Genomic DNA, 55,326 nt, shown 5'->3' with positions numbered 1-55,326 from the left:
TGACCGCGGCTTTCGATGCCCGGTAGACCATCACCCCGCCGCCCGCCTGGATCCCACCGATCGACGTCAGGTTGATGATCGACCCGCCGCCGGCTTCCGCCATGTGGCGGGCCGCATCGCGGGTGCCGGCCATCACCCCGAGGACGTTGACCCCCATCACCCGATGGAAATCGGCCAGGTCGTCGTCGAGCAGTCGGCGCAGGGGGCTCGAAATCCCGGCGTTGTTGACCATGACGTGCAGACCGCCGAACTTCTCCACGGTGGCGGCGACCAGCGCCCCGACCTGTTCGGGATCCGAGACGTCCGTGGGCCGGAACGCGGCGCCGGGGCCCAACGCGCGCGCCAGCTCCTCCCCCCTGTCCGTCTCGATGTCGGCGATGACGACGCGCGATCCCTCGGCCACGAACCGCTCCACGATTCCGCGACCGATCCCCGATGCACCGCCGGTGACGATGGCGACCTTGCCGTCCAATTCGTTGACCACCCGACGAGTTAATCGGCGCCGAGCGCGTTAAGTCAAGCAATTGATTTAAGGCGCAGCCGGGGGTTCCGGTGCGCGCAGCGTTCGCCCCGTCGGTACTTTGGGGTTCCGGCCGGCCCGCCCACCCACCTCGCTGAAGAGGTCGCGTCGGGAACTCGGGAAGAGGTAATCATGAAGGTTCTGGTGGTCGGTGGCAGCGGACTGATCGGCAGGCAGGTTGTCGCCCAGCTGACAGAGCTCGGGCACGAGGCCGTCTCGGCCTCGCCGAACTCGGGGGTCAACACCGTTACCGGCGAAGGCGTTGCCGAGGCCGTCGCCGGTGTCGACACGGTCGTCGACGTCTCCAACTCGCCATCCTGGGCCGACGACGACGTGCTGAACTTCTTCACCACGTCCACCCGCAACCTCCTCGATGCGGAGCGGGCGGCCGGCGTGCGGCATCACGTCGCACTCTCGATCGTGGGGGCCGACCGGACGGCCGAAAGCGGCTACATGCGGGCCAAGATCGCCCAGGAAAAAGAGATCGCGGAATCGGGATCCCCGTATTCGATTGTGCGGGCGACACAGTTCTTCGAATTCGTTGACGGCATTGCCGATTCGATGGCCGACGGGGACACGGTCCGTGCGCCGCACGGGGCGTTCCAACCCATTGCCGCCGCCGATGTCGCCACCGCCGTGACCCGCGCGGCGGCCGCCGACCCGGTCAACGGCGTGATCAACATCGCCGGCCCGGAGAAGCAGGGTATGGACTACTTCATCCGGACCCGCTTCGCCGCGACCGGCGACGGCCGCCGGGTGGTGACCGACGACGACGCCCGCTACTACGGCGCGATACTCGACGACCGCAGCATCGTTCCCATCGACGGCGAAGACGTCGTCGTCTACCCCACCACATTCGGCGACTGGATGGCCCGCCAGGTCGCGTAGCGACGCCCGTCGGAACCCAACCCACGCCGAGATTGCCGCGCGGGCTGCGGTTGGCGTCGCCGGCGCGACCCGGCCGGCAATCTCGACATCGCCCGCGTAGACAGTTGCGCTGAGGCCCCGGGCCGAGCACGGTATAAGACGCCGGAGATCGACGACGACGAGGAGCGGTGATGGCTGTGCGTCCCACGAGCGGAATCACCGTCCCAGGCGCACAGTTGACCAGGCGCGGATTCCTGGCCGTGGGCCTCGCCGGTGGATTCGCGCTGGCGGCGTGCAGTCAGGACAAGCCCGCGCTGTCCGGCAGTGCCCAGATGGCCGCCGCCATCGCCGCGGCCGAGGCCGCCCGGCCGCACAGTGGCCGGACCGTCACCGCCAGCCTGACGGCCCAGCACGTCCAGGTCGACCTGGGCGGACCGGTCGTCCGGACGCTGGCCTACGGCAACAGCATTCCCGGCGCGCCGATTCGCGCACGCATCGGTGACGAACTCGTGGTGACGGTGTCGAACCGGCTCGACCATCCGACGTCGGTGCACTGGCACGGCATCGCGCTGCGCAACGACATTGACGGCGCCGCGCCCGCCACCCCGGACATCCCTGCCGGCCAAGACTTCACCTATCGATTCTCCGTACCGAACTCGGGCACCTACTGGGCCCACCCGCACACCGGCCTGGACGCCGACACGGGCCTGTACCTACCGGTGATCGTCGACGACCCCACCGAGGGCGACTACGACGCCGAATGGATTGTGGTCCTCGACGATTGGACAGACGGCATCGGGAAATCCCCGCAGCAGCTCTACCAGGAACTGTCCAGCCCGAACAAGCCCGCCCCGCCGAGCGCGCCCGTGAGCACGACAACGCCGCCCACGACGTCGACGACCACCACGACCACGACGACCAGTGAGACCTCGACGACCAGTGAGACCTCGACGACCTCGAGCACCGAGACTTCGACGACGCCGACCAGCCAGACCAGCTCCAGTAGTCCGACGGCCGCAGCGTCAGGCCTGGCCACCGGCAGGAGCGACCTGCTCGGCGGCGACGCCGGGGAGATCGCGTATCCGTACTACCTGATCAACGGCCGAATCCCCGCCGCCCCCATGACCTTCAGCGCGAAGCCGGGCCAGCGCATCCGGATCCGCTTCATCAACAGCGGCTCGGACACCTCGTTTCGCGTCGCGCTCGCCGGGCATTCGATGACGGTCACCCACACCGACGGCTACCCCGTGGTGCCGACTCAGGTCGACGCCCTGTTGGTCGGCATGGCCGAGCGCTACGACGTCATCGTGACCGCCGCCGACGGCGTCTTCCCACTGGTCGCGCTCGCGGAAGGCAAGAATTCCCTGGCGCGGGCGTTACTGTCGACCGGTGCCGGCAGCGCGCCCGACCCGGGTTTTCAGCCGGCCGAGCTCAACCGACGGGTGGGCACGGTGGAAATGTTCACGGCGACAACGCCCGTCAACCTGGGCCGGCCGCAGCCCGGCCTGAACCTCCCCGTCGTGCTGGGCGGCAACATGGTCCAATACGACTGGACGATCAACGGAAAGCCCTACAGCGACACCGAACCGTTGCATGTCCGGCAGGGCGAACGGCCCACCCTCACGTTCGACAACCCCACGATGATGTATCACCCGATTCACTTGCACGGCCACACCTTCCAGCTGATCAAGGCCGACGGCAGTCCCGGTGCGCGCAAAGACACCCTCATGGTGCTGCCGGGGCAGAAACTGCTCGCCGTGTTGGTGGCCGATAACCCGGGCGTGTGGATGTTGCACTGCCACAACACGTATCATCAAGAGGCCGGCATGCAGACCCGGTTGGATTACGTGTTCTAGGCGATCGCGGCGAGGAAGTCGAGCAGCAGCCGGTTCACCGTCGCCGACTGCTCGATCTGGGGGCAGTGACCCGCCTCGCCGACCACGACCGAGCGGGCACCGTCGATCTCGTTGGCGATCTGTGCCGCCCAGCCTGGTGGCAGGAGCTTGTCGTCTCCCCCCTCGACGACGAGCGCCGGCACGGTGATGCGCTCGTACGGCCGCGCACTCGAGGGCGTGCCGGACGGCGTCGCGCCCGGGCGGCGAAACCGGGCCGCGGCGACGGCCTCCCACGCTCCGGGCGCCGTGCTCGACTCGTAGCGGCGCCGCACGTAGTCGTCGTCGGCGGGGTAGGCCGGGTCGTGAAACAGGGCCTCGACGATACGGCGCATGCCGGGCAGCGTTGCGTCGTATTGCTGTAGCGCCTCGAAGTGCCGGTTCTGTTGGATTTCCCCGCCCCCGCAGATGATCGTGAGACTGCGGGCGGGCAGCAGTGGTGTGTCGGAGGTGGCGTCGACGAGCAAATTGATCGCCCCCATCGAGTTGCCGATGAAGTGCGCCGAGTCGACGCCGAGCTGCTGACAGAATCGCGCCACGTGCCGGATCCGCATCCCGCGCCCGTCGACGAAATCGATGACCTTCGCCGACTGCCCGAAGCCCAGTTGGTCGGGCGCCAGCACCCGGTAGCGCGCGGCGAGCGCGGCGATGTTGCGTTCCCAGCCCAGTTCCGCGCCGGCACCGAATTCGCCACCGTGCAGCAGCACCACCGGGTCGCCGTCGCCCGCCTCCAGATAACTGGTCACCAGGCCGTCGACCATGGTGGTGTGGCGGTGAATATCCATCACTTGATCGCTATCGGGTTCACCGGCGAGCCCACCGCCCCGACGAACCTCAGGGGCGGCGCGATGAGCTGGAACTCGTAGACCCCATCCCTGGCGCAGTCGTCGGCCAGCGCGGTCAGGTCCCAATACTCGCCGAGCATGAGCCCCATGTCGCGCAGGCACAGCAGATGCAAGGGTAGAAATGCGCCCTCGACATCGGACACCAGGTCCTCGACCTGAAGGTTGTCCGAGGCGACCGCCGCGACCTCGTGGTCGTGCAGCCACGAGGCGCAGCGCCAGTGCAGACCGGAGAATGGCTCCGTCTTGTTGCCGGTCTGCAAGAACCTGGTCCACCAACCGGTCCGGATCAGAACGATGTCGCCGCTCTCGATCGTCAGGCCCTGCGCACGAACGACGTCATCGAGTTCTTCGGGGGTGATCGGATTGCCCTCTTCGAGGAAGACTTCGGCGTTGCGGTGGCGGACGAGGTCCAGCAGCACGCCACGCGAGGTGATGCCCTTGACGTCGACCTTGTCGATGCTGCAGTGGTAGGCCCCCATACTCGTCACGGAGTCCGACGAGAAGCCGTTGTAGAGCTTGCCTTCGTAGTAGACGTGTGAGAACGCATCCCACTGGGTGGCCGCCTGTAGCGGCATGATGATCATGTCTTCGTTGAAGCGAAACAGGTTGTCGACGAAGTAGTTACCCAACTGCGTCGCTGTCACGTTTTGCGTCCACCCGGGACCATATTGGGGAAGCGAGCTCGCATCCCCACCGTCCACGGTCATGAGAAGCATGGGGTTGTGCCGAAAGCCGAAGGCGCCCTGCGGTCCCGACGAGCCGAAGTCCACGCCCAGCGGAAAAACCTTGCCGTGCCGGACCAGCCCGGCGGCTTGGGCGACCTTCTCGGCGGTGATGAAGTTCAACGTGCCGAGCTCGTCGTCGGCGCCCCACCGTCCCCAATTAGAGACGTCACGCGCGACCCGGCGAAAATCGGTCAAGCCGGCCACGGGGCTCCCTCCTCGAGTTCACGAGCGATTGCGGCGCCCACATTTCCGCCGTCGACCCAGATCACCTGCCCCGTGATATAGCTCGCCGCAGCACTATTCAGGAAGAGCAGCACCGAGGCTTGCTCCGCGGGGCCGGAGACGCGCCCCAAGGGCTTGGCGATGCCGTCGAGATAGCCCTGTCCGTAGGCGGTCCGCAGCTGGTCGAGGATCGGGGTTTCGGTGACTCCGGGGCCGGTGCAGTTGATGCGGATTCCCCGCCCGCCGAGGGCGGTGGCGCTTCGCATGGTGTAGAGGATGACCGCCTCCTTGGACAACCGATACCCGCCGCCGGTCAGCGCGCCGGGATGGGCGTGGCACCAGTCGATGCCCTCTTCCATCGAGGCGGTGTTCAGCAGCGGCGCCACCGACGAAAGATGTTCCCGGTATGCCGCGGCCGCGAGCGAGGCCACGCTCGCGACGGCCGAACCCGCCGGCATCCGCGGAATCAGCGCCTCGGTGAAATGCCGCAGCCCAAGGAAGTTGATCGTGACGACGAGGGCGGGGTTCCCGATTCCCGACGAGACGCCCGCGACGTTGAACAGCGCGTCGACCGGTCCTTCGATGGACGCCACCGCGGCGTCGATGGACCGTTGATCGGCCAGGTCGATGCCGCGGAAGTCGTTGACCTCGAACGCCGGCCGGCGCTTATCCAGCCCGATGACTTCGGCGCCCGCCTCGGTGAGTTGGCGCACCACGAGTTCGCCGATGCCCGACGCACACCCGGTCACCACCGCGCGCCGGCCGTCGTAGCGCCACAACTCGTCGATTCGTCCCAAGACTCAACCGGCTTTCGGTGTCACTTGCCTTGCTGCTCCTTCAACCGCTGAGCCGCCTGGACACGGCCCTCGTTGATCTCGGCCATGGCTTCGGGGATCTCGCTGGCGGTGAACTTACCGCCCCGGCCGGTGGGCAGGCCGCCGAACGAATATTTCTCGTCGAACTTCGGCGCGGTGGATTCCGGCCGCCGCGCTTCCACCTTCTCGATCACGGGCTCGAGCCGCTTCGCCTTCTCGGCGACCGCTTTGGCGTCCCGCTCGATGAATTCGGGCAGTACGTCGGAGCCCATCAGCTCGATCGATTCCATGGTGCCCTCGTGGCTGCGCGGGTTGAGCAACAGGATGATCTCGTCGACCCCGCTTTCCTCGTAGCCGCGCAGGAATTCCCGCACGGTGGCGGGTGATCCGATCGCGCCGCGGCCGGGGCCGTACGCCAGCGTCGGGTCCTTTTCGACCTCGTCGAGGTACCGCTGCCACACCCCGGTACGCCCGGGGGTGTGCACACCGGTCATGTAGTAGTGCATGATGCCGAACGAGAAGAATCCGCCGCCCTGACCCAGCCGTTGCAGGGCCTGCTCGTCGGTCTTGGCGACCATCATGGACAGGTCGCCGCCGATGGCCAGGATGTTCGGGTTGACTCGGGGTGTGACGGGGACACCGTTCTCTTCGAATTCCTTGTAGTAGCCGTTGACCCGCTCGGTCAGCGGCCCGGGCCCGGTGTAGGCGAAACTCAAGGCGCCGATCGCCTTTTGGGCGGCCATCTGGACGCTCGCGGGACGCGTGCACGCGACCCAGACCGGCGGATGCGGTTTTTGGAGCGGCTTGGGCACGACGTTGCGCGCCGGCATCCGGACGTGCTCGCCGTCGAAGCCGGAGAACGGTTCCTCGATCATGCAGCGGATCGAGACCTCGAGCGCCTCCTCCCACTGGGCCCGCTTGTCGGCGGGATCGATGTTGAATCCACCGAGTTCACCGACGGAAGACGATTCGCCGGTGCCGAACTCGACACGGCCGTTGGACAGCAGGTCGAGGGTGGCGATGCGTTCGGCCACCCGGGCGGGGTGATTGACCACGGGCGGCAGATGCATGATGCCGAAGCCCAGCCGGATGTTCTTGGTCCGCTGGCTGGCGGCGGCCAAGAAGATTTCCGGTGCCGTCGAGTGGCAATATTCCTCGAGGAAGTGGTGCTCGGTCAGCCAGACGGTGGAGAACCCCGCCTTGTCCGCGGCCTCCACCTCGTCGAGGCATTCTTGCATCATCACGTGCTCGTCGTCGGGCGCCCAGGGCCGCGGCAGGGCGAATTCGTAGAACAGCGAAATCTTCATTGCTACCTCCTATGAGAATTAAGGGTTCGTTTGGCCGCATGCGCGGCAATGTGATTCGCCGCGACGAAGCCGAAGGTCATCGCGGGGCCGATCGTCGCGCCCGCGCCCGCGTAGCTGCGCCCCATCACCGGCGCGGAGGTGTTACCCACCGCGTACAGACCCGCCACCACGGTGTCGTCGGCCCGCAGCACCCGCGCGTATTCGTCGGTACGCAGGCCGCCGGACGTGCCGAGGTCGCCGAGGACGATGCGGAACGCGTAGTACGGCGGATCGCCCAGCGGGTACAGGTTCGGGTTGGGCAGTGTGGGATCGCCGTAGTAGTTGTCGTAGACGCTGTCGCCGCGGTTGAAGTCGTCGTCGTGACCGGCGCGGGCGAGTTCGTTGAAGCGGCGGGCGGTTTCAACCAGGTTCGCCGCCGGCACCCCGATCCGGGTGGCCATCTCCTCCCACGTCGCCGCCGCCTTGACGACGCCGGATTCGAGCCATGCCGCGGGGACCCTACGACCAGTGGGCACCGGCGCGCCCGGGATCTTGGGTATGGGCAAATGGCCGCCGACAACGTAGCGGGTCCACGACCGGTGGTCGGTGAGCAGCCAGCAGGGAATGTGGGTGACACCGGATTTCTGTCCCTCGATCATGGCGTGGCCGAAGTCCATATACGGCGCCGCCTCGTTGATGAAGCGCTTGCCGTCCCCGTTGACGATGAACTGCGCCGGCATCATGCGCTCGTTGAGCATGAATTGCATCCGGCCGTCGGGCCACTGGATGGCCGGAAACCACCACGCCTCGTTGAGTAAATCGGTTGCGGCACCCAGCTTTTGAGCAGCACGGATGCCGTCGCCCATGGCGGCCGGGTTGCCGAAGCTCCAGTCCCGATCCACCACGGGCAACAGTTCCTTGCGCCAGGCCAGGTCGTGGTCGAAGCCGCCGCAAGCCAGGACAACCCCCAGGCGCGCACCGACGCGTTGCGTCGTGCCGTCGCGTTCCACCGACACACCGGTGACCGATCCGTCGGCGTCGGTCAGCAGCCCGGTCATCGGCGAGTCCAGCCACAGCGGAATGCCGCATTCGGTCATGGCCAATCTGAGGCGGGCCGCCAGTGACTGCCCGATCGCCGCCATCCGCTCGCCGAACACCCGTGCCCGCACCATCCGCGCAATCAGCTTGAGCAACACGCCCTTGCCGGCCCAGGATTGCCGGATTCGGTAGAAGGTCCGAAGCTCCTTGGGCCCCAGCCAGATTCCCCGGGGAGCCAACGCCAGCGGCTGCAGCAGCCGGTGCTCGTCGGGCCCCAGCTTGCGCAGGTCGATGGGCGGCACGTTGATCGTGCTGCCCAATTCGGATCCGCCGGGCAGTTCCGGGTAGTAGTCGGCGTAGCCCGGCTTCCAGACGAACTCACACCATCCGGAGAGCCGTTCGAGGAACTCCAGCATTTTCGGCGCGGACTCGACGTATTGGCGGATCCGCGCCTCGCTTACCAGTCCGTCGGTGATCTGGCGCAGGTATTCGACGACGTCTTCGGGCGACGGGGCGTAGCCCTCCCTGCGCTGCGCGGGCGCCCCGGGCACCCAGATACCGCCGCCGGACAGGGCGGTGGAGCCACCGAAGAACGCGGACTTCTCCACGACCAGCGCGTCCAGCCCGGCGGCGCGGGCGGTCAGGGCGGCCGTCATGCCGCCGCCGCCCGACCCGACGACCAGCGCGTCGACGACGTGGTCGAAGCCGTTCGGCGGGGCCGTCACGTGAGCACCGCCGTTCTGATGGCGAAGCCGGCGATGAGCTCCGCGGCCGGTTTGTAGTAGCGCCCGACGGTTTCGTAGGGACCCGCGCTGGCCAGCGCCGCGAACGCGGCAACCCACGTTCTGATTTCCTGGGCGGAGCTTCCGCCCTCGTGGGCCACGAACGAGTTGGACCACTGGTCGAGTTCGGCCAGCCACCCGCCGTCGATGATTTCGAGGAACCGCTGGTCCCACACCGGGTTCAGCGGTTGCAGCCCGCTGTCACCGGCCGCGAAGCTCTTGGCCGCGTCGATCACGGCGGCCTGCCGGGCCTGTCGCTGCTCGGGTGTCATCGGCCGGCCGTGCACGATGCGCTCCAGCACCGGCGGCGGTGCGGTCGCGGGCGTGGGCACCGGGGGGCTGTGCGAAAGCCCACCGGATCCCAGCACCAGGACCCGCTTGTCCAGGGCGGCCAGGTAGCCGCCGACGGCGGTGCCGAGCGCCCGGCAGCGATGTAATGGCCCCAGCGGCAAGCCGATCGCGTTGATGAAGACGGGGATCACCGGCCGGGCAGTCGCCGCGCCGAACAATTTCTCCAGCGGTTGGACGGTGCCGTGATCGACGTCCATGCAGGCCGACACGGCCACGTCGACGCCCGCGTCGAGCACCGCTTGCGCGCACTCTGTCGCAAGCCGTTCCGGAACATCGAGCGGGCCGGCATGGGTGCCGTAATCCCCGACGCCGCTGGCACGCGTGCCGATGCAGAAGGGGGGCATCGTCTTGTGGAAGAACCCGTTGTAGTGGTCCGGGGAGAAAATGACGACGAGTTCGGGATCGAAGTCCGCGACGAATTGCCGCGCCCCCGCGATCGCGCCTTCGACATCGTCAAGCAGGTCCCGCGACGGCCCCGGAAGATTCAGGAGCGGGCTGTGCGACATACAGCACAGAGCCAGTGCCACTTTGCGGATCACCCCCTCTCGGCGTCAGCGTCAGCGCGTCGAGGAGCGCGGCGCTCAGCTCGGGGGCGCGCTGGGCGATGCAGGCGCCTGCGATGCACCGGTCGGGACGCAGGAACAACACCGATTCTTGGTGGGTGTCGAACCAGGCCTTGACGACGCCGGACCGATCACCCACGACCGCGACGTCGGGATGGTCGTGACCGGTCCAATGCAGTTGAGTGGCGGGACGCAGCGCAATGAACCGCGCGCCCAGCGCCTTCCAGTTGGCGAACGCCACGTCACCGAGGATCTTGCGCGGGTTGTTGTTCCAGCACAACACGGCGAACCAGTCACCGAGCACGTCGTCCAACAGCACGTCCTGCCGGTCGCGGGTGTCGACCCGGGGCTGGATGAACAGCGTCCCCACCGGCGAATCGGCCCGGCCGGGTTCGCCGTGTACCACGGCCCCCTGTTCGTACCGTGGCATCGGCTTGAACCGCATCTCGAGGACATACCGCTTGAGCGACGGCACAATTGACGCCGACCGCACGAGCAGATCGCGCGCGCCGGCCACCCGGCGGTTGGTCGGCGAGATCACCCGGCCCACCATGGTGGACAGGTCGATCATCGCCCGCGCGTGCTTGCGGCGCTCCATGTCGTAGGTGTCCAGCAACCTGTCGTCGGCGCGCCCGCTGACCACGGCGGCAAGCTTCCAGCCCAGATTGGCGGCGTCCCGGATTCCGCTGTTGTAGCCCTGGCCCTGCCACACCGGCATGAGATGCGCTGCGTCACCGGCCAGCAGCAGCCGGCCCTTACGGAACGCGCCGGCGATCCGCGAGTGGTGGGTGTAGACGCGCCGCCGGATCACGTCGACGCGGTCCGGGTGCGGCACCATCCGGGCGAGCATCCGCGTCAGGAACGCGGGATCCTCCGCCTGTTCGTCGGTCTCGTCGGCGTGGATCATGAACTCGAAGCGCCGAATCCCGTGTGCGATCGAGATCGAGGCATACGGACGTTCGGGGTCGGCCCCGACCTCGCTGTTGGGATGGCCGAGCGGGTCGTTGGCGACGTCGACCACCAGCCAGCGGGTCGACGACGTCGTCCCGTCGAAGGACACGCCCATCATGCGGCGGGTCATGCTGCGACCGCCGTCGCAGCCGACCACGTAACGCGCGCGCACGCTTGATGTCTCGTGGTCGTGCCCGCCCCCCAGATCGACCCGCACCCCGTCGGCGTCCTCGGAACAACCCGTCATCGGGCGTCCCCACCACACCTCGACGTGTTCGAATCGGTCCAGGCCGGCCAGCAGCTCGGCATCCACCAGCGGTTGCACGAAGCCGTTGCGCTTCGGCCACCCGAAACGCGCGTCGGGCGGGGCCATTTCGGCGAGCACGCGCCGCTTCGCGTCGACGAACCGCAGGATCTGGTTAGGCACCGTGTGCGGCACCACCCGATCCGCCAGGCCGATCGACTGAAACGTGCGCAGCGCCTCGTCGTCGAGCCCCACCCCGCGCGGATAGTCGATTAGCGTGTCGCGTTCGTCGACCACCACCGTGCGGATGCCCTGCAGGCCAAGGATGTTGGCCAACGTCAGGCCGACGGGTCCGGCGCCGACCACGACGACGTCGGTCTCGATTCCCGCCGGTTCGCGCCCCTCGTCCGCCATCACCGCCCCAGCAGGAAGTCGAGGTGCAAACGATTGAAGGTCTTGGGGTCCTCGTACTGCGGCCAGTGACCGCAACCGGGCATCACCTCGAACCGCGCGTCGGGGATCATCGACGCGATGCGGCGGCCCTCGGTCACGTCGGCGGTGGGGTCGTCACTGGTCCACAGCACCAGCGTCGGCGCGGTGATCGCGCCGTAGTCGTCCGGTCCGATGATGTTGCGCGCCCGAATCTCCGGGTCCTGCAACGCCATGATGTCGCGCATGGCGTCGACGAAGCCCGGCTGGCGATAGACGCGTTGGCGGCTGGCGACCAAGTCGTCGTAGCCCTTGGACTTGTCGGCCATCAACCACTTGATCCGCGCCTGCACCGTTTCCCAGGTCGGGTCTTCGGCGGCCGCCATGGACAGCGTGATGATGCGCTTCATCACCACCGGGTCGGCCTGGGAGCCGCCCGCGGTGTTGAGGACGAGCCGGGCGACCACGTCAGGATGATCGATGGCCGCGCGGGCGGCCACCCAGCCGCCCAGTGATTCTCCGCTGATGCAGGCGCGGTTCACACCGATGGTGCGCAGGACGGCCATCAGATGCTCGACGTAGTGGCGGACTTCCAGCGGGTGGCCCGGCTTGCCGGTGTAGCCGTGGCCGAGCATGTCGATCGACCAGGTCCAGAAGTGCTCGGCGTGTGCCGCCAGGTTGCGGACGTACGCCTCGGCGTGACCACCGGAACCGTGCAGCAGCATCAGCACCGGTTTGCCCGGATCGCCGGCCCGCAGGTAACGGGTTCGCACCCCGCCGGCGTCGAGGTAGCCCTGCTCGAACGCGACACCCTGCAGGTCGCTCCAGATGCTCTCGAACTCCGCCACGATCCCTCTCCGGCCGACGAGTCGGAAATCTCGTTCTCGTTTTCGGCGTACCTAGTGTGCTAATATCGCACATTGATGTGCGTTATATATAGAGCTTCGCTCTCCCGCGTGGGTCTGTCAAGGCCGTGACGGGTTCGGGGACGGGGTCCCAGACGCTGGCCAGGGGGCTGACGGCGCTGCAAATGATCGCCGACTCCCCCGGTGGGCTCACCGTGCAACAGCTCGCCGACCAAGTCGGGGTGCATCGCACCATCGCCTATCGACTGCTGACGACGCTGGCGGAGTTTCGACTGGTCGCCAAGGGGGAGGACGGCCGCTACCGGCCCGCGTCGGGGCTGGCCGTGCTCGGCGCGTCGTTCGACCGCAACGTGCGCCAGGTCAGTCTTCCGACGCTGCGGGCGCTGGCCGACGAGCTCGGCAGCACGGTGTCGCTGCTCGTCGCCGAGGGCGACCAGCAGGTGGCCATCGCTGTGATCGTGCCGAGCCACGTGGCCTACCAGCTGTCCTTTCACGAGGGCAGTCGATACCCGCTGACCCGCGGCGCCGCGGGCATCGCCCTGCTCGCGAGCATGCCGCCGCGCCCGGGGGAACGAGACCTGGTCACCCGCGCACGGGAACGCGGCTGGGTGACCACGTACGGGGAGATCGAGCCGAACACCTACGGCCTCGCCGTCGCGGTGCACCGCCCGGCCCCGTCCCCGCCCACCTGCATCAACCTCATCTCGCACCGCGAAGACGTGGTGATGCGCGGAAAAGACGCGGTCGTCAAAGCCGCGAAGCAGTTGTCCGAGCTGCTGAGCTGAAGGGATATCAATCCATGTCGTGGGACATGCAAGTCGACGTAGTTGTGCTCGGCAGTGGTGGCGCCGGGCTCACCGCCGCCCTCGCCGCGGCAGCGGCCGGGGCCGCGGTGGAGGTCTTCGAGAAGGCGCCGACCGTCGGCGGGACCACCGCCGTGTCGGGCGGCGTCGTCTGGATTCCCGCCCACAACCGTTCCGGCGACGGCGAATTGACGCCCGCCGACGCGTTGCGTTACCTGCGCGCGCAGTCCCTCGGGTCGATGGACGACGAGCTGGTCGACACCTTCGTGCACACCGGTCCGGCGATGCTGGACTTCGTCGAGGCGCACAGTGGTCTGCGCTTCGAGGTCGCCACCGGCTTCCCCGACTACCGACCGGAGCTGCCGGGCGGACAGCCTGGCGGAGGCCGCTCACTGAGCGCGGGTCCGTTCGACCTGAACCAGATCGGCGAGTGGGGCAAGCGGATCACCTCGTTTCCCGCCGACTGGTCCAACGTCGGTATCGACGCCGAAACCAGGGCGCGCCTGCACGTGACGATCGACCAAGGCAGCGACCTCTGCGTCGCCGGCACGGCGTTGATCGCTGGCCTGCTCAAGGGATTGCTCGACGCCGGGATCACACCGCACACCGACGCCCGGGCCCAAGAGCTCATCGCCGAGAACGGAGAAATCGTCGGAGTGCGCATCGCGTTGGCCGGGCGAACGATCAACGTGCGCGCGCGCCGCGGGGTCGTCCTCGGTGTGGGTGGCTTCGAGTGGGATCCGGGTCTGGTGCAGGCATTTCTGCGCGGCCCGATGCACGGCGCGGTGTCCCCGCCCAACAACACCGGGGACGGCCTGCGGATGGCGATGGCGCACGGAGCGGACCTGGCCAACATGGGCGAGGCCTGGTGGGTGCCGATCGTCCAGATCCCCGGCGACACCATCGAAGGCAAGCCACGCAGCCGCAGCGTACGGCTGGAACGGACGCGGCCGCGGAGCATCATCGTCAACTCGGCCGGGCGCCGCTTCGTCAACGAGGCGTGCGACTACAACTCCATGGCCGGCGCATTTCACTACCTCGATCCCCGCGGCGGGTACGTCAACGACCGCGGGTGGATGGTCTTCGACTCAATTCACCTGCAGCGCTATGGATTCCTGGGCATCGAACCCGGGCAGCCCGTTCCGGACTGGTTCTGCGAGTCGGCGGACCTCGCCGAGCTGGCGGCCAAGGCCGGGATCGACGCGGCCGGGCTGATGGCCACCGTCGAGGCGTGGAACCGCCACGTGGCCGCCGGCGCCGATCCCGACTTCGGGCGCGGCTCGAGCGCCTACGACGGCTACTGGGGCGACGACAGCGCGACCACGCTCGCAGGCAAGACCCTCGGCCCGATCGACACCGCGCCCTACTACGCGGTGCCGGTGTCGATCGGCGCGATGGGCACCAAGGGCGGGCCGCGCACCGACCGCGACGGGCGCGTGCTGCACGTCGGCGGGGAACCCATACCGGGCCTGTTCGCCGCCGGCAACGCGATGGGCGGCGCCACGGGACGGGCCTACGGCGGCGCCGGCGGAACGCTGGGCCCCGCAATGGTTTTCGGCTACCGTGCCGGATACGCGGCCGCCACCGGGAAATCCGTGGACCTGAAGTAGCGGGCCATCTGCTCGCCGCGCGATCAGCTGGCGGCGGCCGATTCCCCCGCGGTCAGGCACTCTTCCGCAGGCCAGCCCAGCTGTTCCCACATCGATAACTTGTTCCACTCTTTGATGAATTCGACGAGCTTCCCGTCCCGCACCTGGAAGAGGGCGGCCGCCGACCAACGGGCCGTTCGGCCGGTCGGCTGAATATCCCCGTGCGGTTTCCCTCGGTGTGCCCCCTCGGCCGTGTAGCGCAAGCAAACCCGATCCGCGTCGGCGAACAGTACGTCGAAGCTGACGATGTGCAGGTCGTTCACCTGCTCCATGAGCCGGCCGTGGTCTTCGGCGTACGCCTCGAGCGTGTGGATGCCGGGGAACGTGGTGGGAGCGATGAAACGGTTGTTCGGGGCGCACAGGTGCGACACGGCCTGCGCGCTGGCGCGGCCGGGGGCGTAGGAGATCTCCATGTACTCGCGGACGAGGTCGATGTTGGGTTGCATCCCATGGGCTTACCCACAAGATCGTGATCTATTTCGCGATCGGCAGCTCGACGCAGATGTGGGTTCCCACCGGGCTGTCGAGCATGACGAGCGTCCCGCCGGCGGCCTCCACGCGCGTCCGGTGTGACGCCAATCCGATGTGTCCCTCGCCCAGGCGGCGCGCCACGGTCTCGTCGTTGAATCCCACACCATCGTCGACCACATGCAAGACGCAGGTGCCGTCGGTGATCCCGAGCATGATCGAGGCGCTGCGGGCCCGGGAATGTTGCACGACGTTGGACAACAACTCGCGCACCACACCGAACACCACCGGATCGATGTCCCCACGAGTCGGGTAGTCGATGTCGGTCGTGATCTCGATGCCCGATCGCGGGGCGGCGAATGTGGCCAACTGCTGGACCGCGGCCGCGAGGCCGACCTGCTCGAGGACGGCCGGATGCAACTCGAACGTCGCCTGCCGCAGTCGTTCCGACGCCGTCTGGAGACCGGACAGCGCGCGCCCTATTCGGTCGTCATCGGGCAGCGCCGCGCCGAGCTCGACGAGTTCTTGACGCACCGCCAAGATGTCCTGCAGCGGCCCGTCGTGAATGGATTCCGAGATTCGCCGCTGCTCGACGTCGGACGCGGCCATCGTCTGGGCGAGCAATTCTTCGCGCAGTGCGCTGAGTCCGGCCACCGACCGGGCATGCCGCTCCTCGACACGAACGGCGACAAACGCTGTGACACACAAGAACGCGTACAGCAGGAACCGGAAAGTGGCCTCGGTGGCGCCGATCTTGCCGACCATCTCCGGATCCTCGAGCACCGCAATCGCGAACCCCGCCATCGAAAAGATCAGCACCACGGCCGCTCGCCGCGACGAAACGTCGAGCCCGATCAGGATCGGCAGCGCCGTCATGATGAGCAACGGATGCAGCCCGTTGGTCGACAACACTTGGAAGACCGTCAGCACGATAACGTCGATGACGGTGAACGCGAACGGCTCCAGGCCGCCGACGGCGGCCAGGCGGCCCCGTCCGAGCCATCGCCGGGTCCGCGAAAAAGCGAGCGCCAGAGCGCACATCGCCACCATGGCATACGCGACGATCAACACGCTTTGCTGGGGCCACTCGGAGCGGCGGGTGTCGGTGAGCATCGCAGCGATCATCAAGGCCACGACACCGATCCGGAGCAGTGACGCGAGCCGATACGAGCGCAGCTGATGAAGCCTGCGCACCCGCGCCAGTTCCGCGTCACTAGCGACCGCCACGCGAACACAGTACTCATCCCCGGCGGTTCCGCCGGGGCAACTCCCACCGGGCCGCATCAGCGTTTCCGCAGATTGCCGCCGGCGCTTTGCGGGCTAGACTCATCGCCATGGCCAGCCCAGCGACGCCGGAAAAGGTGCGGGTGGTAGTTGGCGACGATCACCCCCTGTTTCGTGAAGGCGTCGTGCGCGCCCTGTCGTCCAGCGGCTCGGTCACCGTGATCGGCGAGGCCGACGACGGCGCGGCGGCGCTGGAGCTGATCAAGGAACGCGTGCCGGACGTCGCTTTGCTCGACTACCGGATGCCCGGCATGGACGGTGGGCAGGTCGCGGCGGCGGTGCGGAGTCAGGAGCTGCCGACCCGGGCGCTGCTCATTTCGGCGCATGACGAGCCCGCCATCGTGTACCAGGCGCTGCAGCAGGGCGCCGCCGGGTTCGTGCTGAAGGACTCGACGCGCAGCGAGATCGTCAAGGCCGTGCTGGACTGCGCGCAAGGGCGCGACGTGGTGGCGCCGGCGCTCGTCGGAGGCCTCACCGCGGAGATCCGTCATCGGGCAGCACCGACCGGCCCCGTGCTCAGCGCGCGAGAACGAGAGGTGCTCAACGTGGCGCCGTCGACGGTCAAGACCCACGTCCAACGCCTCTACGAGAAGCTGGGCGTCAGCGATCGCGCGGCCGCGGTGGCCGAGGCGATGCGGCAAGGTCTGCTCAGCTAGCGGCCGCCGGGTGGCCGGGCTCGCTGACCGGCGCCGGCCCCTCGGAGCGCAGCAGCGCGTTGGCGACGGCCGCAGCCTCGGCCACCAGGTGGCGGGCCCGACGTTCCACCTCGTAGAGGTGGCCGGCGCTCACGCCGGCGCGGGTCAGCCGTCGCCTGGCGAAGACCAACGGGTCGACCCCTGCGGGGTGATTGGTGCGGTAGGTGACGGCCTCCACCATGGTGGGGCCCTCACCCACACTAGCGCGCCGCACCGCCCGGGTGACCGAGTCATGAACTGCCTCAACGTCTTTGCCGTCAGCCGAGAGCACCGGTAATCCGTGCCGCTCACGAGGGCCCCGGCGCACACCCGAACCGTCGCGGATGTTTTCCACGACGAACACCACCGGAAGCCGCCACGACAGCGCGATGGATGCGGCCGACTTGAACTCGGCGGAGTCCACAGCATCGGTTCCGACCACGCACAGCGTGACCCCGCCCGCACCGGCCAGCCGCTGCGCGTAGGCGTCGCCGAGCGCGAACAGGATCGACTTCCGCAGCGGGTCCGACGTCGCGAAGATTTGCTTCCATTCCGTGGCGAACGGGCTTTCCTGTGCATCGGCGACGGCGGCCCTGCTCGGCGCGATCATTTCGGCGATGGCCGGGCCCAACGGAAGGACACGGCCGACCTGCCTGGCGTGCTCGAAATGGCGGATCGCGGTGCTCATGACGTCGCCGGGCCGAAGCGCGGCGACGGCGCCGACAGCCAGGGCCTCTTGGCCGAATGCGGCCACCATGGGGCCGTCGAGCAGACCGTCGATGCGCGACTCTTCCAGCGCCATGTCAAGCAGCCGCAGGACCCACATCCGGCGGTACAGCTCCAGCTGCTCGCCAACGTTTGCGGCCGGCAGTTCGGGTGTGCGAGCCATGTGCCAGGTCTCCTAACTCGTCGCGAGATCGTGCCGTTCAGCACGAGATCAACCTAAGGAGATTCGCCCGGCCCGACCTCCGCCGATCGGTCCGCGAACGGGATGAATGACCGTTCCCCCAATCGGGGGACAACGGCGCCGCTAGTCCTGCTCGCCGATGGTCGGCGAAAGCAGGTGCTCGGCCGCCGAGTAGGGGTCCTGGTCACCGTCGACGACCGCTTCGGCGAGCCGATCGAGGTCCGGCCTGCTGCGCAGCCGGGTCTGCGCGAGCGACAGGATCTGGGCTCGCGCGCGGGCCAGTCGGCGGGCACGACTGTCGGCGCGGTGATGGTCCTCGATGGCGGCCATCAGCTCGGTGACCCCTTCGCCGCGGTCGGCGACGAGGCTGACGATCGGGGCGTCGGTTTCGGCCCGCAGGTCCCGCACGGTCTGTTGGGCGCCGTCGCGGTCGGCCTTGTTCACCACCACGATGTCGGCCACCTCGAGCACCCCCGCCTTGGCGGCCTGAACCGCGTCGCCCGCACCCGGATTGAGGATGACGACGGTGGGATCGGCAACCGCGGCGATCTCGATCTCGGACTGCCCCACCCCCACCGTCTCCAGCAGGACGACGCGGTAGCCGATGGCGCCGAGCAGCCGGATGGCGGCGGGGACGGCGGCGGCCAGTCCCCCCAGATGGCCGCGGGTCGCCACCGACCTGATCAGCACGTCGGAGTCGTTGATATGCGCGGCCATTCGTATCCGATCACCCAGCAGCGCGCCGCCGCTGAAGGGTGACGACGGGTCCACGGCCAAGACCGCCACCCGGGACCCGCGCTTCCGGTAGGCGCCGACCAGGGCGGCGATCGTCGTCGACTTGCCCGCCCCCGGCGGCCCGGTGACGCCCACGACGGCCACCGGACCGGGTTCGATGCTCGCCAGCACCTCGTCGCGGCGCTCGCCCTCGACCAGGGAAAGGAGCCGGCCCGCCGCACGCGGAGATCCGTTGCGAGCGCTCGCGAGCAGATCGGCGATCTCCATTTAGGGGGCCGGAACCTCGATCACCGTCGCAACCCCCATGCCGCCGCCCGCGCACATGGCAGCGACGCCGATTCCGCCACCGCGGCGGCGCAATTCGTAGACGAGCGTCACCAGCATCCGGGCGCCGGTCGCTGCGACCGGGTGCCCCAATGAGCAGCCGCTGCCGCTCACATTGACCGTGTCCGGGTCCAGATCGAGCAGCTTGACGGTCGCCACGCACATGGCGGCGAAGGCCTCGTTGATCTCGAACAGGTCCACGTCCGGCAACGAAAGACCAGCTCGGTCAAGGGCTTTGGGGATCGCGCGCACCGGCGCCAACCCGGTGACGGCGGGATCGACGCCGACGGAGGCCCAGGACCGCACGGTGGCCAGCGCCGGCAGCCCAAGCTGGTCACTCGCGATTGTCAGCACGGCGGCACCGTCGTTGGCGCCGCAGGCATTGCCCGCGGTGATGGAGAAGCCCTCGATTTCGGGGTGCAGCGGCTTGAGCGCGGCCAGCTTCTCCATGGTGGTGTCGCGACGCGGGTGTTCGTCGACCGCGAACAGCCCGTGCGGCGTCTCGATCGGCACGATCTCTTCTTTGAAGCGACCCTCGTCGATCGCGGCGATGGCGTTGCGATGGGACCGCAGCGCCCACGCGTCCATCTCCTCGCGGCTCACACCGGCCTCGACCGCGGCGTTCCAGCCGACGGTGATCGACATATCCATGTTCGGCGCCTCGGGACTGTCCGGGTGCGTCGGGGGGAACCAGTCGACCCATTCGCCGTCCACCTGCATCCGCGACCGGGGCGACGTGGAGGCGGAATTGACGCCACCGGCGATGACGAGCCGGTCCATCCCGGCGCGCACGCTTGCCGCCGCGCTCTGCACCGCCGCCTGGCCGGCCGCGCAGTGGCGATTATTGGCCAAGCCGGGCACCTCGGTCAGGCCGGCGGTGATCGCCGCATGGCGCGCGACGACGCCGCCGCCGTAAAGTCCCTCGCCCAGGATCACATCGTCCACCTGCGCCGGGTCCAGGTCCCTGGCCGCCTCACTCACCACGTGATGCGCCAGGTCGAAGGCGCTGGTGTCGCGCAAGGTGCCCTTTCGGGCGGTGCCAATCGGGGTGCGCAGGGCGGACACGATGACGGCTTCGGGCACGGGTCTTCTCCACTTCGGCGAGCGTGGCGGGGTACCGGTGAGCCCCCGCAAGTGATGAGAACACTATTCTCTCATTCTGAGAGTCAGCGTTGCAAGGAGAGCTGGATTCGCGAGCAGTCGCAAAATCGCATATACCGGCATCGCAAGGCGCGAGTTTGCGTCTGCTCGCCAAGTTTGGGAGGGCCATGGAGGGCACCATCGCGGTCCCGGGCGGCAACGTGTGGTTCAAGCGCATCGGCGGCGGCGCGGGCCTTCCCCTGCTGGTGGTGCACGGCGGGCCCGGTCTGCCGCATAGCTACCTGCGCTCGTTGGAACGGCTGGGCGACGAGCGGGAGGTCGTCTTCTGGGATCAGCTGGGCTGCGGCGCTTCGGAGCGCCCGTCCGACCGCGAACTGTGGACCATGCAGCGGTCGGTCGCCGAAATGGACGCCGTGGTAACGGGTCTTGGCCTCGACCGGTTCCACGTCTTCGGAAACTCGTGGGGCGGGATGCTGGCGCAGCAGTACGCGCTCGACGTGACGTCCGGGGCAGTCAGCCTGATCATCTCGAACAGCATCGCGTCCATACCGCAGTTTTCGGAGATGGTGGCCCGCCTGAAAGGCGAACTCGATCCGGCGACGCAATCGGCCATCGACCGCCACGAAGCCGCCGGGACGACGCACACCGCCGAATACCAGGACGCGATCCGGACCTGGAACGAAACCTACCTGTGTCGCGTGCGGCCCTGGCCACCAGAGCTTTTGGCGGCCTTCGCCGCTATGGGGACCGAGATCTTCGAGACCATGTTCGGGCCGAGCGACTTTCACATCGTCGGGACGATCCGCGACTGGGACGTGTTCGACCGGCTAGCCGAAATCGCGCTGCCCACCCTCATCCTCGCCGGCAGGTTCGACGAATGCGTGCCCGAACACATGTGGGCCATGCACCGGCGCATCCCCGGGTCGCGGTTCGAGTTCTTCGAATCGAGCGCCCACATGCCGTTCATCGAGGAGCCCGACAAGTTCGACCGGGTGATGCGCGACTTCCTGCGGCCGCACGACTGATCGCGAACCCGGCCTCCTTGCCCGCCGGGCTCAGTTCTTGCCCTCCGCCAGCTTGGTGACGATCGACCGGAAGTCGTCGGTCGTGAACGACTGGTGTTCGGCCGAGAGGGCATAGTCCAGGCTGGCGAGCACGGCGCGCTCCAGATGGATGTTGAGCACCCGCTTGGTACTCTCGACGGCCTGCTGGGGCAGCTCCAAAATCTTTGCGGCGCAGGCCATCGCCTCCGCGACCGGGTCGGCCGCCACGTGGTTGGCCAATCCGAGTTCCACGGCCCGCCCGGCTTTGATTCGGGTGCCGGTCAGCGCGTATTCCTTGGCCAGCAGCAGGCTGATGTGCAGCGGCCAGGTCAGCGGACCACCGTCGGCGGCCACCAAACCCACCTGCACGTGCGGGTCGGCCAGGTAGGCGTCTTCGGCGATGTAGACGATGTCGCTGAGCGCGACCAGGCTGCAGCCGAGCCCGACCGCGGGCCCATTCACCGCCGCCACCACAGGAATTCGACACCGGGCCATGCCCAGCACGATCTCGCGGCCGTCCCGAATGGTCTTGGCGCGCAGATCGGCGTCTTCGGACAACTCCTTGAGGTACGCGAAGTCGCCGCCCGCCGAAAATGCCCGCCCGGCGCCGGTGATGACGGCGGCGCGGGCGGTGGGATCATCGGTCAGCCGCTGCCATAGCCGGGCGAGCCCGACGTGCAGGTTGTCGTTGACCGAATTGAGCGAGTCCGGCCGGTTCAGGGTGATGATCCGCAGCGCGCCGTCGGCACGGACGTCGATCTCGTCGGGCATGTCATACATGTCAGACCCCCAATCCCAGGATTCGTGAAGCGATGATGTTCTTCTGTATCTGTGATGTCCCGCCCATCACGCTCTGCGCGCGGCTGTACAGGTAGGCGCCGAGCAAATCCGGATCGCGGGTCCCGGTGACCGCCAGTGCGGCGTGCCCGACAGACTGTTCGACCCAGGTCATCAGCAGCTTGTCGAGCGACCCCTCGGGGCCGTGCGAGACGCCGTCGAGTTGTTCGGACAGCCGCCGCCGGACGTGGTGGGTCAGCATCTCGGACTGGACCGCCGCCCACGCGAGCTCTTCGGACACCGGTCCCCCGACATCGCGGCTGCGCGCGTACAGGCTTCGCACCAGCTTGCCGTATCGGGCCGCGTAGCCGAGCGTGGACGGTTCACGCTCATGCCCGACGACGGTCATGGCGACCGCCCAGCCGTCGCCGGGCGCCCCGACCATCCGGTCCGCCGGTATCTTCGCGTCGTCGAAGAACACCTGACCGAATTCGTTGGTCACCCCGTTGATCATGCGCAGCGGGCGCTGTTGCACGCCGGGCTGTTTCATCTCCAGGACGAACGCCGACAGCCCGCGGTGACGCTTGGCCGCGGGGTCGGTGCGCGCCAGCAACAGGCACCAGTCCGCCACATCGGAGTAGCTGGTCCAGATCTTGTGCCCGTTCACCACATAGGTGTCGCCCTCGAGGCGGGCGGTGGTGGTCAGCGAGGCGAGATCCGAACCCGCCCCGGGCTCACTGAAGCCCTGGCACCATCGCTCGGTGCCGTTGATGATGCCCGGCAGGAACCGTTGGCGCACTTTGTCGTTGGCGTGCCGGCCGATTCCGTAGATCAGGTAGCCGACGCTGGGACGCGGTGGGGCCCCGGCCCGGGCGAGCTCCTCGTCGACGATGACGTCATACACCGGCGGCAGCTCCTGCCCGCCGTACTCGCGGGGGAACGACAGCCCGAAGAATCCCTCGCGATACAGGGCCTGGTGCCATTGGGCTTGGCGGGCCCAGTACTCGTCGCCGGATCCGGAGAATTCTCCCGCGTGCACGGCGAGCCAGGACCGGAGCCGCTCGCGAAAGGCGGCTTCGTCCGGTGAGTCACGAAAGTCCAAGATCGATCTCCTTCAACGCGACGGGCCACAGTTCGGCCGATATCAGGGCGCGGCGCAGATAGACGTGCACGAGGCAGTCCCAGGTGTTGCCGATACCGCCGTGCACCTGAATGGCCGTCTCGCAGACGGTTCGCGCCGCGCGGGCGCAGTAGAGCTTGGCGACTTGCGCGGCACGGATGGCCTCGGCGGGCGGCAGCTCGTCGACCGCCCACGCGGCATGCCGGGACACGCTGATCGAACCTTCGATCAGCGCAAGGCTTTCGGCGAGCAGGTGCGCGATGGCTTGGTAGGACCCGATCTGTTTCCCGTACTGTTCGCGGATCTTGGCGTAGTCGACCGCGACGGCGTGCGCGCCGCGGGCGATCCCCACCAGGTCCGCGGTCGTGGCGACCAGCGCGAGCGCGCGCCATTGCACCGCGAAGGCGGAGGAGACTTCGCCCAGTGTCACCGGCGTTCCCGCAACCTTCGCATCGGCCCGGGTCAAATCCGGGCCGTCGGTCAGGTCCCGCACCTCGTCGGCGAGAACCTTGCCGTCCGAAAGGCTCAGGGCCCGCCGGGCGCCCCGCGCGTCGACGGCGCGACCGTCGACCGCGATCGTCGAGCCCGCGCCGTCCGCGCCGACGTGACGCGTCAGGTCGTCGGCGAGCACCGGACCCAGGAACGGGCTGTCGACCAGTCGGCGCCCGAACTCCTCGGCGACGATGGCGACTTCGACGCCCGATGCCCCGTCGGAGCGCAGCGACCGCCAGCCCGTCGCCGCGATCTGCTTGTCCAGTCGCGCAATTCGGCTCCGGTCGTCGAGGTCCTGGACCGCCGCGGGCCCAAGATCGTCGGCCAGTTTGGCGGCGGCGTCGCGCAACTGGTGTTGTTCAGCTGTCAGACGTACGTCCATAGCGCTCCTTCAGCACTCGGCGCAATACCTTGCCCGAGGGCAGGCGGGGAATGTCGGGCACGAACACGACCCGGCTCACGTGCTTGTAAGAAGCCAGCCGCTGATCGACTTGGGCGGTCAGCTCACCGGCGTCGACGGGTGCGCAGGTGGCGACCGCGGCGACGACCGCTTCCCCGTTGATGCCGTCGGGTACGCCGAACACCGCGCAGTCCTTGACGGCCGGGTGACCGTGCAGCACCGTCTCGATTTCGGCGGGCGCGACCTGAAAGCCGCGCACTTTGATCATCTCCTTGAGGCGATCGGTGATGCGCAGCCAGCCGCCGGCGTCGACCCAGCCGACGTCACCGGTCCGGTACCAGCCATCGCGGATCACCTCGGCGGTGGCTTCGCCGGGCAGGTAGCCGGCCATCAGGGACGTAGACCGGGCCTGGATCTCGCCGACCTCACCCGCCGAAACCGGCTCCCCCGTCTCCAGCGAGACCACCCTCAGGTCGACGCCCGGCACCGGAGGTCCGACGGCGTCCAACCGGGCGCCCTCGATCGGATTGCACGCAATGACGGGCAATTCCGTGGTTCCGTAGGCCGGGACCCAGCCGACGCCGGTGCGCCGGGTGACCGTCTCCGCGACGCGGGCGCTGACCGGCGTCGCCCCCCACATGATGTAGCGCAGCGAGGACAGGTCGTAGGACTCGAGCGTCGGGTGCGAGGCGAGGGCCAGCGCGATGGGTGCGACCGCCATTTCGACTGTGATGCGGTCGTTTCCGATGTGATACAGCATTCGGTCCACGTCGAAGCGGGGATGCAGCCGCACGGACGCCCCGGTGCGCAGGGCCGTGAGGATGTTGAGCAGACCGAGGATGTGCGATGGCGGCGTGGCAATTTGGATCCGGTCGCGCGGGGTCAGCCGCAGCGCTTCGCGCCAATGCCGGACGGCCTCGCCCAGCGTCGCGTGCGTGTGGCGGACGGCCTTCGGCAGGCCGGTGGTGCCGGAACTGAACACCAGCACCGCGTCGGACCGCGGCGAGGGCGTCGCGGTCACGGGCCGCCCGGGGCCGACGGGCTCGTCGAGGTGCAACATGGGCATCATGCCTGCCAGCACCGGGTGGTCCCCGACGGCGTGGGCGGGTTGCGTCAGCGCGAGCGCGTGGTCGACCTCGTCGCGTTTCCATGCCGGGCTGATGAGCACCGCCGTTGCCGCCAGCCGCCAGATGCCCAGCACGGCGGCGGCGAATTCCGGCCGGGTGGACGCCATCACCGCGACACGCTGACCTGCTGTGACACCGTTGCCGGCCAGCGTCGCGGCCCAGCCGTCGGCGAGTGCGTCGAGTTCGGGCAGGCGCAATCGCCGTTCCTCGAACACGACCGCAGCCGGCTCGGTCACGGTCCGTCCTTCCCTGACAGGCCGGGCCGACCTGACATCCACGCAAGCTTGAGAAGATCCTATCGCTCTGTGAGAATAGTATTCTCTATAGTGAAGAATGCAAATACGGGAGGGCGGTCGAGGTGACAGTCGCCCGAAGCATCGAGGAGACCCCACGGGTGACAGATCCGTCAAACGGCTCCGGGGCGGGCACGGTGACCATTCACATGGACCGCAAGAAGGTCTCGGTGCCGATGGTCCCCGGCGAGACGTTGTTGCAGAGCGCGCGGCGGGCCGGCCTGGAACCGCCGTTCAGCTGCGAGGCCGGCAACTGCGGCACCTGCATGGCCAAGCTCGAGGAAGGCCGCGTGACCATGCGGGTGAATGACGCTCTCGACGATGACGAGGTCGCCGAGGGCTACATTCTGACCTGCCAGGGCGTGCCCGACACCGAATCGGTCACGGTGCGCTACGAATAGCGGCCCCGAAGAGAGGTGGCGTCAATGGCCAAGGGAATCATGTTCGTCGAAAGCCGACCCAGTTCGCCGGAACGCGAACAGGAATACAACACCTGGTACGACGACGTACACATACCGGAACTGCTGGCGCTCGACGGAATCGTCGCCGCGCGCCGGCTGCGCCCGGTTGACGGGCAGGGCCCGTATGTCGCCATCTACGAGCTCGAGGGCGACGACCTGCGGGCCATCCTGGACAACATGATCGCCAACGCCGGACAGCTGCACATGTCCGACGCCCTGCAGCTGGATCCCGCTCCCATCCCCCGACTGTTCGAGACGACCAGCGAGCGCGTCGGCTCATGAATGTCGACGACCTGATCCTGGTGAGCATCGACGACCACGTGGTCGAGCCGCCGGACATGTTCCTGCGCCACGTCCCCGCCAAATACAAGGCGGAGGCACCGGTCGTCGTCGTCGACGACAAGGGCGTCGACCAGTGGATGTACCAGGGCAGGCCCCAGGGCGTCAGCGGACTCAACGCCGTGGTGTCGTGGCCGGCCGAGGAATGGGGCCGCGACCCGGCCGGTTTCGCCGAGATGCGCCCGGGCGTCTACGACGTCCACGAACGCGTTCGGGACATGAACCGCAACGGCATCCTGGCGTCGATGTGCTTCCCCACCTTCACCGGCTTCTCCGCGCGGCACCTCAACATGACGCGCGAAGATGTCACTCTGGTGATGGTGTCGGCCTACAACGACTGGCACATCGACGAATGGGCCGGGTCCTACCCGGACCGCTTCATCCCGATCGCCATCCTGCCGACCTGGACCCCCGAGGGCATGTGCGCCGAGATCCGCCGGGTCGCGGCCAAGGGCTGCCGGGCGGTCACGATGCCGGAATTGCCTCACCTGGAAGGGCTTCCGAGCTACCACGACGACGACTACTGGGGTCCGGTCTTTCGCACGCTGTCCGAGCAGAACGTGGTGATGTGCCTGCACATCGGCACCGGGTTCGGGGCGATCAGCATGGCCCCCGACGCGCCGATCGACAACCTGATCATCCTGGCCACCCAGGTCTCGGCCATGTGCGCCCAAGACCTGCTGTGGGGCCCCGCCATGCGCAACTACCCCGACCTGAGGTTCGCCTTCTCCGAAGGCGGCATCGGCTGGATCCCGTTCTACCTCGACCGCAGCGACCGCCACTACACCAACCAGAAGTGGCTGCGCCGCGACTTCGGGAACAAGCTGCCCAGCGAGGTCTTCCGCGAACACTCGCTGGCCTGCTACGTCACCGACAAGACCTCGTTGAAACTGCGCCACGAGATCGGCATCGACATCATCGCCTGGGAGTGCGACTACCCGCACTCGGATTGCTTCTGGCCGGACGCACCCGAGCGGGTGCTGGCCGAGTTGAACGCCGCCGGCGCCGACGACTCCGACATCAACAAGATCACCTGGGGCAACGCCTGCCGGTTCTTCAGCTGGGACCCGTTCGCGCGGACGGACCGCGAGCGGGCGACCGTGAAAGCCCTGCGCGCCAACGCCGTCGACGTGGATGTGTCGATCCGGTCGCGCGCCGAGTGGGCGCGGCTCTATCAGGAGAGGCAGCTCGCCGAGCTGCCCTAGCGTGCGGTGCGTCGAGTGCGCGGCCGGCCGCACATTCGGCAGCGGGTGTGCGGCTGGCCGCACACCCACGCGGCGGCGGCCTTAAGAGTTCAGGGCAACGGCGCGCTCCCGGGCGGAGGTGCCAGGCCCCAGGTCCGGAAGGCCATGGCCAACATCGTGTAGGTGCCGACCACGAAGATCAACTCCATCGCCGCGTGGGTGTCGAGCGCGGCGACCAGATGCTCCCATGTCTCGGCTTGCACGCGGCCGTCGGCGAGCATCTCGTCGGTTGCCGCGAGGACCAGCAGGTCAACGCCGGAGAACCCCTCGTTGCCCTCGGCGAGCCTCGTGATGTCCTCCTGCGGCACACCGCTTTCGACGGCGACTTTGGTGTGCTCGCCCCAGAAGAAGGCCGAGCGCCGGGTCTTGGCGACACGCAGGATCGCCAATTCGCGCAGGCGCGGCGACAGTTCGCCGCGCCGCAGCAGAAAGCCGTTGAAGGTCAGGAAGGCCCGGGCCATTTCGGGGTGGCGGGCAAGCAGGCCGATGATGTCGAACTTCAACGGGTCCATGGCGTGTCCCGAGCCGGCGCGAGGCACCTTTTCACCCGGAATGCCCAGCAGCACACCGAAGGCCGCATACTCGGCGTCCCCCCATTGGTCGGCGGTCAGGGGGGTCAGCGTCTGCCGCGGGGTGCTGTCGTCGTCGGTCATGTTCTCCGTCCTCCGTTGACGCCGATGACTTGTCCTGTGATGTAGGACGATTCGTCCTGACATAGGAATACCGCCGCGTTGGCGATGTCCTCCGGCCGGCCGGCCCGGCGCACCGGCGTGATGCTGGCGAAGTGCTCCAAGCTGGCCGTAAACCTGCCTTCGGCGATCGCCTTCTCCAGCATCGGCGTCACCACCATGCCGGGTGGGATCGTGTTGACGGTGATGCCTTTTGGACCGAGCTCCAGCGCCAGACTCTTGGTCAACCCGATCACTCCCGCCTTGGAACTGACGTACGCGGCCATGCGCGCCTGACCACCCTGGGCGCTGGACGACGAGATGTTGACGATACGGCCCCAACCGGCGTCGAGCATGTCCGGCAGCAGCGCCTGTGTGCAGATGAACGGGCCCCGCAGGTTCACCGCCATGACGCGGTCCCACTGCTCGTCGGTGATCTCGGCGAACTTGCCGAACTGCTCGATGCCGGCGTTGTTCACCAGGATCAGCACCGGGCCCAGTTCGGAGCGCACCTGCGCCACCGCGGACTCGACCTGCGCGCGGTCCGACACGTCGAGAACATAACCGCTGACGGTGGCGCCGTTTTCGCTCAGCCGAGCCACTTGGGTCCGCACCGCTTCGGCGGCGATGTCGAACATCGCGACCTTGGTGCCGCGCGCGGCGAGCGCCTCGGTGATGGCCAGGCCCAGTCCCATCGCCCCGCCGGTCACGATGGCGGTGGTCCCCTGAAACGGCATCCGAGCTACTCGAATCGGATGTGTAGCCGGCTGAGCCCCCGCAAGATGAACGTGGGCAGGTATCGGTAGTGGCGGTCGCCGGGCGGACCGTGCCTATCCTCGTCGATGCGAATGTCGCTGGTGCGGGCGAGCATTCGCTCCAGGCTGACCCGCGCCTCGGTGCGCGCCAGCGGCGCGCCCGGGCAGGCATGCGGGCCGCGGCCGAACGCGACATGGCTGCGCGCATTGGGACGGTGGATGTCGAAGGTATCGGGCTCGGGAAACTTGCGAGGGTCGCGGTTGAGCGCGGCGTTGACGAGCATCACCGTGGTGCCCGCCGGAAGATCGACCCCGCCCACGCTCACCGGACACTTGGACAGCCGGAAGTCACCGCGCACCGGGCTCTCGTAACGCAACGTCTCCTCGATGAAATCGGGGATGAGTTCGCGGTTGGCGCGCAGTTTGCCTTGCAATTGCGGGCTTTCGGCGAGCATCAGCACGGCGGCACTGAGCAGGCGCACCGTCGTCTCCTGCCCCGCGGCGAACAGATTGGCCGCCACGCGCACCGCGTCGATGACCTCGGGCCTGCTGCCGTCCGGGAACGTGGCTGACGCGACCCCGGTGAGCACGTCGCCGCGCGGATTGCGCCGCCTGTCCTCGATGTAAGCGGTGAACTTGCCATACAGGTATTCCAGCGGCGAATGACGCATGGTGTCACCTTCGCTGCTCCCGATGGTGCCCGCCTCGCTGAGCAGCGCGGAACGAAATTCCTCGTGATCCGACTCGGGCACGCCCAGCAGGTCGGCGATCACCAGCATCGCGAACGGCGATGCGAAATCCCCGATGAATTCGCACCCTTCACCGCTCAGCGCGACGTCCAGCTGCCGATCGGCCAGGCGCCACATGAACTCTTCGTTTTCCTTGAGCCGCTTGGGGGTGATCATCCGGGACAGCAAGGCGCGGTGGGCGGTGTGCTCCGGTGGATCGAAGGTCGGCAACTGGTCGTTGAACGGTAGCTCCCCGCGCCGCGCCGCGATCAGATCGGTGATGTCGTCACCGTGGTGGTCCAGCGCCACGGGGAAGCCCGGGAACGGCCCGGTCACCGAGATGCATGAGGAGAACCTCTTGGTGTCGTTGTAGATTGCGACACCTTCGTCGTAACCGGTGACCATCACGACGTCATGGTGCGGCTCGCGCCGCAGCGGGCATTCCCCGCGCAAGGCGGCGAGATAGTCGTACGGATCCGCGAGCAGCTCGTTGTCGGTGAAGAAGTCCCTGGTGTCGATGTCGTCGGCCTTCACTGCGGCAGTTCCACTCCCTCAAAGCTTTTGAGCATTTCCGGCTGTGGCGGCGTCATCTGCAGGTAGAGGTCGATGTGGCGGATCTTGCCGTCCTCGGCGAAGTCGTATACCGACAGCGAGTTGACCACGCTGCGGAAATCGCCCACCTCGCTGCGCTCTTCCAGCTCGAGGAACACGCGGCCGCCGGCGTCGGTGATGTGTTTGAACGAGCACTCCCATTGCGACGAGGTGGCCCACTGGGTGAGGAACTCGACATAGTCCGGCCACCTCATCACCTCTTTGAAGGCGCCGACGCGCTCGAACTCGCCGACGGCGACCAACTCGGCCAGCGGCCCCCAGCTGTCCACCGAGAAGCCGGGCTTCTTCGCCGCGTCGACCAGACGTTTGGTGGTGTCGCAGTACTGCAGCACTGTGCGCGCGCGGCCGGTGTGCGAGCCGATGACATCCTCGACCTTGTGCAGCAACGTCATACCGACACCCCGGCATTCGCCAGGCAGCGTTCGAGCGCCTCGACGTACTCTCCGGTGCCGTGGAACGGGCCATGTACCCCGATGGCCACGTCCAGGAACGCGTTGTATTCGTCGTTCACATGGGTCTCCCAGCGCGTCAACTCCCCCGCATCGTTGGTCTCGATGAAACTGTAGGAGTAGAAGCCCATCCGGACGCCGTCCTTGGTGTGGCCTTCCCACCGGGTCTTCATGACGACACCGTTCTCGGCCGGCCAGTACTTGAAGTCGGCGGGCTTCCAGTCCGGGAAGGTCAGCGAGTAGGCCTTGGCCTCCATCGTCGAGGCGCGTGCGGTGTCCTCGGGGAACTCACTGAACTTGAACACCTGATCGCCGGTGAAATATGGCGAGACGTAGATGCCGTCCTCGGCGAATTTCCAAGCGTCGGCGAATGCTTCGCCGTCCTGCACTCCCTGGCGCAGGTAGGCGTCGCGGTAGGCCTCGGCCATGCGGCGGTGGTGGGCGATGCGTTCGTCGATATTCATTGGATCTCTTTCCGGCTCATGCACCGTTGGCCATGTAGCGGTCCACCACGGAGTGGTAGTGGCCGATGACGACTTCCTCTTTGACCAGCGACATGTGGTCGAGCCTGCTGTTGCGCAGACCGAGCTGCTGGCGAGGCATCTGCTCGTAATCCTGTTGCAGCGCTTCGAAGTACTTGTAACTGCCCGGCTCGTCCACTTCGGTCAGCGGAACCCGGAACGCGTCGCGGTGTTCCGGCGGCAGGTACATGTAGCTGCTGACGTGCCAGATGCAGCGGTTCGGGTCGCCGTCCGGATGGGGCGCCGCCATGATGACGTGACACTCGCCGGCACGGATCGTCATGAAGTAGTTGGGGAACAACACCCAGCCCTGGTTGTCGCTCATCTGGTCGTCGGTGAGGCCACTGACGTCCAGGCCCATGCCGGTCAGGGTGTCGCGGGTGGCCCGCTGCAGCAGCTTGCGTGCGGTCACGCCCTCGGGGAACTGGACCGCGCCGTCCGGCGACTGATACTCGGCGAGAAGTTCCTGGAATCGCGGGATGACCGCGACCGTCGAGGGGAAGGTGTCCGGCAGGTTCAGGATGCCCTCGATCTGCTTCTCCGCACTGGCGCCTTTGACTTCGAACGGGGCCACCGCGACGCTGTGGTTTTCGAAGAACCGGTACCGGGCCGTCGTCGGGTCGATCACGAGCACGGTGAGCAGTTGCGGGTGGATGCCGTTGATGTGATAGCCCTCCTCGAAGGCGTCCATGACGACTTTCCAGTTGCAGTCCAAGGGTTCTCGGACGTTCATCACGGTGACCATGTCGTCGAGGTGGTACGGGGTGAGCAGTTCGATGACGTCGGGGCCGAGGAAGTCGCGCAGGGGCTGCGCGTTGGGGTCGGGGTTGAGGAAGATGAATCCGGCGAAGGTGTCGACTGGCACTTCCAGGAGCGAGTTCTCGCCCTTGTCGATCGGGCCGGCGAGGTTTTCCCGCAGCATCCCGCGCAGCTTGCCGTCCAGGTCGTATGACCAGAGGTGGTACTGGCACAGGAAGCCGCGCTTGGCGTTCCCGGCGGCCGCATTGCACAGGATGTTGCCGCGATGGCGGCAGGCATTGACGAATCCGCGGAGCTTCTGGTCCTTCCCCCGCACGATCACGAACGATTGATCCAGAATGCGGTATTGCTTCCAGTCGCCGACGTTCGGCAGCTCGTCGACGCGGCCGGCGATCTGCCACACCCGCATCCAGATGCGCTCGCGCTCGCGCTCCGCGTATTCGCGCGAGGTGTAGCGGTCGGTCGTGATCTGCATGTTGAAGGAGTCGAGGTCTTGTTGGTCGAGGCCCAGCCCGGCGTCCCGCTCCACCCACTGTCCCGGTTGTGTCACTTGGCTCATGCCGATCTCCTGATCGTGGTGATAGTCGGACGCGAGCGGACATCGCATCCGCTTCGTGTGACGGGAGTCACCATATACATCTATGTATTAGATATACAAGGATGTATTAAAGTGGTTCATGTCACATTGAACCCGCGTCCCGCCAGGCCACGAGAGCAGCCCCCCGAGATGCTCTGGGAAAGGGGTGGAGAGCGGATCAATGTGCCTGCGCGACGGGCCAATTCGATGGATTAACACGGGTCCCGGGACGGGCTGCGATGTGGGAGGATGGGCCGGTGGCGGAACGGTGGACCAGGGAGCGGCGCCTCGAGCACACGCGCGGCCTCTTGCTGGACGCCGCCGAGGAAATCTTCGCGCGCAAGGGCCTGAGCGGGGCCGCACTCGAGGACATCGCGGACGCGGCCGGGTACACCCGCGGCGCGATCTACTCCCACTTCGGCGCCAAGGAAGAGTTGTTCCTAGCGGTGACCGACCGCCAACGACAACGGTTCCTCGACGGCTTCACCGAGATCATTCAGTCGTTCCATCGGCTCGTCGACATCGACATCGACGAACTCGCCGATCGGTGGAGCCAAGCGAGCAACGACCCGAACCGAGCCGCACTCAACTATGAGCTCACGTTGTTTTTGCTGCGCAGCCCGGAGGCCCGCGACAGGCTGGCCGCGCAGCGGATGGAGACGATTCGCTCACTGGCCGAATTCATCGCCAAAAACGTGGCGAGACTGGGGGCGTCGCTCACCATGCCGGCCGATGAGCTGGCCCGCGTCATCCTTGCCGTCAACGACGGGGTCACGCTCGGCAGCCAACTCGACGGAGTCAACCTTTACCGCCCGTACCTGCAACTGGTGGTGTCGGCCGTCGTGCCCGCCGGCGATGCGCCCTAATCAATGCGCGGCGAGCACCGGGCCCAGCTCTTCGAGATGGCCGACGCCGGCGCCGAATTCACCGCCGATCGGCGGGAGCAGTGCAACGTGGTCGGCACCGGCGACCAGGTGCGCGCGCACCTTGGCCGCCACACCCGTCGAATCACCGTAGGCCACAAGCGCATCGACCAACCGGTCGCTCACCTCGTCGAGGTCGCGGGCCGAGTAGCCCAGCTCCGCAAGCCCGGACGCGTAGGCCCCAACGGCGAGCCGCGCGGACACCGCCGCCCGCGCGGCCTCGATGTCCGGGACCACCGATAGCCCGACGGCCAGAAGCTTGTCCGGTCCGAGCGCCCGCCGGGCGCGGGCGGTGAACTCCGGAGGCATGCCGGCCGGAAACGCCCCGTTCGCACGATCGCCCGCCAACCCGAGCATTTTCGGGCCGTTGGCGGCGACGATCCTGGCGTACGCCACGTCGGGCGCCGGCGGCCACGTCGGGCTGTCCATCCGGTCGAGGTAGTCGCGCATCGTCGCCAGTGGCCTGCCGAACGTCTGGCCCACCGCGGCCGCCTGCTCCGGATAGCCCACGCCGAGCCCGAGCACGATCCTGTCCGGATACGCCTGCGCCAGTTGGGCGGCTGCGGCATGCATGGTCTGAGCGGGCCGGGCCCAGATATTGGCGATGCAGGTGCCAAACACCATTCGCCTGCTGCCGGCCAGCAGCATGGCGAGTTGCACGAGGGCGTCTTTGCCGAGGACCTCGTTGGTCCACGCGGTCCGGTACCCGGCCCGCTCCAGGCGGTCGACCGCCTCGCGTTGCAGGTGGATGGACGGCGCACTGGTGAACGAGACCGGCAGGCAGGCCCCCACCGGCCCCAGCGCCCTTCGGGCGGCGTCGACCACAGCGTCAGCCACGTCGTCACTCACCGGCCGAAGTAATGGCCGGCGTCGAGATCCTCGAGCAGTCCGGCGCGTTCGGGTTGCCAGTCGAGCGCCTTCTGCGTCAACGCACTCGACGTCGGGTTGTCCAAGGCGGCGAAGAGTGCGAGAAAGCCGAAATGGCCCGCCTCTTCGGCCGGAATGCTCACCGCCGGCACGCCCACGTGGCGCCCGATCACCACGGCGATGTCGCGGAACGGTACCCCCTCGTCGGCCACCCCGTGCAAACGCGTTCCGGCGGAGGCTTTTTCGAGAGCGAGGCGGTAAAGGTGGGCGGCGTCGAGCGTGTGGATCGCGGGCCAGCGGTTGGCACCGTCACCGATGTAGCCGGACACGCCCGTCTCGCGCGCGGTGTTGATCAGGTGGTGCGCGAAGCCATGGTGGTCCAAGTGGCTGTGCACCAACGGGGACAGCCGGACGACGGACGACCGCACGCCGCGCTCCGCCAGCGCGATCACCGCGTTCTCCGAGTCGACTCGTGGCCCCCCGGCGAGCGTGTCCTCTTCGGTGGCATATCCGTTGCGCCCCATGAGGGATAACAGCAGGGTCCCCGACGTGCTGACGAAGGGCCGGCCGGACCCGACGAGCGCCTCCCCGATGGCCCGCACGGCGCGCAGGTCGGCATCGGCGGCGCCCGCGAAGTCGTCGAAGTCGTGTTTGAAGGCGAGGTGGACGACGCCGTCCGACGCCGCGGCGGCTGCGCGCAGGCCGTCGAGGTCGTCGAGGTCTCCGCGGCGCACCCGGACACCCTTGGCCACCAGAGCGGCGGCCGATTCGTCGGAGCGGGCCAGCCCGGTGACCTGATGCCCCGCGCGCATGAGTTCGTCGACCACGGCCGAACCGATGTGTCCGCTCGCGCCCGTCACAAAGACATCCATGGCATTCCCCTTCGTCGTGTGCCTATTCGCGACTTCCAGTCAACGGACCCGGCGGCCGGACTGTCCAAGACCCGTTTCAGATGGCGCGATACCGAATCGACATGACCGCACTTCGCGCACCACTTCGAGGCGGACAAGTGTCGCCTGCGCCGTTACACTTCCCGCATGACCGAATCGGTATCGCCCGTCGACCTCGATCTGCGGCTGGTCGGATATTTCGTCGTGGTTGCGGAACACCGGCACTTCGGTCGCGCCGCGAGCGCGCTGCGGATCGCGCAGCCGTCGCTGAGCCGCCAGATCCGCCGCCTCGAGCAGCAGCTGGGCGTCCGGTTGCTGGATCGCACGCCCCAGGGCACTCGGCTCACCGAGGCGGGGGAGGTGTTCCTGCCGCGGGCCAAGGCGCTGCTGCGCTCGGCCGCGCAAGCCACCGCCCAGGCCCGCGCGGCGGCCCAGCCGAGCCGGATCACGATCGGGTACACGACGGGCATGATCGTCACCCCCGCGGTGCGCGAGATGCGCCGCGAGCACCCCGACGCCGAAGTGCAAGTCACGCACCTGGATTGGGATCGGGCCCTGGACGCGTTGCTCGGCCATCAGGTGGACGCGGTGGTGACCCGGCTGCCGTTTCCCACCGACGGGCTGCACGTGACGATCCTCTACGACGAGCCCCGGGCGCTGGCCATGTCGGTCGAACACCGGCTCGCGGGCCGGGAATTCGTCACGCTCGACGACATCGCCGACGAACCGATGCCCCGGGTCCGCGACTCCGACACGGCGTGGAGCGCCTTCTGGCGCATCGATCCCCGGCCCGACGGACGCCGCGCGCCCGATGGACCGTTCATCAACGCGCTCGAGGACAAATTCGAGCTGATCGCCTCCGGGCAGGCGGTCGCCGTCGTGCCCGATTTACGCGTCAACACCCTGCGGCCAGACATCACCACCGTCCCGTTGCGGGGCGTCGATCCCTGCCACGTGGTGCTCGCCGCGCGCGCCGGTGACCGGAGCCGGTTGGTGGCAGCGTTCCGCAAGCTCGCCGAGGCGCACCTCACGGGCTCGCCGTTCTGAGGCCGGGCGGGCCCGACGTTCGCGAGTGTGCGGCCAGCCGCACATTCGGGCGGTTCGGCAGCTACTCGCTCAGGTCCGGCGGCGGGCGGTACTCCGGCTGGTAGCCCGCGACGTGGATGGGGCTCCCGACGAGCCGGAAATCCCCCGCGGTGACGACGGCTTCCGGGGTCGCGTCGAGCGCCTCGGGCAGCGACCGGACCGCCGCCGCCGGCACCCCCAGCGGACGCAATCGCCGTTCCCACCCGGCGGCGGTGTCGGTCGCCAGCATGTCCGTGACCACCGCGAGCACCTCGTCGCGGCGGCTGACCCGCTCGGCCATCGTCTCGAAGCCCCCGATGCCCGCCTCGGCCGCGAAGGATTTCCAGAAGCCGTCATGGGTGATGAACAACGCCAGGTACCCGTCGGCGGTCGGGAAGAGCTGCGCGGGAACGTAATACGAATGGGCGCCATGCGGGCGGCGCTGCGGCTGGACGCCGTCGTTGAGGTAGGCGGAGGCGTGGTAATTCAGCTGCGACAGCATCACGTCGCGCAGCGACACGTCCACCTGCCCGCCGGTGCCGGAGATGATCTTCGCCAGCAGCCCGAGCGCCGCGCTCATTCCGGTGGAGTTGTCGGCCGACGAATACCCGGGCAGCGTCGGCGGACCGTCCGGATCGCCGGTCAGAGCGGCGATGCCGTACCCGGCCTGCACCACGTAGTCGAAGGCCGGGTCGTCGCCGCCGTGCAGGCCGAACCCGGTGATCGCCACGCACACGATCCGGTCGTTGTGCGCACGCAACCGCTCATAGGTCAAGCCCAGCCGGCGGATCGCCGACGGCTTCAAATTTACCAGCAGGGCATGCGATTCCGCGACCAATCCACCGAGGCGGCGCTGTCCGGCGTCGGAGTTGAGGTCGAGGCAGACGCTCGACTTGTTGCGGTTCAGGCTCGCGAAATAGCTCGCCCCGACGCTGCGGGAGATCTCGCCACCGCGCGGCTCGATCTTGGTCACCTCGGCGCCCAGATCGGCGAGCAGCATGGTCGCGTACGGACCGGCCAGCATGGTGCCGACCTCGAGGATGCGGATGCCCGCGAGCGGCCCGGTAGACGTCACCGTAATTCCGTTGCCAGCGAGGCGATCATCTCGCGCGTGCGGCGTTTGGAGGCGATCAGCTCGTCCCGGTTGTCACCGATCGGCAGCAGCCGCACGGACAGGTCCGTGACGCCCGCGTCGGCGAAGCGCCGCATCCGGGCCAGGATCTGTTCGGGGTCCCCGGCCGCGCACAGATCCCCGACGTCGCGGGCGTCGCCGCGTTCGAGGAGGCGTTGGTAGTTCGGCGACACCTCGGCCTCGCCCAGGATGCGGTTGGCGCGCTCCTTGGCCTCGTCGATTTGTGCGGGCGCACACAGGCATACCGGGATGCCCGCGACGATGCGCGGCGCGGGCCGCCCGGCATCGGCGGCGGCCTTGGTGATCTTGGGTGCGATGTGGTCGCCGATCGCGCGCTCGTCGGCCATCCACAACACGGTGCCGTCGGCGAGTTCGCCGGCGATCTGCAACATCACCGGCCCCAGAGCGGCGACCAAAACCGGCATCGGGGTGTCGGCCCCGATCGCCAGCGGATTGTGCACCGTGAACGAATCGTTCTCGACGTCGACCGGCCCCGGACCGGCGATGGCGGCGCCCAGCACCTGCAGGTAGTCACGGGTGTAGGCGGCCGGCCTCTCGTACGGCAAGCCGAGCATGTCCCGGATGATCCAGTGGTGCGACGGGCCGACGCCCAGCGCCAACCGCCCACCGGCAACCGCGTGGGTCGAAAGTGCCTGGCGGGCAAGGGCGATCGGATGCTGGGCCTGCAGCGGCACCACCGCGGTGCCCAACTCGATGCGCGAGCTGTGCGCGGCCATCAGCGACACCATGGTCAGGCAGTCGAAGTCGTCGGGAACCTGCGGCATCCACGCCGTGTCCAGGCCCGCGGATTCGGCCCACTCGATATCCGAGGCCAACCTGTCCACCTTGCGGGCCATGTCGCCACGCTCGGCGCCGATCATCACTCCGACGCGCACTGGTCCTCCATGGGTTCGGGGGTGCCGGTCAGCGCGCGGATTTCGCGCACGAGCACGTCTAACGATGTCCCGGTGGGAAACACCGCGGCGGCGCCGGCGGACAACAGCTTGGGGACGTCGGCGTGCGGGATCGTTCCCCCGACCACCACGGCGATGTCCGCGGCGTCGGCGGCCCGCAGCGCCTCGATGGTGCGGGCGGTCAGCGCCAGGTGAGCACCGGACAGGATGCTCAGGCCCACGACCGCGACGTCTTCCTGCACGGCAATCGAGGCGATGTCCTCGATCCGCTGCCGGATGCCGGTGTAGATCACCTCGAAACCCGCATCGCGCAGCGTGCGGGCGACGATTTTGGCGCCGCGGTCGTGTCCGTCCAGGCCGGGTTTGGCTACCAGAATCCGGGCGGCCACTAGAACACCACCGGCTGCTGGAACTCGCCCCACACCGCCTTGAGCGCGGAGACCATCTCGCCGACCGTGCAATACGCGTTGGCGCAGTCGATCAGCTTGTGCATCAAATTCTCGTCCCCCTCGGCGGCGCGGGATAGTTCTGCGAGACTGGATTTCACGGCGCCCGAATCCCTTTCGGACTTGACCTTGGAGAGTCGCTTGAGCTGGAGATCGCGCCCCTCGGCGTCGAGTTCGTAGGTGACGACATCGTGTTCCGGCTCCTCGGTCACGAACCGGTTGACCCCGACGACGGGCCGCGCGCCGGACTCGATGTCCTGGTGGACCTTGAACGCCTCGTCGGCGATAAGGCCCTGCAGATAACCGTCTTCGATGGCATGGACCATGCCGCCGTGCCGCTCGAGGTCGTCCATGATCTCGACGATGCGCGCCTCGGTCTCGTCCGTGAGTGCCTCGACGAAATAGGAGCCGCCGAGCGGGTCCGCGACGCTGGCCACGCCGGTTTCGTGCGCGAGGATCTGCTGGGTGCGCAGCGCCAGCGTCGTGGTTTCCTCGGTCGGCAGGGCGAACGGCTCGTCCCAGGCCGCCGTGAACATCGACTGGACACCGCCCAGCACCGCGGCCATCGCCTCATAGGCCACCCGGACGATGTTGTTGTGGGCTTGCGGCGCGTACAGCGATGCGCCACCACAGACGCAGCCGAAGCGGAACATCGCCGCCTTGGCCGTCGTCGCCCCGTAGCGCTCCCGCACGATGGTCGCCCAACGGCGTCGTCCCGCACGGTATTTGGCGATCTCCTCGAAGAAGTCCCCATGCGTGTAGAAGAAGAACGAGATCTGCGGGGCGAACTGGTCGATGGTCATCCGGCCGCGTTCCACGACGGTGTCGCAGTAGGTTACCCCGTCGGCCAGGGTGAACGCCATCTCTTGCACCGCATTGGCCCCGGCATCGCGAAAGTGCGCGCCCGCCACGGAGATCGCATTGAACCGCGGGACCTCGGCCGCGCAGAATTCGATGGTGTCGGCGATCAGCCGCAGCGACGGCTCCGGGGGCCAGATCCACGTGCCGCGCGAGGCGTACTCCTTGAGGATGTCGTTCTGGATGGTGCCGGTAAGCTTGGCCCGCGGGATCCCCTTTTTCTCGGCGGCGGCGACGTAGAAGGCCAGCAGGATCGCCGCCGTTCCGTTGATCGTCATGCTCGTGCTGAGCTTGTCCAACGGAATGCCGTCGAACAGGATCTCGAAGTCGGCCAGCGTGTCGACCGCCACGCCGACCCGGCCCACCTCCTCGCCGAACTCCGGGTCGTCGGAGTCGTACCCGCACTGCGTGGGCAGGTCGAGCGCCACCGACAAGCCGGTCCCGCCCTGTTCCAGGAGGTAGCGGTACCGGCGGTTGGATTCCTCGGCGGTGCCGAATCCCGAGTACTGCCGGAAGGTCCAGAGCTTTCCGCGGTAGCCGGACGCGAAGTTGCCGCGGGTGAAGGGGAACTCCCCCGGCGGCGGCGGTGTCGCCGTGACATCCCCGGGACCATATGCCGGCGCAAGCGGGATGCCGGACGGTGTCTGAGCAGCGTTATCCATCGATGAATAACGTACTTGCAAAAAAAGAGAATGCCAATACCGCATAGCTGACCAGGTAAAACACGAGCGCGCCGACCCCGACCGGCTAGGCCCGGCAGAGGATTTCGCCGTGTGGGATGGCGATCCAGCCGTCCGGCGCCGCGGCCCAGGCGCGCCACGCCGCGGAGATCTGCTCGAGTTCCGCGGCGGTGGCCCAACCCCGCCGTAGCAGGTCCCGGGCGATCCGCGAGCCCACGATCCGGTCGGCCCACATGCCACCCCACCATTCCCGTGTGGCGGGGGTCGCGTAGCACCACACGCTGCCCGTCGGCGTGACGTCGCTGAAGCCCGCCTGCCGGGCCCAGGACAGCAACCGCCGTCCCGCATCGGGTTCGCCGCGGTTGGCTCGGGCGGCCCGCTCGTAAAGGTCGCGCCACCGGTCCAGCGCCGGCAACTGCGGAAACCAGATGAATCCCGCGTAGTCGGCGTCCCGGGCCGCCACGACCCCGCCGGGCGCGCACACACGTTTCATCTCGCGCAGGGCCGCCACCGGGTCGCCGACGTGTTGCAACACCTGGTGGGCGTGCACGACGTCGAATGTGCCGTCGGCGAAGTCGAGCCGGTGCACGTCGGCGGTCGCGAACGTCACGTTCGACAGGCCCCGGTGCTGAACCTCGGCCCGGGCCGCGCCGAGGACGTCAGCCGACTGATCGACGGCCGTCACGGGTCCGGGGGCGACGCGCGCGGCGAGGTCGGCGGTGATCGTCCCGGGCCCGCATCCGACGTCCAGAACCGACAAACCCGGCTTCAGCCGGGGGAGCAGGTACGCCGCGGAGTCCTCCGCGCTGCGTCGCTGGTGGCTTCGGAGCACCGACTCGTGGTGCCCGTGGGTGTAGGTGGCCCCGCGCTCGTCGTTCATGGCAGCAGCGTACCGGCTGATCCATATTCTGAAACCAGCGTCTCATTATATGAGATCAATCGACGGGAACGTCAAGGATGGGGAGGTCCGTGCCGGCGCCGGGGCCGTCGAAGTGCCACCACTCCCCCAAGTACGCGGACAGCCCGCCGTATTTCATCGCATTCCGCAGCGCCGCCCGGTTCGCCTGAGCGTCGACGCTCACGCCCTGGGTGGCGAAAGCGTGCGCGCGCGGGGAGAAGTCATCGAAGTCGGTGCCCATGTCGGCCAGGCAAAGCCCGTCCGCATGCAGCCCGGACGCACACGGCTGCTGCGCCGTCGTGAACGTCACGTCGACCGAGCGCCCCGACTCGTGGCTGCGCGCATACGGACCGGGCCGCGCGACCCAGGCCGGGTTGGGGACGAGTTCGAACATCTTGACCTGGACGTCGTGGGGTCGGTAGCAGTCCCAGAACACCAGGAGGTGACCCTGCGGGCGCAGCGCCGTCGCGGCCGCCGCGAGCCCCGGGGCCATCGATTGATGAACCAGGCAACGGGCGTCGGAGGGGTAGAGCTGCCTGTGGGTGAAGTTATTGGTTGTCGCGTAGCGCAAGTCGATGATGGCGTCGGAGACCACGGTGCGGACGTCGACGAATCCGGCCGCGCGCGCCGCGTCGCTCACGGGCGGGACGTCGGGTCCGCCGTGCGCGGTCGCGGCGCCGGAGAGCGCGGCGAGACACGCGGCGACCACAGGTGCGAGGACCGGGTGCAACAGACGCATTCCGCCATTGTCGCCGTTGTGCACCCCGACTTGCGTTACCGCCTAGGAGATGTCGCCGTCGGCGTACCGCTGCAGGTTCGGCCCGACCGCCGACACCACCTGGTCCGCGGGCATGGAGGCGATCGGCTCGATTTTCCAGACGTAGCGCAACAGTGCGAAGCCGATCAGCTGGGTGGCGATCAGCCCGCTGCGCCGTAGCCGTTCATCCTCGTCGTCCCCCAGGGTCGAACCGCCGATCAGCCCGCGCTCCACGATCAGCCGCAGTTTCTCTCGGGTCTTGTCTTCGTGAGCGGCCGTCAGCACCACCGCGCGCAGGATCGGACCGACCTCCTCGTCCGTCCAGGTATCCAGCACGGTGCGGATCAACTGCCGGCCCAGGTCGGCCGTGGGCGTCGCCCACGTCTCGGCCACGGCGTCCAGCCACTTCTGCGGCGGCGTCGTGGCGGCGTCGAGCAGCCCCTCCTTGGAGCCGAAGTAGTGATAGATGAGGGCCGGGTCGACGCCCGCGGTCCGGGCGACCGCGCGAATCGCCGTGCCGGCCCAACCATGTTCGGCGAATTGGTCGCGCGCGGCGGCCAGAATGCGCGCCGCCAGGACGCCGCGTTCGTCGCGCGGTCCGGGGGCGATCGGTCGCTTCGGCACGAGCTCACCATACCGGAAGTTTCATCTTGCGTTGAGACTAGTTTCAACATAGCGTGAAACTATGACGACGCTCAACGGCCCACAGACCACCGGCCGGCAATACCGGAACCTCAGTGAGCCGCAATATGCCTCGCGCACCGACATCAACATCGCGGTCAGGATGCGCGACGGCACAACGCTTCTGGCCGATGTACACCGGCCGGACGCCGACGGGCGCTTCCCGGCGCTGCTGGCCGCCTCGCCATATCCGCGGCAGATGCAGGACCTCGGCGCCCCCGCGGGATTCATCGAGGCCGGCCGGACGGACTTCTGGGTGCCTCGCGGGTACGTGCACGTCATCGCCAACCTCCGCGGCACCTGCGGATCCGAGGGCCGCTTCGACTTCTTCGACGCGCAGGAACGCCGGGATGTGCACGACCTGGTCGAGTGGGCCGCCGCGCAGCCATGGTGCGACGGGAACGTCGGCATGATCGGCATCAGCTACTTCGCGATGACCCAGCTCGAGGCGGCCGTCGAGCGGCCACCGCACCTCAAAGCGATCTTTCCGCTGGCCGTGACCAGCGACCTGTACGAGGGCGCCAACCACCACGGGCTGTTGAGTTCGTCTTTCATCACACCATTTCTCGCGATGATGGGCCTGACCTCCGACCGCAGCGACAAGCTATGGCGCAGCAAGCCGGTGGGGTTGGCGCGGCGCGTGCTGAACAGCCCAGCCGTGCACAAGAAATTCGAGACCATGAACGGCGAGGCGGCGGTCACCATGCTGCGTCAACTGCTCAAGCTGCCGCACAATCCCCACCCGTGGGACGAATTGTGGCAGGAGGCGGCGGTCAAACACCCGACGCGTGACGCGTGGTGGGACGAGCGAAACCTGTTGCCACTGCTCAAGGAAGTCGACATCCCGGTGTACCTGGGGTGCGACTGGCAGAACGTGCCGTTACACCTGCCTTCGACGTTTGCCACCTGGAAGGGGCTGTCCGACAACGCCTGTGTACGGATGGGGATGCTTGGCGAGTACGGGCTGACGTGGCCGTGGGAAAGCATGCACACCGAGGCGCTGGCCTGGTACGACCATTGGCTCAAGGGGCGCGACACCGGGATCACCGACGGGCCGCCGATCCGCTACTTCTTGCCGGGCGCCGACGAGTGGCGAACCGCCCACTCCTGGCCACCGTCGCAGGCCCCGCACCGAGAACTGGCACTGCGCGCCGACGGCGTCTTGGATGCCGACGAAGGGCAGCCGGGCGGGCGCGAGTTCATGGTGTTGGGAGCCGGCCTGGGCCGGGTCAAGGCCAGCTCGATCGACCCGCCGTCGATGCTCGCCTGGACCAGCGCGCCGCTGCACCGGGACGTCGACATCGTCGGCGATATCGAGCTGCGCCTCGTCGCCTCCGCGACGGCGATCGATACCGCGTGGATGGCGACGTTTCAGGAGGTGGCGCCCGACGGGGAAACGACCGACGTCACCTCGGGCTGGCTGCGCGCCAGTTTGCGCGAGGTCGACGAGGCGGCCAGCGTGCCCGGCGCGCCGGTGCTGCCCTGCCGCAACCCGCAGGCCGTTCCGCCGGGAGAGGACGTCGAATATCGAATTCCCTTGGTTCCCAACGCCCGGCGGTTCAGCGCCGGCCACCGCATTCGCCTGACGCTCACCAGCGACGACCAGGACCCGTCGACGCCGGCGATCATGAATTTCCGGCATGCCAGCGTCGGCACCTCGAGCCTCAACACGGTGCGCTCGTCGTCGCGATTACTGCTACCCGTCCTCGAATAGTTCTCGGCGCGAACGACTCTCGTCAGCCCGCCGGGGTGAACTCGATGTGCAGCTCCGTGAGCCCGCGCAGCAGGAAGGTGGGCTCGTAGTGATACTGGCGACGGGCGGGCGCCCCGTGCTTGGCCTCGCTGATCACCAGGTCGCGTGTCCGGTCGAGGAGGCGGTTGATGGTGACCTGCCCCTCCACGCGCGCCAGCGGGGCGCCCGCGCAGGTGTGGATGCCGCGACCGAAGGCGATGTGCTCGCGCACGTTCTTGCGGTCGAGCCGGAACTCGTTCGGATTCTCGAATTTTCGCGGATCTCGGTTGGCCGCTCCCAGGCACAGCATGATCACCGTGCCGGCCCGGATACGGACACCGCCCAGCGTGGTGGTCTTGCGCGCCAGCCGAAAGTCGACCTTGGTCGGGCTTTGCATGCGCAGCGCCTCTTCGATGAACGGGCCGATGAGATCGCGGTTGGCGCGCAGGCGCTCCTGTAGTTCGGGTTGGTCACCGAGGACCTGGACCGCCGAGCTGAGCAGCTTGGTCACGGTCTCCTGCCCGGCGGCGAACAAGAACGTCGCCGGGCGGACCACCTCCAACAGGGGCGGGGTCGAACCATCGGGGTAGGTGGCGGTGGCCAGGCCGGTCAGCACGTCCTCGCGAGGCTGCTCTCGCCGCTCGGCGATGTAGCCGCTGAAGAGGTCGTCGAGGTACTGCAACGGGTTGCTGCCGACCGGCTCGTGATCGAGCGCGCCCACCCTGGCGCCCGGCGCATTGCCGGCCCCGAGATTGCGGCGGATCTCGGGGCGATCCTCGTCCGGAACCCCAAGGAGGTCGGCGATCGCCAGCGTGGCGAACGGCTTCCCGTAGTCGCCGAGGAACTCGCAATGACCGTTGGCGATGAACTCGTCGAACTGCCGGTCCGCCAATTGCCAGATGTAGTCCTTGTTTTCCTGCAGCCGGCGCGGCGTCAGCAGCCGCCCCAACAGGGAACGCGCCTTGTCGTGTTCGGGCGGGTCCATCACGACCATGTGCTCGAAGATCGGGAACTCGTGCCGATGCGCTTCGATCTGCTCGCCGATGTCGTCGCCCTCGGGAACAAACGGTAGCGGCGGGAACGGGCCCCCGATGGCGTTGACCGCGGAGAACGAATCGGCATCTTTGAAAGCGGCCAGGACTTCCTGATAGCCGGTGACCGCCACGACGCCGTAGTGCGGCTCGCGGAATACCGGCCCCTGGTCGCGCAAGTAATCCCAATAGGAATAGGGATCCTGCGCGATGTCGGCGTCGGTGAAGTAGTCGACGTCGGCCGGCTCCGTCATGGCTCGAATCCTCTCCCACCCGCTCGGGCGTATGCGCCCCGTTGCAAACTGATCGATCGACCAAATTGCTAGGATGCAGCAATGCCTACCACGCGCCGCGCAGACCGGTCAAGCACCCCGGGCGCGCCGAAGCCGCCGGCGAATCGGCGCAACAGGAGCAGCGACGATGCCGGGGCGCGCGGCAAGCTGATCGAGGCGACCGCCCGCATCATGCGTGAGGAAGGCTATGCGGCGGCCACGTCACGGCGCGTCGCCGCCGAGGCGGGCGTCAGGCAGGCCCTGGTTTATTACTACTTCCCGACCATGGACGACTTGTTCGTGGAGGTGCTGCGCGCCGGCGCGGAGGCGGCCCTGACCCGCATGCGCGCCCTGCTGGGCGACGACGATCCTTTGGCGGCGCTCTGGCAGCTGAACAGCGATCCCGCCTTGACGGTCCTCAACGCCGAGTTCATGGCATTGGCCAACCACCGCAAGGCAATTGGCGCCGAACTCAAGGCGTACGCCGAACGCGTCCGCGACATCGAGACGGCGGCCGTGACGATGGTGCTCCGCGCCAACGGCATCGACCTCGAGCAATACCCGCCGGTAGCGATCTCGATGCTCATCGCGCAGACGGCGCGCAGCCTCTGCAACGAAAGTGCCGTCGGTGTCACCCAGGGACACGAGGAATTGCGGGCGTTCGTCCAACGCCGGCTGAACCTGATGAAGGCGCCTCCGGCGACGCCGGCGTTACGCGACTAGTACGCGCGGTGCCCCCGCCGCGCTGACGCCGGCGCGGGCACCGATCCATCGGACGCGTTGGCCGGACGCGTATTGACACTCGCACGGATCGGTGCCAAGCTTCCTGATCGATCGACCAAATTGACGGTGCAAGCGCGCCGGGCAGTGCCACTACCCGGCGCCTCGGAACAGTGAGGTGCAATCGTGGGCGGACGGGTCGAGGGCAAGGTCGCGTTCATCACCGGTGCGGCGCGCGGGCAGGGGCGCAGCCACGCCGTCCGCCTGGCGCAGGAAGGCGCGGACATCATCGCCGTCGACATCTGCCAACCGATCAGCAGCAGCAGCGAGATTCCGCCGTCGACGCCCGACGACCTCGCCGAGACCGCCGACCTGATCAAGGGCCTCGACAGCCGCGTCGTGACGGCCGAGGTCGACGTGCGCGACTACGACGCTCTCAAGGCGGCGGTGGACGGCGGCGTCGAGCAGCTGGGCCGGTTGGACATCATCTGCGCGAACGCGGGCATCGGCAACGGCGGCCAGACGCTCGACAAGACCAGCGAAGAGGACTGGCGCGACATGATCGACGTGAACCTCTCCGGCGTCTGGAAGACCGTCAAAGCCGGCGTGCCACATCTTATTTCGCAGGGCGGCGGCGGGTCGGTCATCCTCACCAGCTCGGTCGGTGGGCTCAAGGCCTACCCGCACACCGGCCACTACATCGCCGCCAAGCACGGCGTCGTCGGCCTGATGCGCACGTTCGCCGTCGAGCTGGGCCAGCACTTCATCCGGGTCAACTCCGTCCACCCCACCAACGTGAACACGCCGATGTTCATGAACGAGGGAACGATGAAGCTGTTTCGCCCCGACCTGAAGAACCCCGGGCCCGAGGACCTCAAGGTCGCGGCGCAGTTCATGCACGTGCTGCCGGTCGGGTGGGTCGAACCCGTGGACATCAGCAACGCGGTGCTGTTCCTGGCGTCGGACGAATCCCGTTACATCACCGGCCTTCCCGTCACCGTCGACGCGGGGAGCATGCTCAAGTGACCGCGGAGCCGGCTTCGTCGAGGACGCGTTGCTTCTGCTCGGCGATGACCTGGTTGAGATACGAGCCTTTGGGCCACCCGTAGTACGCGGCGAAATGCAACGCCAGCTCGTCCATTTCCTCGAACGAGACGTCACCGCTCTTCAATGCGGCATAGACGTGCGACATGATCGGATATTGGGCGTCCTGGAACCCCACGCACGCCAACGTGATCAGGCGCCGCTCCTTCATTCCCAGCCCGGGCCGCAGCCACATCTCGCCGAAGACGAAGTTGAGAATGCCCGCGCCCGAGTACGGATTGTCCCGCGCCGGCGCGAACGGCAGGCAGTTGATCTCCCGGAACGCGGCCTCCCCGCCGCGCAGGCGTGCGTCCGGGTCGCTCGGGGTGGCCAGTGGCAGCAACGGCGCCGGCGGCGGCACGTTGTCGCCGCGTGCGCGCGCGATCCGTTCCCACTGCGCGTCGACCACCATATTGAACTGCGAGGCTTTCGGCCATCCGGCGTACACCGCGAAATGCAATACCGCTTCCCGCATTTCGGTGATGGTCAGATCGCCGCTGTTGAGGGCGGCGTAGACGTGCTGCTCGAGCGCGGGCGTGGCATCGGCGCCGGCGACACACGCCAGCGTGACGAACCGCCGGTCGCGGCGGCTCAGGCCCGGACGGGTCCATACCTCGGCGAACACAAAATCGATGAGCCCGTCGGCGATTGCCGGGCTGCTATCCGCCGGCGCATCGACGGTCATCACCTCGGCGAACGCGCGCAGCCCGCGCTCGCGCCGCTGATTCTGGCTACTCATCATCTGATGGTCACCCCCGCGTCGACGGTGAACTGCAGACCCGTCACGTGCCGGGCCTCGTCGGACACCAGGAACAGCACCGCGTTGCTCACGTCGACCGCCTCCGTCATCAGAACGGGCAGCGCGTTCATGAAGATGGGACCCAGGTCGGGTCGCTTCTCGGCGATCAGCTGGTGCATCGACGGCGGCGCCATGCCGGTGGGCACTCCCGTCGGATGCACGGTGTTGACCCGGACATTCTGTGCGGCAAGCTCGTTGGCGAGTGCCAGACTCATTCCGACGATGCCGTGCTTGGCCGCCGTGTAGGGGGTGTGCAGCGGGGTGCCCTTGATGCCGGCCGACGAGCTGATGTTGACCAGACTGCCGCCGCCGGCGGCGAGCACATGCGGCAGCGCCGCCGCACACGTGTTCCAGGCGCCGATCAGGTTGACGTCCACCACCAGCCGCCACTGCTCGGGCGTGGTGGTGTCCCAGGTGCCCACCGTCAAGACACCGGCGTTGGCCACCGCGGCGTCTAAACCGCCGAGTTCGGCCGCGCCCTCGTCGACCGCGGCCTTGAGCGCTTGCGCATCCCGCACGTCCACGACCTTGCAGACGGCCGACCGGCCCAGCTCACCGACGAGTTGGGCCGTCTGGCGCAGGTCGTCCTCGGTCGCCAGCGCATACTCCAAGCCTTCGGGGGTGTCGCAGATATCGACCAGCAGGCAGTCCGCTCCCTCTTCGGCCAACCGCACCGCGTGGCTGCGCCCCATCCCGCGGGCCGCGCCGGTGATCAAAACCCGCTTGCCGGCCACCCGGCCCGTCGTCGAAGCGTGCGTCATGGCGGTCACAGTTTGTTGCAGAAGCCGGCGTCCACGGGGAACGTCACCCCGGTGACGTATTTTGCTTCGTCCGAAACCAGGTAGGCGATCGCCGCGCTGATGTCTTCGGGCTCCAGCATCTCCACCGGCATCGGATTCTGCAGGTGCGCACCGCCTTCGGGAAAGCTCTCCAAGAACTCCGTCATCGCCGGATTGACGGCCATCATCGTGCGGACGGCCGTGGGATGGACAGTGTTGACCCGAATGCTGAAGGGCGCCAGGGAATTCGCCAGCACGCGCATCAACCCCACCACGCCGTGTTTGGAGGCGGCATATCCCAGCCCGCCTCCCTGCAGACCACCGAAACCACGCAGCCCGGCCGTCGAGCTGGTGAACACGATGGCGCCGCCGCGCTGACCGGCGAGCAGGTGCGGGATCGCGGCCCACGCCGTGTGGTAGGCGCCGTCCAGGTTGACCCCGATCGCGGCCCTCCACTGCGCAAGCTCCTCCTCGATGCTCAGCTCCCGAAAGGCCACCGGCGCGATCCCCGCGTTGGCGCAGACGATGTCGAGCCGGCCGAAATGCCCCACCCCTGCGTCCAGCGCCGCCTTCACCCGACCGAAGTCGCGCACGTCGGCCACCGTGCCGAGCATCTTGCCGCCCTCGGCCTCCACCAACCCGACCGTCTCATCGAGCTCGTCGCGCCCGGCCATCGCGTAACCGTTCGCCGGGATGTCGGCGCAGATGTCGATGCCGATGATGTCGGCGCCGTCGCGGGCCAGCCGGACGGCGTGGCTGCGGCCCTGCCCGCGCGCGACCCCGGTGATGAACGCCACCTTGCCCTCTAGACCACCCACCGAGCCCTACCTCGCCGCGCCCGCCGGCGCATCGCCTTGCCAAGTAACTGCGTTACTCCGGGACGGACAGTAACATCGTTATCGTGGTCGGTAAAGGTCAACGCGGCGACACATCGTCGGCGGCCCGGGAAGCCGCGCCCGATCCCCTGATCGACATCGTCGTCGACCTGATCGACACGCAGGGTTACGACGCCGTCCAGTTGCGGGAGGTGGCACGACGCGCCCGCATGTCGCTCACCACGATCTACAAGCGCTACCCCACCCGGGACGACCTGATCGTTGCCGCCCTGCGGTGGTGGATGGACACCCACCGTTACGCCGCGGTCGCCGCGCACTCTGCCGACGACGAGTCGCTCTACGACGGGCTGATGTGGATCTTCCGGACCATCTTCGAGCCCTGGGAGAAACACCCGCGCATGCTGCAGGCGTACGTGCGCGCGCAAGCGGGACCCGGCGGCGATGAACTCACCCAGCACGGTTTCGATGTGGTCGTGCCCGCGGCCAGATCGGTCATGCGCGAATGCGACGAACGTTTCGCCGACGACCTGGGCCGGATCCTGTCGGGTGTCGTCTACGGAGCTTTGAGCCAGTTCGCGGCCGCGTCCATCGAGATCACCGACATCGTGCCGACGATCGAGCGGGCCGTGTACTGGCTCACCAGGGCACACGAGGGCGCCTGCCGTCACCAGTAGCACGAAGCGATTATCAAACGTCTTTGTCGCATCACTTCTGGTGCGCGGCAAGTCGGGGGAGACTATGGATCGGTTGAGAGTGCACGGCAGCCAGGCCGGCGGGACCCAACCGTCGACCTCCGCTTTTCAGGTGGGAGGACAACCCGTGGCGCTTACCTTGAGCCAGGCCCGCTCGGTCTACGACCGGATCGGCCGGATGCAAGATTGGCAAGGATTCTATGAGGACGCGACCACCGAACGCCTGGTGGCCGGGCGGCCCTCGCCGGGGGCCAGACAATTTTCGAGTTCGGTTGCGGCACTGGTCGATTCGCTGCGCACTTACTGAACTCGCTGCCTGACAGCGTCAATTACCTCGGCGTGGACATCAGCCCGGTGATGATCAACCTGGCTACCCGTCGACTCGCGGCCTGGGCTGAGCGGGCCAAGGTGGTGCTGGTCGAGGGCACATTGCCGTTGCCGGCTGAGGACGGGTCCGCCGACCGGGTGATCTCCACGTTCGTATTCGACCTCCTCGACGTCGACTACGCCCGCGACGTGCTCGATGATCTGCGACGCATCCTCACCCCCGACGGTCGGCTGTGCCTCGCCAGCCTCGCCCACGGCGATCGGCCGCTCGAACGCGCCGTGTCACAAGTCTGGACCGGCCTCTGGCGCGTTGCACCGCAACTCGTCGGCGGGTGTCGCCCCGTCAGCCTGACCGCGCTGCTGGGCGACGACTGGCAGATCCACCAGCACTCGCGTGTGCACCGCTTCGGCCTCGTCACCGAAGTCGTGATCGCGACGCCCAACTCACGACATCCGTGAGCGCGTGTCACCCGCGGCGAGCGCAACTACGTGTGACGCAGGAGTGGGGGCTCTGCCAGCCGCTCGTTTCGGCCGAAATAGTGCCGTGCAGCTCAAGACTGGTGGCCAGGGGCGGGATCGAACCGCCGACCTTCCGCTTTTCAGGCGGAGTTCTGGCCTACACCAATGTGTTTCAGCCGGTCAGACCAGAAGCGCAACCGGCATTCGGACGTGTTGGATCAGTCGGTCTGGCTCGTTGGCCCCATGTTGGCCCCATGAGATAACCCAATCTGCGTGGCAAGCCGATCGGGTTACTTGGTCGGTAGAAGCGGACTTGGGCGAAGTCTTAGTGCGATGGTTTTCGCTTACCGAACAGAGCGCGGCGGTCCCGGCGGATCTCATAGAGACGCCAACTGAACTATCGACCGCAACTGAAAGGCTGGATGCAGTCCAATTTGCTTGCGTGTGGTCCGATGGGCACCACCGCGCGCATCCCAATCTAGAGCAGTTTCACCGGCGCTGGCTCAAGCACTAGGCCCCACGGCGTGGTGACGTTGAGGAGCGGTTCGGGCGGCGGGTCGGTGAGCGCGATGGGGTCTCCGGCCAAGCTCGCGGTGCCGCGCCCCTCGAAGAGTGCGACGCAAGCGTTGCCGTCCAGGCGGGACGGGAACCGGACGGCGCCGGCGCCTCGGTCAAAAAGGTCCGCGGCGATCGTCTGCGTGATGGCGCGGCGACTGGTGGTGATCTCGCGCAGATCGAGGTGCTGCAGGTCGTGCTCGAGCAGCAGTTCGACGTGGCGATCCTCGATCTCCTGGCGTGTGGGCACGTCGGTGAGATCGATCAAGGGGCCATCGAGCTTCAGGACTGTGGGAACGAGGGCGTGCTGTATGCGCCACTGCGCAGTGACCGGCTTCTCAGTGAAGTCTTGGGCAGCCTCAGGTCCGTAGCGCTCAACATGGCGGCGCAGCGCGCCGAGGTTCGGCCGGAAGTCGGCTAGCACCTCGCGAAGACACGTTTCCGCCAAGTCAGCACAATAGAGCGTGCGGAACCGGCGGTAGACGTCGTCGAAACGGTGACTGAACTGGTACAGCTCCAGCGGAGTGAAGCCGAGCGGGTCAGCGTAATAGCCGACCCGCCACAGGGTTCGCCCCTGCTCGGGCGCCGCGATCACGACTGGAAGCTGGCGACCTGCCGTGCAGCCCGGACAACCATCGCGAACTCCGCGGTGTCGACCGCCGCACCGAGCACCTCGATCGGCGCGCGATCGTCCAAGCGCGTGTTGGTGCCAAACAGCCACGCCCGCGCCGTCTTGTCGTCGTAAGCATCGACGAGCATCCTGACGACCTTGTAGCCCTCACGTAACCGGCGCTCGGTCGCGCCGTGAGGTTCCGGGCCGCCCTTGCGCGCGTAGCGGCCGATTTGCTTGGCGTCAGCCAAGCCCGCCATCGCCGCCGCGACGCGCTGGCCGACGGCCTCTTGCAGATACGCGGCGATCTCGCGGATCGAAAGCGTCGCTGCCTCATCATCAAGCCGCTGCGCCGCAGAGACGGTCAAGACTGGCATATCGCACCTCCACGTTGATCTACCTGAGACGCTACCACATAAACACCTGAGAACACACCCTGAAGCTACACCTGATAGCCACCAGGCCTGGCCTACGGTTCGCGGTTGGAGCCGTTGAATCAGCATGTTCGCGCAAAAATGCCGCCAACGACGCCGCTCACTGGCCACGATTCGACCTCTAAGGTATGAGCTAACCGGTCACCGTCTCCTCCAGTGCGCACGGTCTCATAGCTGCACGTCAGCGAGGTTCAGCCGTTCCCGCTGTGACGCTCCGTCCCTCTTGTTCGCATCGGTTCCACCGTGTTCTGTGGCCAAATCCGTGGCCATTCCAACAGCCATAAGTGGGCCCATGCGCAACCCGCGGCGCGAGCCGTCGCGGGTGACACGATTACAGATAAGCCGCGAACGTCACCACGAGAAGATCGGCGAGCGCGTCCGAGCCACCTAGGCGTAGAGACTCATCCACCGTGCGATGGTCGGCTCCATGCGCTCGGGCACGAGCGAATCCGCGTCCCGTTGATCCCGCCGTACGTTCCTGTCGGGGTCGCTGAGCAACCAGATGGTTCGCGCCGATGTCTCCATCGCCGAACGGCATAGTTGCATTATGGACGACGCGTAGAGGTTCCTCGTCGTCGTCCGTTGATCTACGAGCAACGCGGCCGCGTACAGGTTCTCCGTGGCGCTCATCATCGGAATCAAACACTCCTCGGTGACCGCTGTCCGTTATAACCGGATCTGGGGCATTCTCAATGAAGGCGAGGTCAACGCACTATCTGAACGATATCGTGATAGCATCGCTCTGTGGCGCAGATTCTCATCCGTCAACTTGAGGACGACACCAAGGCCAAATTGCAGCGACTAGCCCGTCAACACGGTCGCAGCACCGAGGAGGAGGTGCGCGAGATCTTACGGAACGCAGTCCGGCACGTCGATAATCCGCCTGGGCGGCTCGGGTCTCGTATCGCGTCACGCTTCAAAGGCGTGGGCCTGACCGAGGACATACCCGAACTGCGGGGACAGCCCGTCCAGCCGGCACAGTTCAACGAATCATGATCGTGCTGGACACCAATGTGCTCTCCGCGTTGATGCGGGACACACCCGATCCGGCCGTCGTGGAATGGCTCGATAATCAGCCCACCGAATCAATCTGGACGACATCGGTAACAGTATTCGAGATACGCACTGGTATTGAACTTTTGACGCCAAGCCGCCGACGCAAGCGGCTCGACGAGATCTTTTCTCAACTCCTCGACGAAGACCTTGATGGTCGTGTGCAATCCTTCGACCTGACGGCTGCGTTTGCCGCTGGGACCATCGCCGCCACCCAACAACGAGGTGGGCGTGCGGTGGAAATTCGTGATGTGCAGATCGCCGGCATCGCCGCGTCCCGGCACGCAACTGTGGCTACCCGCAATACTCGCCACTTCGACGGAACGGGCGTCGACCTGGTCAACCCCTGGGACTGACGTCGTGCCCCAGATTCATTGAGAATGCCCCAGATCCAGTGATAACGGACAACCGCCGCATCCCCCGCCGGCACTAAGGGATACGCCTCCTTAAAAGCGGCGTCGTCGCCGACAAACGGGCTCCCCGGCTCAGGATGGTGCGGGTGCAGTCCCCACTGCCGCAATTCCGCGCACGCTTGGCACGGTTGCCGATGCGGTCCAGCACGCCGTTCGTCGCCAAATTGACCAGTGCTTCTATCATCTGCTGATCCGGCTGCATAACGAGTCTCCTATTACAACACCAAACACGCCCTGGCTGCGCGGTACGTTCACAATGCACCTGTCCAACGACAAGTCCGGGGTGTTCAAGGGCGCGCCGGCCATTGAGTAACAATTGCGACGTTGCATTTCGTAAGGCGGACGCCCGCGTTGGAGTCTGGGACCTAAGGGGACAATCGGCTTCCCACGCAGCGACTTCCACGTCAGGCAGCGGATTATCGAAGGTGTCGGAAACTGAGAGATTCTGTAGCTGGCCGAATTGACGCGGTGTGTTTGTTGAAGCTTGCATATCGGGCGGCGGTGGCTCGTCCCAAGCCTTCGCCATCAACGTCGGATCGTCGAGGTCTCGGCAAGCGTCGGCTGCTCGGCGGAGCTGTTCCGCTGTCATCCGTTCTGCAGGCTTGTGCCGCGGTGCCTTATCGGACATTGGTGACCCTGAAGATCTCTGATCGTAAGCGGATGGGCGTAGGTTGAACTCTATCTTGGTGGTCAATTCGTCACGGTGCCAGTTCT

The 55,326-nt window shown here is 67.5% G+C and carries 59 protein-coding genes (1 of these 59 running past the window's edge); 19 read left to right on the top strand and 40 right to left on the bottom strand.

Going from position 1 to position 55,326, the window contains the following annotated elements:
- On the bottom strand, nt 1-484 hold the 5' portion of the coding sequence (locus HMPREF0591_RS10710; protein ID WP_007168550.1) for an SDR family NAD(P)-dependent oxidoreductase. The gene continues 335 nt to the left of window position 1, outside the view; the window shows 484 of its 819 coding nt (coding positions 1-484); the start codon lies at nt 482-484; its stop codon lies off the left edge, out of view.
- A gap of 168 nt (nt 485-652) precedes the next feature.
- Between HMPREF0591_RS10710 and HMPREF0591_RS10705 the strand changes: the two genes are divergently transcribed.
- Together HMPREF0591_RS10705 and HMPREF0591_RS10700 are read left to right on the top strand one after the other, a co-directional pair.
- Nucleotides 653-1,408: an SDR family oxidoreductase gene (locus HMPREF0591_RS10705; RefSeq protein ID WP_007168549.1), complete on the top strand. Its 756-nt coding sequence runs from the start codon at nt 653-655 to the stop codon at nt 1,406-1,408.
- A 170-nt stretch (nt 1,409-1,578) separates the two neighbouring features.
- Nucleotides 1,579-3,243 (top strand): multicopper oxidase family protein, encoded by a 1,665-nt coding sequence (locus tag HMPREF0591_RS10700; RefSeq protein ID WP_007168548.1) that lies wholly within the window; start codon nt 1,579-1,581, stop codon nt 3,241-3,243.
- Here the strand turns inward: HMPREF0591_RS10700 and HMPREF0591_RS10695 are convergent.
- The 8 genes from HMPREF0591_RS10695 to HMPREF0591_RS10660 are packed head-to-tail and all read right to left on the bottom strand — an operon-like array spanning nt 3,240 to nt 12,378.
- The gene (locus HMPREF0591_RS10695; RefSeq protein ID WP_007168547.1) at nt 3,240-4,064 is read right to left on the bottom strand and encodes an alpha/beta fold hydrolase; all 825 of its coding nucleotides are present in this window, start codon (nt 4,062-4,064) and stop codon (nt 3,240-3,242) included. The two genes, HMPREF0591_RS10700 and HMPREF0591_RS10695, sit on opposite strands and share 4 nt — an antisense overlap.
- Complete coding sequence (locus tag HMPREF0591_RS10690; protein WP_007168546.1) at nt 4,064-5,053, bottom strand: cyclase family protein; 990 nt, start codon at nt 5,051-5,053, stop codon at nt 4,064-4,066. The genes HMPREF0591_RS10695 and HMPREF0591_RS10690 overlap by 1 nt, the downstream gene beginning before the upstream one ends.
- A complete protein-coding gene (locus HMPREF0591_RS10685; RefSeq protein WP_007168545.1) occupies nt 5,041-5,868 on the bottom strand; it encodes a coniferyl-alcohol dehydrogenase in 828 nt (275 codons plus the stop codon). Before HMPREF0591_RS10685 ends, HMPREF0591_RS10690 begins: the two co-directional genes overlap by 13 nt.
- A gap of 20 nt (nt 5,869-5,888) precedes the next feature.
- Nucleotides 5,889-7,193, bottom strand: a complete 1,305-nt coding sequence (locus HMPREF0591_RS10680; RefSeq protein ID WP_007168544.1) for an LLM class flavin-dependent oxidoreductase — start codon at nt 7,191-7,193, stop codon at nt 5,889-5,891.
- 2 nt (nt 7,194-7,195) lie between these two features.
- Nucleotides 7,196-8,935 carry an FAD-binding protein gene (locus HMPREF0591_RS10675; protein ID WP_007168543.1) on the bottom strand — a complete coding sequence of 580 codons (1,740 nt, stop codon included), beginning with the start codon at nt 8,933-8,935 and terminating at the stop codon, nt 7,196-7,198.
- Nucleotides 8,932-9,849: a 3-carboxyethylcatechol 2,3-dioxygenase gene (locus HMPREF0591_RS10670; RefSeq protein ID WP_040622318.1), complete on the bottom strand. Its 918-nt coding sequence runs from the start codon at nt 9,847-9,849 to the stop codon at nt 8,932-8,934. The genes HMPREF0591_RS10675 and HMPREF0591_RS10670 overlap by 4 nt, the downstream gene beginning before the upstream one ends.
- Entirely contained in the window at nt 9,797-11,515 is a 1,719-nt protein-coding gene (locus HMPREF0591_RS10665; protein WP_007168541.1) for a bifunctional 3-(3-hydroxy-phenyl)propionate/3-hydroxycinnamic acid hydroxylase, read from the bottom strand. Before HMPREF0591_RS10665 ends, HMPREF0591_RS10670 begins: the two co-directional genes overlap by 53 nt.
- Nucleotides 11,515-12,378: an alpha/beta fold hydrolase gene (locus HMPREF0591_RS10660; protein WP_007168540.1), complete on the bottom strand. Its 864-nt coding sequence runs from the start codon at nt 12,376-12,378 to the stop codon at nt 11,515-11,517. The genes HMPREF0591_RS10665 and HMPREF0591_RS10660 overlap by 1 nt, the downstream gene beginning before the upstream one ends.
- Nucleotides 12,379-12,503: 125 nt before the next feature.
- On the opposite strand from HMPREF0591_RS10660, the gene HMPREF0591_RS10655 reads away from it, so the two are divergent.
- Nucleotides 12,504-13,181, top strand: coding sequence for an IclR family transcriptional regulator (locus HMPREF0591_RS10655; RefSeq protein ID WP_007168539.1), 678 nt, complete (start codon nt 12,504-12,506; stop codon nt 13,179-13,181).
- A 14-nt stretch (nt 13,182-13,195) separates the two neighbouring features.
- Nucleotides 13,196-14,809 (top strand): FAD-dependent oxidoreductase, encoded by a 1,614-nt coding sequence (locus HMPREF0591_RS10650; protein ID WP_007168538.1) that lies wholly within the window; start codon nt 13,196-13,198, stop codon nt 14,807-14,809.
- A 23-nt stretch (nt 14,810-14,832) separates the two neighbouring features.
- Here HMPREF0591_RS10650 and HMPREF0591_RS30300 read toward each other — a convergent pair whose 3' ends face one another.
- Together HMPREF0591_RS30300 and HMPREF0591_RS10640 are read right to left on the bottom strand one after the other, a co-directional pair.
- Nucleotides 14,833-15,294 carry an ester cyclase gene (locus HMPREF0591_RS30300; RefSeq protein WP_007168537.1) on the bottom strand — a complete coding sequence of 154 codons (462 nt, stop codon included), beginning with the start codon at nt 15,292-15,294 and terminating at the stop codon, nt 14,833-14,835.
- Between the two features lie 28 nt (nt 15,295-15,322).
- Nucleotides 15,323-16,543, bottom strand: coding sequence for a sensor histidine kinase (locus HMPREF0591_RS10640; protein ID WP_007168536.1), 1,221 nt, complete (start codon nt 16,541-16,543; stop codon nt 15,323-15,325).
- Nucleotides 16,544-16,650: 107 nt separating this feature from the next.
- Here HMPREF0591_RS10640 and HMPREF0591_RS10635 point away from each other — a divergent pair, with 107 nt between their 5' ends.
- Nucleotides 16,651-17,256, top strand: a complete 606-nt coding sequence (locus HMPREF0591_RS10635) for a response regulator transcription factor (protein ID WP_007168535.1) — start codon at nt 16,651-16,653, stop codon at nt 17,254-17,256.
- On the opposite strand, the gene HMPREF0591_RS10630 is transcribed toward HMPREF0591_RS10635, so the two are convergent.
- From HMPREF0591_RS10630 to HMPREF0591_RS10620, 3 genes are all read right to left on the bottom strand, one after another.
- Nucleotides 17,249-18,163, bottom strand: a complete 915-nt coding sequence (locus HMPREF0591_RS10630; RefSeq protein ID WP_007168534.1) for a thiamine pyrophosphate-dependent enzyme — start codon at nt 18,161-18,163, stop codon at nt 17,249-17,251. The two genes, HMPREF0591_RS10635 and HMPREF0591_RS10630, sit on opposite strands and share 8 nt — an antisense overlap.
- A 141-nt stretch (nt 18,164-18,304) precedes the next feature.
- A complete protein-coding gene (gene meaB / locus HMPREF0591_RS10625; RefSeq protein ID WP_007168533.1) occupies nt 18,305-19,183 on the bottom strand; it encodes a methylmalonyl Co-A mutase-associated GTPase MeaB in 879 nt (292 codons plus the stop codon).
- Entirely contained in the window at nt 19,184-20,323 is a 1,140-nt protein-coding gene (locus HMPREF0591_RS10620) for a thiolase family protein (protein WP_007168532.1), read from the bottom strand.
- 185 nt (nt 20,324-20,508) lie between these two features.
- On the opposite strand from HMPREF0591_RS10620, the gene HMPREF0591_RS10615 reads away from it, so the two are divergent.
- On the top strand, nt 20,509-21,366 hold the full coding sequence (locus HMPREF0591_RS10615) for a proline iminopeptidase-family hydrolase (RefSeq protein ID WP_007168531.1): 858 nt from the start codon (nt 20,509-20,511) through the stop codon (nt 21,364-21,366).
- 30 nt (nt 21,367-21,396) lie between these two features.
- Here HMPREF0591_RS10615 and HMPREF0591_RS10610 read toward each other — a convergent pair whose 3' ends face one another.
- The 4 genes from HMPREF0591_RS10610 to HMPREF0591_RS10595 are packed head-to-tail and all read right to left on the bottom strand — an operon-like array spanning nt 21,397 to nt 25,536.
- Nucleotides 21,397-22,164, bottom strand: coding sequence for an enoyl-CoA hydratase/isomerase family protein (locus tag HMPREF0591_RS10610; protein WP_007168530.1), 768 nt, complete (start codon nt 22,162-22,164; stop codon nt 21,397-21,399).
- 1 nt (nt 22,165) lies between these two features.
- Entirely contained in the window at nt 22,166-23,263 is a 1,098-nt protein-coding gene (locus HMPREF0591_RS10605; protein ID WP_007168529.1) for an acyl-CoA dehydrogenase family protein, read from the bottom strand.
- A complete protein-coding gene (locus HMPREF0591_RS10600; RefSeq protein WP_007168528.1) occupies nt 23,250-24,155 on the bottom strand; it encodes an acyl-CoA dehydrogenase family protein in 906 nt (301 codons plus the stop codon). The genes HMPREF0591_RS10605 and HMPREF0591_RS10600 overlap by 14 nt, the downstream gene beginning before the upstream one ends.
- The gene (locus HMPREF0591_RS10595; RefSeq protein WP_007168527.1) at nt 24,133-25,536 is read right to left on the bottom strand and encodes a class I adenylate-forming enzyme family protein; all 1,404 of its coding nucleotides are present in this window, start codon (nt 25,534-25,536) and stop codon (nt 24,133-24,135) included. Before HMPREF0591_RS10595 ends, HMPREF0591_RS10600 begins: the two co-directional genes overlap by 23 nt.
- 122 nt (nt 25,537-25,658) lie before the next feature.
- Here HMPREF0591_RS10595 and HMPREF0591_RS10590 point away from each other — a divergent pair, with 122 nt between their 5' ends.
- From HMPREF0591_RS10590 to HMPREF0591_RS10580, 3 genes are read left to right on the top strand one after another with little or no spacing between them, the layout of a single operon-like run.
- Nucleotides 25,659-25,994 (top strand): 2Fe-2S iron-sulfur cluster-binding protein, encoded by a 336-nt coding sequence (locus HMPREF0591_RS10590; RefSeq protein ID WP_040622315.1) that lies wholly within the window; start codon nt 25,659-25,661, stop codon nt 25,992-25,994.
- A 24-nt stretch (nt 25,995-26,018) separates the two neighbouring features.
- On the top strand, nt 26,019-26,336 hold the full coding sequence (locus HMPREF0591_RS10585; protein WP_007168525.1) for a DUF4286 family protein: 318 nt from the start codon (nt 26,019-26,021) through the stop codon (nt 26,334-26,336).
- Nucleotides 26,333-27,598: an amidohydrolase family protein gene (locus HMPREF0591_RS10580; protein WP_007168524.1), complete on the top strand. Its 1,266-nt coding sequence runs from the start codon at nt 26,333-26,335 to the stop codon at nt 27,596-27,598. Before HMPREF0591_RS10585 ends, HMPREF0591_RS10580 begins: the two co-directional genes overlap by 4 nt.
- 89 nt (nt 27,599-27,687) lie before the next feature.
- On the opposite strand, the gene HMPREF0591_RS10575 is transcribed toward HMPREF0591_RS10580, so the two are convergent.
- From HMPREF0591_RS10575 to HMPREF0591_RS10550, 6 genes are read right to left on the bottom strand one after another with little or no spacing between them, the layout of a single operon-like run.
- Nucleotides 27,688-28,290: a carboxymuconolactone decarboxylase family protein gene (locus HMPREF0591_RS10575; protein WP_007168523.1), complete on the bottom strand. Its 603-nt coding sequence runs from the start codon at nt 28,288-28,290 to the stop codon at nt 27,688-27,690.
- The gene (locus HMPREF0591_RS10570) at nt 28,287-29,042 is read right to left on the bottom strand and encodes an SDR family NAD(P)-dependent oxidoreductase (protein WP_007168522.1); all 756 of its coding nucleotides are present in this window, start codon (nt 29,040-29,042) and stop codon (nt 28,287-28,289) included. Before HMPREF0591_RS10570 ends, HMPREF0591_RS10575 begins: the two co-directional genes overlap by 4 nt.
- A 5-nt stretch (nt 29,043-29,047) precedes the next feature.
- Nucleotides 29,048-30,322 (bottom strand): cytochrome P450, encoded by a 1,275-nt coding sequence (locus HMPREF0591_RS10565; protein WP_007168521.1) that lies wholly within the window; start codon nt 30,320-30,322, stop codon nt 29,048-29,050.
- A complete protein-coding gene (locus HMPREF0591_RS10560) occupies nt 30,319-30,792 on the bottom strand; it encodes a hypothetical protein (protein ID WP_007168520.1) in 474 nt (157 codons plus the stop codon). Before HMPREF0591_RS10560 ends, HMPREF0591_RS10565 begins: the two co-directional genes overlap by 4 nt.
- Nucleotides 30,789-31,313, bottom strand: coding sequence for a hypothetical protein (locus HMPREF0591_RS10555; RefSeq protein WP_007168519.1), 525 nt, complete (start codon nt 31,311-31,313; stop codon nt 30,789-30,791). The genes HMPREF0591_RS10560 and HMPREF0591_RS10555 overlap by 4 nt, the downstream gene beginning before the upstream one ends.
- 16 nt (nt 31,314-31,329) lie before the next feature.
- Nucleotides 31,330-32,688 (bottom strand): aromatic ring-hydroxylating oxygenase subunit alpha, encoded by a 1,359-nt coding sequence (locus HMPREF0591_RS10550; protein WP_040622652.1) that lies wholly within the window; start codon nt 32,686-32,688, stop codon nt 31,330-31,332.
- Between the two features lie 275 nt (nt 32,689-32,963).
- Here HMPREF0591_RS10550 and HMPREF0591_RS10545 point away from each other — a divergent pair, with 275 nt between their 5' ends.
- Complete coding sequence (locus HMPREF0591_RS10545) at nt 32,964-33,572, top strand: TetR/AcrR family transcriptional regulator (RefSeq protein ID WP_040622650.1); 609 nt, start codon at nt 32,964-32,966, stop codon at nt 33,570-33,572.
- Here HMPREF0591_RS10545 and HMPREF0591_RS10540 read toward each other — a convergent pair whose 3' ends face one another.
- Both HMPREF0591_RS10540 and HMPREF0591_RS10535 read right to left on the bottom strand, forming a co-directional pair.
- On the bottom strand, nt 33,573-34,454 hold the full coding sequence (locus tag HMPREF0591_RS10540; protein ID WP_040622648.1) for a TIGR03620 family F420-dependent LLM class oxidoreductase: 882 nt from the start codon (nt 34,452-34,454) through the stop codon (nt 33,573-33,575). It lies immediately after the preceding gene.
- 20 nt (nt 34,455-34,474) lie between these two features.
- Complete coding sequence (locus HMPREF0591_RS10535) at nt 34,475-35,368, bottom strand: SDR family oxidoreductase (RefSeq protein WP_007168515.1); 894 nt, start codon at nt 35,366-35,368, stop codon at nt 34,475-34,477.
- A gap of 165 nt (nt 35,369-35,533) precedes the next feature.
- Between HMPREF0591_RS10535 and HMPREF0591_RS10530 the strand changes: the two genes are divergently transcribed.
- Nucleotides 35,534-36,433, top strand: coding sequence for a LysR family transcriptional regulator (locus HMPREF0591_RS10530; RefSeq protein ID WP_007168514.1), 900 nt, complete (start codon nt 35,534-35,536; stop codon nt 36,431-36,433).
- 61 nt (nt 36,434-36,494) lie between these two features.
- On the opposite strand, the gene HMPREF0591_RS10525 is transcribed toward HMPREF0591_RS10530, so the two are convergent.
- The 7 genes from HMPREF0591_RS10525 to HMPREF0591_RS10495 all read right to left on the bottom strand — a co-directional run bounded on the left by HMPREF0591_RS10525 (nt 36,495) and on the right by HMPREF0591_RS10495 (nt 42,760).
- A complete protein-coding gene (locus HMPREF0591_RS10525) occupies nt 36,495-37,475 on the bottom strand; it encodes a CaiB/BaiF CoA transferase family protein (protein ID WP_244268907.1) in 981 nt (326 codons plus the stop codon).
- Nucleotides 37,476-37,522: 47 nt separating this feature from the next.
- Entirely contained in the window at nt 37,523-38,479 is a 957-nt protein-coding gene (locus HMPREF0591_RS10520) for an LLM class F420-dependent oxidoreductase (RefSeq protein ID WP_007168512.1), read from the bottom strand.
- Nucleotides 38,464-38,886: a cobalamin-dependent protein gene (locus tag HMPREF0591_RS10515; protein WP_007168511.1), complete on the bottom strand. Its 423-nt coding sequence runs from the start codon at nt 38,884-38,886 to the stop codon at nt 38,464-38,466. The genes HMPREF0591_RS10520 and HMPREF0591_RS10515 overlap by 16 nt, the downstream gene beginning before the upstream one ends.
- Nucleotides 38,886-40,463, bottom strand: a complete 1,578-nt coding sequence (locus tag HMPREF0591_RS10510; protein WP_007168510.1) for a methylmalonyl-CoA mutase family protein — start codon at nt 40,461-40,463, stop codon at nt 38,886-38,888. The genes HMPREF0591_RS10515 and HMPREF0591_RS10510 overlap by 1 nt, the downstream gene beginning before the upstream one ends.
- Nucleotides 40,464-40,548: 85 nt before the next feature.
- Nucleotides 40,549-41,361 (bottom strand): class I SAM-dependent methyltransferase, encoded by an 813-nt coding sequence (locus HMPREF0591_RS10505; RefSeq protein WP_007168509.1) that lies wholly within the window; start codon nt 41,359-41,361, stop codon nt 40,549-40,551.
- A gap of 55 nt (nt 41,362-41,416) precedes the next feature.
- On the bottom strand, nt 41,417-42,118 hold the full coding sequence (locus HMPREF0591_RS10500) for a M15 family metallopeptidase (RefSeq protein WP_040622646.1): 702 nt from the start codon (nt 42,116-42,118) through the stop codon (nt 41,417-41,419).
- Nucleotides 42,119-42,160: 42 nt separating this feature from the next.
- Nucleotides 42,161-42,760 (bottom strand): TetR/AcrR family transcriptional regulator, encoded by a 600-nt coding sequence (locus HMPREF0591_RS10495; protein WP_007168507.1) that lies wholly within the window; start codon nt 42,758-42,760, stop codon nt 42,161-42,163.
- A 61-nt stretch (nt 42,761-42,821) separates the two neighbouring features.
- Between HMPREF0591_RS10495 and HMPREF0591_RS10490 the strand changes: the two genes are divergently transcribed.
- A complete protein-coding gene (locus HMPREF0591_RS10490) occupies nt 42,822-44,531 on the top strand; it encodes a CocE/NonD family hydrolase (protein WP_007168506.1) in 1,710 nt (569 codons plus the stop codon).
- A 22-nt stretch (nt 44,532-44,553) separates the two neighbouring features.
- On the opposite strand, the gene HMPREF0591_RS10485 is transcribed toward HMPREF0591_RS10490, so the two are convergent.
- Nucleotides 44,554-45,834 (bottom strand): cytochrome P450, encoded by a 1,281-nt coding sequence (locus tag HMPREF0591_RS10485; protein WP_007168505.1) that lies wholly within the window; start codon nt 45,832-45,834, stop codon nt 44,554-44,556.
- A gap of 186 nt (nt 45,835-46,020) precedes the next feature.
- Between HMPREF0591_RS10485 and HMPREF0591_RS10480 the strand changes: the two genes are divergently transcribed.
- Entirely contained in the window at nt 46,021-46,575 is a 555-nt protein-coding gene (locus HMPREF0591_RS10480; RefSeq protein WP_050790046.1) for a TetR/AcrR family transcriptional regulator, read from the top strand.
- A 183-nt stretch (nt 46,576-46,758) separates the two neighbouring features.
- Nucleotides 46,759-47,598 carry a mycofactocin-coupled SDR family oxidoreductase gene (locus HMPREF0591_RS10475; protein WP_007168503.1) on the top strand — a complete coding sequence of 280 codons (840 nt, stop codon included), beginning with the start codon at nt 46,759-46,761 and terminating at the stop codon, nt 47,596-47,598.
- Here HMPREF0591_RS10475 and HMPREF0591_RS10470 read toward each other — a convergent pair.
- Genes HMPREF0591_RS10470 through HMPREF0591_RS10460 form a run of 3 tightly spaced genes read right to left on the bottom strand, consistent with a single transcriptional unit; the run spans nt 47,591 to nt 50,051 of the window.
- The gene (locus HMPREF0591_RS10470) at nt 47,591-48,397 is read right to left on the bottom strand and encodes a carboxymuconolactone decarboxylase family protein (RefSeq protein ID WP_007168502.1); all 807 of its coding nucleotides are present in this window, start codon (nt 48,395-48,397) and stop codon (nt 47,591-47,593) included. The two genes, HMPREF0591_RS10475 and HMPREF0591_RS10470, sit on opposite strands and share 8 nt — an antisense overlap.
- A complete protein-coding gene (locus HMPREF0591_RS10465; protein ID WP_040622640.1) occupies nt 48,394-49,215 on the bottom strand; it encodes a mycofactocin-coupled SDR family oxidoreductase in 822 nt (273 codons plus the stop codon). The genes HMPREF0591_RS10470 and HMPREF0591_RS10465 overlap by 4 nt, the downstream gene beginning before the upstream one ends.
- 5 nt (nt 49,216-49,220) lie before the next feature.
- Nucleotides 49,221-50,051, bottom strand: coding sequence for a mycofactocin-coupled SDR family oxidoreductase (locus HMPREF0591_RS10460; protein WP_007168500.1), 831 nt, complete (start codon nt 50,049-50,051; stop codon nt 49,221-49,223).
- Nucleotides 50,052-50,134: 83 nt separating this feature from the next.
- On the opposite strand from HMPREF0591_RS10460, the gene HMPREF0591_RS10455 reads away from it, so the two are divergent.
- The 3 genes from HMPREF0591_RS10455 (at nt 50,135) to HMPREF0591_RS10450 (ending at nt 51,547) form a co-directional block, all read left to right on the top strand.
- Entirely contained in the window at nt 50,135-50,743 is a 609-nt protein-coding gene (locus HMPREF0591_RS10455) for a TetR/AcrR family transcriptional regulator (RefSeq protein WP_007168499.1), read from the top strand.
- A 145-nt stretch (nt 50,744-50,888) separates the two neighbouring features.
- Nucleotides 50,889-51,068, top strand: coding sequence for a hypothetical protein (locus tag HMPREF0591_RS33840; protein WP_244268870.1), 180 nt, complete (start codon nt 50,889-50,891; stop codon nt 51,066-51,068).
- Nucleotides 51,020-51,547 (top strand): class I SAM-dependent methyltransferase, encoded by a 528-nt coding sequence (locus tag HMPREF0591_RS10450; RefSeq protein WP_341859823.1) that lies wholly within the window; start codon nt 51,020-51,022, stop codon nt 51,545-51,547. Before HMPREF0591_RS33840 ends, HMPREF0591_RS10450 begins: the two co-directional genes overlap by 49 nt.
- A gap of 478 nt (nt 51,548-52,025) precedes the next feature.
- Here HMPREF0591_RS10450 and HMPREF0591_RS10440 read toward each other — a convergent pair whose 3' ends face one another.
- Nucleotides 52,026-52,697, bottom strand: coding sequence for an RES family NAD+ phosphorylase (locus tag HMPREF0591_RS10440; RefSeq protein ID WP_007168496.1), 672 nt, complete (start codon nt 52,695-52,697; stop codon nt 52,026-52,028).
- The gene (locus HMPREF0591_RS10435) at nt 52,694-53,089 is read right to left on the bottom strand and encodes a hypothetical protein (RefSeq protein WP_007168495.1); all 396 of its coding nucleotides are present in this window, start codon (nt 53,087-53,089) and stop codon (nt 52,694-52,696) included. Before HMPREF0591_RS10435 ends, HMPREF0591_RS10440 begins: the two co-directional genes overlap by 4 nt.
- An 801-nt stretch (nt 53,090-53,890) precedes the next feature.
- Here HMPREF0591_RS10435 and HMPREF0591_RS10425 point away from each other — a divergent pair.
- Together HMPREF0591_RS10425 and HMPREF0591_RS10420 are read left to right on the top strand one after the other, a co-directional pair.
- A complete protein-coding gene (locus HMPREF0591_RS10425; RefSeq protein ID WP_007168493.1) occupies nt 53,891-54,142 on the top strand; it encodes a FitA-like ribbon-helix-helix domain-containing protein in 252 nt (83 codons plus the stop codon).
- The gene (locus HMPREF0591_RS10420; RefSeq protein WP_007168492.1) at nt 54,139-54,555 is read left to right on the top strand and encodes a type II toxin-antitoxin system VapC family toxin; all 417 of its coding nucleotides are present in this window, start codon (nt 54,139-54,141) and stop codon (nt 54,553-54,555) included. The genes HMPREF0591_RS10425 and HMPREF0591_RS10420 overlap by 4 nt, the downstream gene beginning before the upstream one ends.
- 73 nt (nt 54,556-54,628) lie before the next feature.
- On the opposite strand, the gene HMPREF0591_RS32280 is transcribed toward HMPREF0591_RS10420, so the two are convergent.
- Nucleotides 54,629-54,814, bottom strand: a complete 186-nt coding sequence (locus HMPREF0591_RS32280; RefSeq protein ID WP_132160383.1) for a hypothetical protein — start codon at nt 54,812-54,814, stop codon at nt 54,629-54,631.
- Nucleotides 54,815-55,326 lie beyond the last annotated feature (512 nt).

It is taken from the genome of Mycobacterium parascrofulaceum ATCC BAA-614 (assembly GCF_000164135.1).
In the GTDB taxonomy this organism is placed as follows: domain Bacteria; phylum Actinomycetota; class Actinomycetes; order Mycobacteriales; family Mycobacteriaceae; genus Mycobacterium; species Mycobacterium parascrofulaceum.
The sequence above is the reverse complement of the archived record's forward strand: the minus strand, read 5'-3'. Positions and strand labels throughout refer to the sequence as shown.

Excerpts from the sequence above, each read along its gene's own strand:
- HMPREF0591_RS10705 (WP_007168549.1), top strand. The coding sequence starts at position 653 with ATGAAGGTTCTGGTGGTCGGTGGCAGCGGACTGATCGGCAGGCAGGTT.
- HMPREF0591_RS10700 (WP_007168548.1), top strand. The coding sequence starts at position 1,579 with ATGGCTGTGCGTCCCACGAGCGGAATCACCGTCCCAGGCGCACAGTTG.
- HMPREF0591_RS10695 (WP_007168547.1), bottom strand. The coding sequence starts at position 4,064 with ATGGATATTCACCGCCACACCACCATGGTCGACGGCCTGGTGACCAGT.
- HMPREF0591_RS10680 (WP_007168544.1), bottom strand. The coding sequence starts at position 7,193 with ATGAAGATTTCGCTGTTCTACGAATTCGCCCTGCCGCGGCCCTGGGCG.
- HMPREF0591_RS10670 (WP_040622318.1), bottom strand. The coding sequence starts at position 9,849 with ATGTCGCACAGCCCGCTCCTGAATCTTCCGGGGCCGTCGCGGGACCTG.
- HMPREF0591_RS10665 (WP_007168541.1), bottom strand. The coding sequence starts at position 11,515 with ATGGCGGACGAGGGGCGCGAACCGGCGGGAATCGAGACCGACGTCGTC.
- HMPREF0591_RS10650 (WP_007168538.1), top strand. The coding sequence starts at position 13,196 with ATGTCGTGGGACATGCAAGTCGACGTAGTTGTGCTCGGCAGTGGTGGC.
- HMPREF0591_RS30300 (WP_007168537.1), bottom strand. The coding sequence starts at position 15,294 with ATGCAACCCAACATCGACCTCGTCCGCGAGTACATGGAGATCTCCTAC.
- HMPREF0591_RS10635 (WP_007168535.1), top strand. The coding sequence starts at position 16,651 with ATGGCCAGCCCAGCGACGCCGGAAAAGGTGCGGGTGGTAGTTGGCGAC.
- HMPREF0591_RS10630 (WP_007168534.1), bottom strand. The coding sequence starts at position 18,163 with ATGGCTCGCACACCCGAACTGCCGGCCGCAAACGTTGGCGAGCAGCTG.
- meaB (WP_007168533.1), bottom strand. The coding sequence starts at position 19,183 with ATGGAGATCGCCGATCTGCTCGCGAGCGCTCGCAACGGATCTCCGCGT.
- HMPREF0591_RS10615 (WP_007168531.1), top strand. The coding sequence starts at position 20,509 with ATGGAGGGCACCATCGCGGTCCCGGGCGGCAACGTGTGGTTCAAGCGC.
- HMPREF0591_RS10610 (WP_007168530.1), bottom strand. The coding sequence starts at position 22,164 with ATGTATGACATGCCCGACGAGATCGACGTCCGTGCCGACGGCGCGCTG.
- HMPREF0591_RS10600 (WP_007168528.1), bottom strand. The coding sequence starts at position 24,155 with ATGGACGTACGTCTGACAGCTGAACAACACCAGTTGCGCGACGCCGCC.
- HMPREF0591_RS10585 (WP_007168525.1), top strand. The coding sequence starts at position 26,019 with ATGGCCAAGGGAATCATGTTCGTCGAAAGCCGACCCAGTTCGCCGGAA.
- HMPREF0591_RS10580 (WP_007168524.1), top strand. The coding sequence starts at position 26,333 with ATGAATGTCGACGACCTGATCCTGGTGAGCATCGACGACCACGTGGTC.
- HMPREF0591_RS10575 (WP_007168523.1), bottom strand. The coding sequence starts at position 28,290 with ATGACCGACGACGACAGCACCCCGCGGCAGACGCTGACCCCCCTGACC.
- HMPREF0591_RS10570 (WP_007168522.1), bottom strand. The coding sequence starts at position 29,042 with ATGCCGTTTCAGGGGACCACCGCCATCGTGACCGGCGGGGCGATGGGA.
- HMPREF0591_RS10560 (WP_007168520.1), bottom strand. The coding sequence starts at position 30,792 with ATGACGTTGCTGCACAAGGTCGAGGATGTCATCGGCTCGCACACCGGC.
- HMPREF0591_RS10555 (WP_007168519.1), bottom strand. The coding sequence starts at position 31,313 with ATGAATATCGACGAACGCATCGCCCACCACCGCCGCATGGCCGAGGCC.
- HMPREF0591_RS10550 (WP_040622652.1), bottom strand. The coding sequence starts at position 32,688 with ATGAGCCAAGTGACACAACCGGGACAGTGGGTGGAGCGGGACGCCGGG.
- HMPREF0591_RS10535 (WP_007168515.1), bottom strand. The coding sequence starts at position 35,368 with ATGGATGTCTTTGTGACGGGCGCGAGCGGACACATCGGTTCGGCCGTG.
- HMPREF0591_RS10530 (WP_007168514.1), top strand. The coding sequence starts at position 35,534 with ATGACCGAATCGGTATCGCCCGTCGACCTCGATCTGCGGCTGGTCGGA.
- HMPREF0591_RS10525 (WP_244268907.1), bottom strand. The coding sequence starts at position 37,475 with ATGCTGGCCGGTCCGTACGCGACCATGCTGCTCGCCGATCTGGGCGCC.
- HMPREF0591_RS10510 (WP_007168510.1), bottom strand. The coding sequence starts at position 40,463 with ATGGATAACGCTGCTCAGACACCGTCCGGCATCCCGCTTGCGCCGGCA.
- HMPREF0591_RS10505 (WP_007168509.1), bottom strand. The coding sequence starts at position 41,361 with ATGAACGACGAGCGCGGGGCCACCTACACCCACGGGCACCACGAGTCG.
- HMPREF0591_RS10500 (WP_040622646.1), bottom strand. The coding sequence starts at position 42,118 with ATGCGTCTGTTGCACCCGGTCCTCGCACCTGTGGTCGCCGCGTGTCTC.
- HMPREF0591_RS10490 (WP_007168506.1), top strand. The coding sequence starts at position 42,822 with ATGACGACGCTCAACGGCCCACAGACCACCGGCCGGCAATACCGGAAC.
- HMPREF0591_RS10485 (WP_007168505.1), bottom strand. The coding sequence starts at position 45,834 with ATGACGGAGCCGGCCGACGTCGACTACTTCACCGACGCCGACATCGCG.
- HMPREF0591_RS10470 (WP_007168502.1), bottom strand. The coding sequence starts at position 48,397 with ATGATGAGTAGCCAGAATCAGCGGCGCGAGCGCGGGCTGCGCGCGTTC.
- HMPREF0591_RS10465 (WP_040622640.1), bottom strand. The coding sequence starts at position 49,215 with ATGACGCACGCTTCGACGACGGGCCGGGTGGCCGGCAAGCGGGTTTTG.
- HMPREF0591_RS10435 (WP_007168495.1), bottom strand. The coding sequence starts at position 53,089 with ATGCCAGTCTTGACCGTCTCTGCGGCGCAGCGGCTTGATGATGAGGCA.
- HMPREF0591_RS10420 (WP_007168492.1), top strand. The coding sequence starts at position 54,139 with ATGATCGTGCTGGACACCAATGTGCTCTCCGCGTTGATGCGGGACACA.
- HMPREF0591_RS32280 (WP_132160383.1), bottom strand. The coding sequence starts at position 54,814 with ATGCAGCCGGATCAGCAGATGATAGAAGCACTGGTCAATTTGGCGACG.